This is a genomic window from Nocardia sp. NPDC005745, assembly GCF_040630775.1.
Lineage (GTDB): Bacteria > Actinomycetota > Actinomycetes > Mycobacteriales > Mycobacteriaceae > Nocardia.
Genome location: NZ_JBEXYF010000026.1, coordinates 57,672 through 109,199, shown reverse-complemented (window position 1 = coordinate 109,199; position 51,528 = coordinate 57,672). Strand labels below are relative to the sequence as shown.

Sequence of the window (51,528 nt, the reverse complement as noted above, 5' to 3'; positions counted from 1 at the left end):
TACGAGGCGATCGTCAAGGGCGAGAACATCCCGGAGCCGGGCATTCCGGAATCGTTCAAGGTCTTGCTCAAGGAACTCCAGTCGCTGTGCCTCAATGTCGAGGTGCTGTCGTCCGACGGCGCCGCGATCGAGATGCGTGACGGCGACGACGAGGACTTGGAGCGTGCCGCGGCCAATCTCGGCATCAACCTGTCGAGGAACGAAGCGGCCACCGTCGACGATCTGGCGAACTAGGCGGTCGGCCGGATGCCGTCACCGGCGGCATCCGGCCCGCACCGCGCGGATTACCGGACGTGCTCGGCCGAGCGAAGTCTCGGCAGACACTCACTAGTGAACTTTTGCTCGAATTCGACCCGCACAGGGGAAAGGAAGTTACGTGCTAGACGTCAACTTCTTCGATGAACTCCGGATCGGCCTGGCCACCGCCGAGGACATCCGTCAGTGGTCCTACGGTGAGGTGAAGAAGCCGGAGACCATCAACTACCGCACGCTCAAGCCGGAGAAGGACGGCCTGTTCTGCGAGAAGATCTTCGGTCCCACCCGGGACTGGGAGTGCTACTGCGGCAAGTACAAGCGCGTCCGCTTCAAGGGCATCATCTGTGAGCGCTGTGGCGTCGAGGTGACTCGCGCCAAGGTGCGCCGCGAGCGCATGGGCCACATCGAACTGGCCGCTCCGGTCACCCACATCTGGTACTTCAAGGGCGTGCCCTCGCGCCTGGGCTACCTGCTCGACCTGGCGCCGAAGGATCTGGAAAAGATCATCTACTTCGCCGCCTACGTCATCGTGGCGGTCGACGAGGAACTGCGGCACAACGAGCTGTCCACGCTCGAGGCCGAGATGGAGGTCGAGAAGAAGGCGGTCGCCGATCAGCGCGACGCCGACCTCGAGGCCCGCGCTCAGAAGCTGGAGGCCGACCTGGCCGAGCTCGAGGCCGAAGGCGCCAAGTCCGACGTCCGCCGCAAGGTGAAGGACGGCGGCGAGCGGGAGATGCGCCAGCTCCGCGACCGCGCCCAGCGTGAGCTGGACCGGCTGGAGGAGATCTGGACCACCTTCACCAAGCTGGCGCCCAAGCAGCTCATCGTCGACGAGGTGCTCTACCGCGAGCTGGTCGACCGCTACGGCGAGTACTTCACCGGCGCCATGGGCGCGGAGTCGATCCAGAAGCTGATGGAGAGCTTCGACATCGAGGCCGAGGCCGAGTCGCTGCGCGAGACCATCCGCTCCGGCAAGGGCCAGAAGAAGCTGCGCGCGCTCAAGCGGCTCAAGGTCGTCGCGGCCTTCCAGTCCAACGGCAACTCGCCCATGGGCATGGTGCTCGACGCCGTTCCGGTGATCCCGCCGGAGCTGCGCCCGATGGTTCAGCTCGACGGTGGCCGCTTCGCCACCTCCGACCTGAACGACCTGTACCGTCGCGTGATCAACCGCAACAACCGCCTCAAGCGACTGATCGACCTCGGCGCGCCCGAGATCATCGTCAACAACGAGAAGCGGATGCTGCAGGAGTCCGTGGACGCCCTGTTCGACAACGGCCGCCGCGGCCGTCCGGTCACCGGACCGGGCAACCGTCCGCTCAAGTCGCTGTCCGACCTGCTCAAGGGCAAGCAGGGCCGGTTCAGGCAGAACCTGCTCGGTAAGCGCGTCGACTACTCGGGCCGTTCGGTCATCGTCGTCGGCCCGCAGCTGAAGCTGCACCAGTGCGGTCTGCCCAAGCTGATGGCGCTGGAGCTGTTCAAGCCGTTCGTGATGAAGCGCCTGGTCGACCTGAACCACGCGCAGAACATCAAGTCGGCCAAGCGGATGGTGGAGCGGCAGCGGCCGCAGGTGTGGGACGTCCTCGAAGAGGTCATCGCCGAACACCCGGTGCTGCTCAACCGCGCGCCCACGCTGCACCGCCTCGGTATCCAGGCCTTCGAGCCGCAGCTGGTGGAAGGCAAGGCCATCCAGCTGCACCCGCTGGTCTGTGAGGCGTTCAACGCCGACTTCGACGGTGACCAGATGGCCGTGCACCTGCCGCTGTCGGCGGAGGCGCAGGCCGAGGCACGCGTGCTGATGCTGTCGTCGAACAACATCCTGTCGCCCGCCTCCGGTCGGCCGCTGGCCATGCCGCGTCTGGACATGGTGACCGGCCTGTACTACCTGACCCGTCTGGAAGAGGGCGCGAAGGGTTCCTACGAGCCGGCCACCGCCGACGGTCCGGAGCGGGGCGTGTACTCCTCGCCCGCCGAGGCGCAGATGGCGGTGGACCGCGGTGAGCTCACCGTGCGTTCGCTGATCAAGGTCCGGCTGACCGACCAGCGTCCGCCGAAGGACGTCGAGGCGGAGCTGTTCCCGGAGGGCTGGCGTCGTGGCGACGCGTGGACCACCGAGACCACGCTGGGCCGGGTGCTGTTCAACGAGCTGCTGCCCGTGGACTACGCGTTCATCAACGAGCAGATGCCGAAGAAGCGTCAGGCGACGATCATCAACGATCTCGCCGAGCGCTACCCGATGATCGTGGTCGCGCAGACCGTCGACAAGCTCAAGGACGCGGGCTTCTACTGGGCCACGCGTTCCGGCGTGACGGTCTCCATGTCCGACGTGCTCGTGCCGCCGGAGAAGGCCGAGATCATGGAGCGCTACGAGGCGCAGTCGGATCAGATCGAGAAGAAGTACCAGCGTGGTGCGCTCGATCACCAGGAGCGCAACAACGCCCTGGTCAAGATCTGGCAGGAGGCGACCGAGGAGGTCGGTAGGGCGCTGCGCGCGCACTACCCGGCCGACAACCCGATCATCACGATCGTCGACTCGGGCGCCACGGGTAACTTCACCCAGACCCGTACCCTCGCCGGTATGAAGGGCCTGGTGACGAACCCGAAGGGTGAGTTCATCCCGCGGCCGATCAAGTCCTCCTTCCGTGAGGGCCTGACGGTTCTGGAGTACTTCATCAACACCCACGGCGCTCGTAAGGGTCTGGCCGACACCGCGCTGCGCACCGCCGACTCGGGTTACCTGACCCGTCGTCTGGTGGACGTCTCGCAGGACGTCATCGTGCGCGAGCACGACTGCGGCACCGAGCGCGGCATCGTGGTGCCGATCGCGGAGAAGCAGCCCGACGGCTCGATCATCCGCGACGCGCACGTGGAGACCTCCACCTACGCGCGCACGCTCGCGGCCGACGCGCTCGACGCGCAGGGCAACGTCATCGTGGCGAAGGGCGCCGACCTCGGCGATCCGGCGCTGGAGGCGCTGCTGGAGGCCGGTATCACCGAGGTGAAGGTCCGCTCCGTGCTGACCTGCACCACCGGTACCGGTGTGTGCGCGACCTGCTACGGCCGCTCGATGGCGACCGGCAAGCTGGTCGACATCGGTGAGGCCGTCGGTATCGTCGCCGCGCAGTCCATCGGTGAGCCCGGTACCCAGCTGACCATGCGTACCTTCCACCAGGGTGGTGTCGCGGGTGACGACATCACCGGCGGTCTGCCGCGTGTGCAGGAGCTGTTCGAGGCGCGCGTGCCGAAGGGTAAGGCGCCCATCGCCGAGGTCTCCGGTCGCGTGCGGCTGGAGGACGACGATCGCTTCTACAAGATCACCATCATCCCGGATGACGGTGGCGAAGAGGTTGTCTACGACAAGCTCTCGAAGCGGCAGCGTCTGCGGGTGTTCAAGCACGACGACGGTTCCGAGCGTCTGCTCTCGGACGGTGACCACGTCGAGGTCGGCCAGCAGTTGCTGGAAGGCGCGGCGGATCCGCACGAGGTGCTGCGCATCATGGGCCCCCGTCAGGTTCAGGTCCACCTGGTCCACGAGGTCCAGGAGGTCTACCGCTCGCAGGGTGTGTCGATCCACGACAAGCACATCGAGGTGATCGTGCGCCAGATGCTGCGTCGCGTGACGATCATCGACTCGGGCGCCACGGAGTTCCTGCCCGGCTCGCTCACCGAGCGCGCCGAGTTCGAGGCATCCAACCGTCGCGTCGTCGCCGAGGGCAACGAGCCCGCGGCGGGTCGTCCGGTGCTGATGGGTATCACCAAGGCGTCGCTGGCCACCGACTCGTGGCTGTCGGCGGCGTCCTTCCAGGAGACCACCCGAGTTCTGACGGACGCGGCGATCAACTGCCGCTCCGACAAGCTCATCGGCCTCAAGGAGAACGTGATCATCGGTAAGCTGATCCCGGCCGGTACCGGTATCAACCGCTACCGCAACATCCAGGTGCAGCCGACCGAGGAAGCCCGTGCCGCCGCGTACGCGGTGCCGTCCTACGACGACACCTACTACAGCCCGGACAGCTTCGGTCAGACCACCGGCGCCGCAGTCCCGCTCGACGACTACGGCTTCAGCGACTACCGGTAATCCGTCGCAACGAGATTCGGCCCCCGCTTCCTTGTGGAGCGGGGGCCGAATTCGTTCTGTGACGGGTCCGTGGTGGACAACCGGAGTGGGAGGCAGTAGGAAAGTAGAACAGGTTTCAGTTCTGTTCTGTTCGGAGGTGGCGGTGGACGGCGCGGCGTTGGGTGATCTGGTGGTGGCCGGATTCCGGAAGCTCGGTTTCATCCAGTACGCGGAGGTCGAGTGGGAGGAGTTCGCGGCGGGGCGGAACGTGGTGTCGATCGTGCCGCGGGCGCAGCATTTGAACCACAACGGAGATCTGCACGCCGCCGTGTTGTTCGGGATGGCGGAGACCGCCGCCATGGGGGCGTCGGTGTCGGGGATCGTCGACCTGATGGGGGAGACGTTCATCGTCGCCAAGGACGGACGCATCGAATACAAAGCCCGCGCCAAGGGGGACGCAGGGCCGTTCCGCGCGACTTCCGCGTTCTCCGCGCAGACGCTGGCGAAGATGCGGGCCGACATCGAGGCAAAAGTGCCGCTCGAACTCGACGTGCCGGTGGACATCACCGACAGCGCCGGAAAGATCGTGGCCGCAGCGATGTTCACGGCTGTGCTGCGTCCGCGCCGGGCCTGATCGCATCGAGACGCTCAGCCGGGCATGATTCCCGTCTACTGCACCGCGCGTCGTGCGGACGCTGCCGGCACACGACGTGGGCACGCTTCGGCGGTGACGCTGCCCTGGGTCATTCCGACACGGTTCGGCCTCTCGCCGAACCGTGTGCCTCGGCGAGAGGCCGGTCCGGATCGGCTGCGCGATCCGCCGGGCTTCGGACTCAGCGCTCGCTGTCGAGCGTCGCCATCAGCGGCGTGGCGTAGCGTTCGCCCGCGACCCGGTCGGCGGGCACGGCCGCTTCGATTGTGGACAACTCCTCGTCGGTGAGCGAGAGGTCCAGCGCGCTCACCGCCTCCGCCCAGCGTTCGCGGCGGCGGGTGCCGATGAGCGGCACGATGTCCTCGCCGCGGGTCAGCGCCCAGGCGATGGCCAGTTGCGCCACCGAGGCGTCCTTGCGCGCCGCGATCTCGTTCAGCGCGCGCACCAGTTCGAGATTCCGGTCCAGGTTCTCGCCTTGGAAACGCGGGCTGTGGGCGCGGAAATCGCTCGGAGCGAAGATGGCTCCGGGCGCGATCGCATCGCTCAGCAGGCCCCGGGAGAGCACGCCGTAGGCCGTGACGCCGATGCCGAGTTCGCGGCAGACGGGCAGGATTCGCTCCTCGATGCCACGGGAGAGCAACGAGTACTCGATCTGCAGGTCCACGATAGGATGTACGGCCGCCGCACGCCGAATGGTGTCCGCGCCCACCTCGGACAGGCCGACATGGCGCACGTACCCTGCTTCGATCAGCTCCCCGATGGCGCCGACGGTGTCCTCGATCGGCACGGCCGGATCGAGCCGTGCGGGGCGGTAGATGTCGATGTAGTCGACGCCGAGCCGCTGGAGGCTGTAGGTCAGGAAATTGCGCAGCGCGGCAGGCCGGTTGTCCACGCCCGCGAAGCCGCCGTCGGGACCGCGCAGCGCGCCGAATTTCACGCTCAGCACCACGTCCTCGCGTGGACGTTCGGCGATGGCCTTGCCGATCAGCGTCTCGTTGTGTCCCGCGCCGTAGAAATCGCCGGTGTCGATCAGATTGACGCCGGAATCCAGCGCCGCGTGGATGGTCGCGGTCGATTCGGCGTCGTCGGTCGCGCCGTACGCGCCGGACATGCCCATCGCCCCGAGGCCGATCCGGCCGACCGTCGGGCCGGTGGCCCCGATCCGCACTTCGTGGACTTTCGTTGTCGTCATGGGACCAGCCTGAACCGTGCGCCGCCGCCGCGGGAGAGACCGTTTATCGGGGGAGTGGCGATCCCTGGCTCAGGGCGCCGTTTCCGAGGACAGTGAGGGCATGGACCGCGCCGAACTCGCCGATTTCCTGCGCCGCCGCCGAGAGCAGCTCACCCCCGCCGACGTCGGGTTGCCGCCGGGTGTCCGGCGGCGCACGCCGGGACTGCGCCGCGACGAGGTAGCGCTGCTGGCGGGCATCTCGACGGACTATTACACCAGGCTGGAGCAGGCGCGCGGTCCGCGTCCGTCCACCCAGGTCCTCGCCTCGCTCGCGCGCGCCCTGCGTCTCGACAACGACGAACGCGACCATCTCTACCATCTGTGCGACCACGCGCCGCCGGGACGCGATGCGACCGACAAGCATGTGGGCCCCGGGCTGATGCACCTGCTCGCCAAGCTGGACGACACCGCGGCCACCGTCGTCACCGATCTCGGCGAGGTGCTGGTGCAGAACCGGATGCATACCTTGCTCGTCGGCGATCACGGTGACCGTCGTGGGTGGGAGCGGTACTACGCCCACCGCTGGTTCACCGACCCTTCGTCGCGCGCGCTCTTCCCCGAGGAGGACTGGGATCGGCTCGGCCGCAACCACGTCGCCGATCTGCGTGCCACGGCCGCGCGCCGTGCGGGCGACGCGGACGTGCTCGAGCTGGTGGCCGAACTGCGTTCCGCGAGCGCCGAGTTCGACCGGCTGTGGGACGAACATCAAGTGGCCGTGCGGCTTTCGGATATCAAGCGCATCCGGCATCCGCAGGTCGGCCTGATCGATGTCGTCTGCGAAACGTTGCTCACGCCCAACGCCGCCCAGCGCCTGTTGGTCTACCTGCCGCGTCCGGGCACGGACGCGGCCGAGAAGCTTGACCTGCTGCGCGTGATCGGCACGCAGCGGCTGACGCCCGTCGCCGGGCTCGACTAGGGCGCGGTGACGTACTCGAGCGCCGCGTCGACGGCGGGCTGCCCACCGCCGATGACGAATCCGGCCATCGCGCCGATCGCGGCGCCCGCCACCGCGGCGGCGGGCACCGTGATGAAGTCGATCACGAACAGGCCGAGCGGGAATCCGACGATGAAGCCGATGGCGGCGCCGATGCCCGCGCCGGCAAGGATGGTCGGCATGGCCTTCTCGGCCTCGGCGTAGAACCGCTCCTGGGCGCCGATGTCGCGCAGTGGGGCGTCGGTCATCGCGACCGGTGCGACGGTGAGCCGGTGGCCCGCGTCCTCGAGTACGGGATCCAGCACCACGCGCTGATCACCGATGCGCAGCGTCATCGGCAGCGCGGCCACCACATTGCCGTCGCGATCGGAGACCGTCACGACCCGGCCGTCGTGGGTCGATTCGAACGTCCCGCCCTGGATGGTGGCCACGGCCGCGCGCCGGTCGCTGGTGGCGGCGACCTCGTAGGCGACCTGGTGGAACGATCCGCGCAGGTCGAGCGGGGCGTCGGTGGGCGCGGGCTGTGCGTGCGCGGCGCTCGTGGTGAGTGCGGTGGCCGCCAGCGCGACCAAGGTCGTCGCGGTGAATCGAGAGGTCCTCATCGTGCTCTTTTCCGTGTGCCGCCCCCGTGTCCGGTTCGTCGGGAAAAGATACCGCTCGGCGGCCCCGATCAGAAGGGGCTGAGCGACAGTTCTTCGCCGAGTTCGGTCGCGAAAGCCTCTGTCGCACATCGCGGCACTCCGGGGACGAGGCCGGTTGAGCGGCTTCCGCTGCGGCTGGATCGGCCGGCGGTAGGTCCCGGATCGGCGGTCGCGTCGCTGGTCCGGCCGGGTTTCGGAGCGGTGTGAATTCCCTCTTGACGTCCGTCCTCATCTCCGCAACACTGAACTAGATGGTTCAGTATGACTTCTTGGATGCCTCCTTCGGGGCGCTCGCGGATCCCACCCGGCGTGGGATCCTGGAACGTCTCGGCAGTGGGCCCGCCACCGTCAGCGAGCTGGCGGAGCGCTTCGAGATGACGCTCACCGGTGTCAAGAAGCACATACAGCTGCTGGAGGCGGCGGGCATGGTGGTCACGGAGAAGCGCGGCCGGGTGCGGTACTGCCGCCTCGGCGAGAACGTCTTCGACCGCGAAGTGGCCTGGATGCAGGGCTACCGGCGGATGGTGGAAGCGCGGCTGGACCGTCTCGGCGAATTCCTCGAGCGAACGGAGCAGGACCGATGAGCACAACCACGAACGACGCGGTCATCACGACCGACACCGACCGCGCGATCCACATCGAGCGGATCTTCGATGCCCCGCGCGAGCGCGTGTGGGACGCCTACAGCCGGATCGAATTGCTCGCCCAGTGGTGGGGGCGCGGCAATCGGCTGGACATCGAGCGCTGGGAATTCCGTCCGGGCGGGCATTGGCGCTTCGTCGAGCACTCCGACGAGGGAGCGCATGGCTTCGAGGGCCGTTTCCGTGAGGTCACCCCGCGGGAGCGCATCGTGTACTCCTTCGAGTGGGACGGCATGCCCGCCCATGTGGCGATCGACAGTGTCAGCTTCGTCGACCTCGGCGACGGCCGCACCAAGGTGGTCACCGACAGCCAGTTCCACACGCCGCAGGAGCGCGACGGCATGCTCCAGTCGGGCATGGAGACCGGGCTCAACGAGAGCTACCGCGCGCTGGACGCACTGCTCGCGCGCGGCTGAGCCCGGACGCTTCGGCTCCGCTCACGAGTCGCGTGGGCGGAGTCGAAGCGAGTGGCGGAATCGAGTGTGTGCCGCGATCAGTCCCGGGCCGGGCCGATCCGGCGCTTGCGCGGCTTCAGGTGCAGGCCGGGCAGGGGCGGCGCGGGAATGCGTTGTCGCGGGGTGTGGCCCGCGATGTCGGCGAACCGGGTGACGTCGTGGTTCTCCCAATCCGCCCGGGCGGCGAGGATGTCCTCGTGGCTGCGGCCGACGAAGTTCCACCACATCACCAGTTCCTCGGCGAACGGTTCGCCGCCGATCAGGGCGAAGTGCGCGCCGCCCGTGGTGGCGAGGCGGAGTTCGTCGCGCTCGGTGCCCAGGTACAGCAGCGGTCCGGGAGCCAGCTCCTCGCCCGCGACGGTCACCTCGCCCTCGATCACCAGCACCGCGTGCTCGAAACGACGGTCGAGCGGGAGGCCGACCTCGGCCCCGGGCTCCAACCGGACATCGGCGCCGACGATGGGTGTGTAGGCGATCGCGGGTGAGGTCTTCCCGGCCAGGGACCCGATCAGCACGATCGCGCGGAGGCCGGGCGCCTCGACGACGGGCAGTTCCCGATGCTGCTCGAAATGCGGAGCGATGCCGGTGTGGTCGCCCGGCAGCGCGATCCACAGCTGCAAGCCGTGTCCGGCGGGCGCGCCCGCGACGGCGTACTCGGAATGGGCGATGCCGCGTCCGGAGGTCATCAGATTCAGCTGACCCGGTTCGATCTGCACGTCCGAGCCCACCGAGTCGCGATGCCGGATCCGGCCCTCGAACGGCCAGGTCACCGTTTGCAGGCCGATGTGCGGATGCGGATCGATGTCCGGCGGCGCACCGGTCTTGGTGACCGTCGGCGCGCCGAAGTGGTCGAGGAAACACCACGCGCCGACGGTCGGCAGGTCACGTTGCGGCAGCACGCGTTCGACGAAGACGCCGCGCACCCCGCCGAGCGGCACCTCACGGGCCGGATACCGCTCCGCGACCGGCCCCGGACCCGGCGCGGGTTCGCAGAGCGTCTCGGCCGGGCGCGGATCCAGATCACTCACCGATCGATGCCCTTGCCGATCACATGGGCGTCGTACTGAGGGTGCTTGTCCAGATACGCCTTGATGAACGGGCACACCGGCCGGATCACGCGCTCGCGCCCGACGGCGTCCTCGATGGCCTTCCCGGCCAGGACGGACCCGAGACCTTTCCCGGAGAACGCGCCGTCGACCTCGGTGTGCGTGAACACCGTCTCGTCGTCGCGTTCCTCGTAGTCGGCGAAGCCGGCCAACTCCCCGCCGTAGAACACCTCGTAGCGATGCCGCTCGTCGTTGCGGACGACCTCGGACTCCGATGCCGATTCGCTCATGGTTCCCTTCTCCTTCCGGGCGCGTACCGGATGCCTGCTGAGAATCGAGACCCGGTTGAACGCGCCGATCGTGGTGGCCACCCAGATGACGACGGACAGCTGATCATCCGTCAGATGCCGGCGAGCCGAAGCGTACTCACGCTCGATGACGTTTTCGTCCGGAAGCGTCGCCGTGATCTCCGCGATCGCGAGCACAGCCTGCTCGAACGGGGTATACGTGCCGCCGCGCCGCCACCCGGGCAGCACCGCGATCTCCTGTTCGGTGACCCCGGCGGCCAGAGCGGCGCGGTAGTGCACGTCCAGGCAGTACGCGCAGCCGTTGAGCTGGGAGACGCGCAGATTGATCAATTCGATGATCCGGCGATCCAGCCCCACCGCCGCGCCCGCGGCCCTGACCTCGTTCGCGACGCCGTTGAGCGCGCGAAACGCGGCCGGCGTCTGCTTATCGATCCAGACGCGGTCACGCGGCGTTTCGGGCTTCATATTCGTGGGATGTTAGTCGCCGCCGGTGAACGGCGCGGAGCAGGCCACCGGATAAGCGGACTCCGGTCCGCCGGTTTGCGATTCGGTAGCGGGGCCGCTCGCGCCGCCGGACCGTCGCACGGTCACTCGATCTCGGTGAACCGCCGCAGCTGGAACGGTTCGACCAGCACTTCCTGCAACGCGGTGGCGAGAGCCTTCAGGTGCGGCGTCCGGAAGTGCGCGTCCAAGGCATCGGCATCGGCCCACTCCTCCAGCAACACCATCCGGCTCGGGTCGGTGGGATGCAGGTAGAGCTCGTAACGGATGCAGCCGCCCTCCGCGAGCGTCGGCTCGATCATGCCTTGCAGCAGATCCCGCAGTTCCGCCTCGCGACCAGGCTTGGCGGTGAAGCGAACGTTCAGCGTCAACGTCGACATGGGCGTCTCCTGATCTCGGGGAAGTGTTCCCGGCTCGTTGTCATACCTTGATCTCTTCGCTGTCGTGCGCGGTGACCACGTCCGGCTCGCTCACTCGCGCCTTGCCTTCGTACAGGGCGATCTTGTGGTCCAGCACGGCCAGAGTCTGACGAAGTTCATCGATCTTGGCGAGCACCTCGGCGCGGGTATCCCGGAACATCGCCAGCCGTTGCGGGAACGTCGCTTCTCCGGCTCGCACCAGCTCGGCGTAGCGGAGCATGTCCGCCACCGACATGCCGGTCGTGCGCAGCCGCCCGATCAGCGCCAGCCATTCCAGATCCCGGTCGCTGAACCGCCGCTTGCCGGTGTGGTCGCGCCCGATGTAGTCCATCAGGCCGATCCGTTCGTACCAGCGCAGCGTGTCGCGGCTCAGTCCCGATCGCTCGGACACCTCGCCGATCGAGTACCGGGGCTGCTCCCTGTCGTCGCGCGCGCTCGCGTATGGCGCGGTTTCGCTCATGCACTCGCCCTTCCCGTGGAATATCGACGACGCTAGTCACCTGGAGTGCACTCCAAGCAAGGGGCCGTATGTTCAGCTGCTGTAGTCGGGCAGTTGCTGGACCGCCCATTTGTTGCCGTCCGGGTCGGCGAAGAAGGTGAACAGGCCCCAGCCGAGGTCCTGGACCGGAGTGGCCTCCACGCCCGCGGCGATCAACTGCTGGTAGGCGTCCTCGGCGCTGGCCACCACCATCTGCATGCCTCGGACGCTGCCGGGCGCCGCGTCGGTGATGCCTTCGCCGAGGCAGATCGAGCAGCCGGAGCCGGGTGGGGTCAGCTGCACGAAGCGCAGGTTCTCATCGACCCGGTGATCGTGATCGGCATTGAAACCGATCTTGGTGTAGAAGTCCTTGGCGCGGTCGACGTCGGTCACCGGAATGGCGACGAGCTCGATTTTCCAGTCCATCCGGCGAGCATTCCATCAGCCGCCGACAAAGTCCCGGATTCCGGCCTACGCTGGGAACATGCCTGGAAAGGACATCGACCGGATCAGGGCTCGTTCGGCCTGGGCGACGGTCAGGGAAAGCCCGGTGATCACCGCGATCGCGATCGCGCCGTTCGCGATCGCGCTCGGCGTGGTGTGGTGGCTGTTCGGCGGTCTGGCCGCGTTCGCGCTGCTGCTCGTGCTCGGTGCGGGCGTTGTGGTCGGCGGCAGGTTACTGCGCTGACCGCGCGCGAGCCGCGTGCGGTCAGCGCGGGATGTGGAAATGCGTCAGTTCGCCGGTCCCCGGATCGATGTCCGCCCAATCGCGGTCGAAGCGCAGCACCGCGAGTGCTGAGGTCGGGAACTTCCGGCTGAGCTCGATGGCCGGGGCGCTGTCGCGGTTGCTCGCCAATTCCCAAGCCGTCCACGGCATGCCGGGCGCGTGCCCGACCACCAGCAGGGTCGCCACGTCGTCGTCGCCGAGGCGGACCAGTTCGATCAGCGTCTCCGGCGCGGCCTCGTAGATCCCGGGTTCGAAGACGGCCGGTGCGGTGATGCCGGTGGCCGACAGCGTCTCCCTGGTTCGTGTCGCGGTGGAGCAGCGCACGGCGTCGATCGGCGGTTGAGTAGCTCGCAGCCACCGACCCGCCAGTCCCGCCTCGCGCCTGCCCCGCGGCGCCAACGGCCGCTCGTGATCGTCGACGCCGTCGGGATAGGCCGACTTACCGTGCCGCATGAGGATCAGAGTCCGCGCCATGGAGATACGGTAAGGCCTCCGGGCGAGAGGTCTCGACCACACTCGAGGCAAACTGAAAGCGGCATCACATCACGCGCTCCCGCGGGCGATCCTCGCGGCGGACGTGACGGACGCCGCTCATCTGTCCACCACAACCCCATGGGTGGCCACGGCCCACGTACTTCTTCGAGGATCAGCACAATATGGCCTACGTAATCACGCAGCGTTGTTGCAACGACGCCAGCTGCGTCTCCGAGTGCCCGGTCGACTGCATCCGTCCCACCCCGGACCAGCCGGAGTTCGCGACGACCGAGATGCTCTACATCGACCCCGACACCTGTATCGACTGCGGCGCCTGTGTCGACGCGTGCCCGGTGGAGGCCATCTTCTCCGAGGACGACCTGACCGCTTCGCTGGCGCGATTCCGCGACATCAACGCCGCCTACTTCCAACGGCATCCGCTGGAATCGAACTTCGACCCGATCGTCACCCCCGCGCGTCCGCCGAAGGAGCTGGGCACGCTGCGCGTCGCGATCGTCGGCGCCGGGCCCGCGGCCTGCTACGCCGCCGACGAGCTGCTGCGCAGGGCCGACGTGGAAATCGAGATGTTCGACCGGCTGCCCACCCCGTGGGGTCTGGTCCGGGCAGGCGTCGCGCCCGACCATCCGGGCACCAAGACCGTCTCGGGCATGTTCGAGTCCGCCTTCCGCCGTGAGACGCTGCAGTACTACCTCAATGTCGAAGTGGGCACCCACATCTCGCACGAGGAACTGCTGCGCCACCACCACGCGGTGATCTACGCCGTCGGGGCCTCCAGCGACCGGAAGATGGGCGTCCCGGGCGAGGACCTGCCGGGCAGCCACTCCGCCACCGAGTTCGTCGCCTGGTACAACGGCCACCCCGACTACGCCGACCGGACCTTCGACCTGTCCGGGGAGCGGGCGGTGATCGTCGGCAACGGCAACGTCGCGCTGGACGTGGCGCGCGTGCTGACCGTCGACTCGGACGAGCTCGCCAAGACCGACATCGCCGACCACGCCCTGGACGCCCTGCGACAGAGCAATGTCCGCGAAGTGGTCGTGCTCGGCAGGCGCGGCCCGCTGCAAGCGGCATACACCTCCCCGGAGTTCCTCGCCCTCGCGCACCTGAAGGGCATCGACGTCATCGTCGAGGAGACCGACCTGGCACTGGATCACGCCAGCCAGGCGATCTTGGACGACCCGCAGGTCGAGCCGTCGCTGAAACTGAAGTACACCCTCGCCGAGGAGTACGCGGGCGGTCGCCGGGCCGAAGGCAACAAGCGGATCGTGTTCCGCTATCTCACCTCGCCCACCGCGCTCACCGGCACCGACCGGGTCGAGTCCATCGAGATCGTGCACAACGAGCTGTTCGAGGAAGGCGGTCAGCTCGTCGCACGGCCGACCGACCGCACCGAGAGCATCGGCGCCTCGCTGGTCCTGCGGTCGATCGGGTACCGCGGCGAGCGGATCGGTGAACTGCCGTTCGACGAGCGGCGCGGCGTCGTGCCGAACGAGCACGGCCGGGTCATCGGCGACGACGGAACCATGCTCGGCGGCGTGTACGTCAGCGGGTGGATCAAGCGTGGCCCGCGCGGTGTGATCGGTTCGAACCGGATCGACTCCGAGGAGACGGTGGAGCTGCTGCTCGCCGACTTCACCGCGGGCAAACTCGCCGCGCCGCAGGCCGACCGCGCCGCGCTGAGGGCCCTGCTCGCCGAGCGCCAGGCCGACTTGGTCGACCGGGCCGGCTGGCGAGCGATCGACCAAGCGGAGAAGACCGCGGGCAAGTCCGCGGGCCGCCCACGCGTCAAATTCACCACTCGCGAAGACCTACTCAAAGCCGCTCGCGGCTGATTAACCAACCGGTCCGGTCGGAACACCACGTTCCGACCGGCCCGGCCCCTGGCCCCAACCGATCTACGCGGCGAACCTTCTAAAAACCCGGAGAGGCGGGAGCGCCGGGTAAGGGCATGATGCGGACCACGGTTGTGGTGGTCCCGCCGACCACGAACCACAGCCGAAGCACCGGCTGCCCGGTGCGATCCCCCGCCTCGTAACGGCTGCGCACGCTCACGTGCTGGCGGGCCAGCACCGGCGCCACGTATTCGATCACCGCGCGGTGCGGACCCGCGAGCAGCTTGGGATATTCGACCAGGAATTGTTCCACCGCTTGCCAGTAACAGGCGTTGTTGACGTGGTTGTACTGGTCGATGTCGGTGGCGCGCACCGGGAACGGCAGGTCGGTGTCGGACTCCGGCGGCGTGGCGTCGGTCAGATAGGGCCGCCACCGCAGACGATGCTCGCCGGAGGTGCGCGCGAGGTAGGCGAGGCCCTCGTCGCTGATCCGCGCGGGCATGCCGGTGGACTCGCTGATATTGATCCAGAAGCCCTCGGTCTCGATCAGGCCGCCGTTTCCGCTGGTGATCCGCACGCGCATGTTGGTCCAGCGGGTGGACATCGCCGAGCACCACCGCAGCAACTGCACCTCGTCCGGCCACAGAATCGGCCGGATGACGTCGATGACCGTGCGCCGGATGATCCAGTTCGGGTCGGTCCGATGGAAGAACGTCTTATGCAGGTTTTCCCAGGCGATATCTTGCAAGTAGCGGGCGATGGAATCGAACCGCAACCGGTCGTAGGGATCCACATCTCCAGCCCGGATGGGCCACGCCGAAGCAAAGCCCATGCCCTCCTGGGGAAGCGGGGCGAGTGGCTGATCGAGTGACACTTGTGCTCCTCGCGCTGCACGGTGTGCCGCGTTTCTTCATGCGGTGCTGTTGTGACGACTTTACGGGGCGTACGTCACACCCTCGCGTCGAGCCGTCCCTACCTCCTTAATAGTCCGTCAGCCGGGTCGTGGGCCAGCAAGAATGGGGTTTCCGTGCGATGGCATCGGTACGAGATCACGCGCGCTCGGCAGCCGGTGGGGGCAGGCCATGGCCGTGAGCGGGTCAGTAACCCTGGTACGCGCCGCCCGAGTTGACGGCGGCGACACCGGGGACGTTGCCGAGCGACCCGTAGCGATCGATGGAGTAGCGCACTCCGGCGATGATGTTGTCGACCGGGTTCCAGACGTCGTCGTGGCCGGGCGCCTTGTAGGCGTTGAACGTGCTGTCGATGGTCTGCATGAGACCCTTCGACGGATGTCCGGCCACCCAGTTGCTGTCCCAGCGGTTCTCCGCGTAAGGATTGCCCGCGGATTCGTGCTCGATGATCAGCGCGATGGCTCGTTCATCGATGTCGGCGGGGTCGTACCCCATCGCGATGAGTTTCTGCTTCGCCTCGGCGATCCATCGCGCGACGTCACCGCTGGGCAGCGGGCCGGTCGGCGCGGACGAACTCGGCCCACCGTGATACGGCGTTCCCGACGACGTGCCGTGGGAGGTTCCCGAGTCGTTGTGCCCGGACATCAGCTGGCTCGACCGATCCGGCGAAGGCGCGGAGACCGGGGCTCCCGACGTGGCGGCCGGTGCGGTGGCGGCGGGCGCGGTGGGGGCCGCGGGTACGTTCGCGCTCGGCTCACCGAGCCCGGCGAACGCCGCCTCCAATTTGCCCGCCGCGCCATCGACCTGGGTCTCGGCTCGGTTCGCCACGTCTTCGGCGGTCTTCAAGGCGTTGGTCAGCTCCCACGTCCGCGAGGCCGCCTGGAGCGCTTCCTGGAAGACGAGTCCCTCGACGTCGGCCTTGTCCGCGTGCGCCCGGAGGTAGTCGATTCGAGTCTTGGCATCGACGGTGCCGTTGGGCGCGACATCGAAGGGCGGCGTCTGGTTCAGTGCGTCGTCGCGCAGGCTCAGTACCTTGGCCTTCGCCTCGGTCAGGTTCTGCACCTGGGTGGTGAGCGCGGTCTTCAACTCGAGCAGCGCGGCGCTCACCGCGGAGGCGCGCGTCTTCTCGGTCTGCATCCGGGCATTCGCCGCGTTGCCGGCGGATCCGGACCACTGCTTCGTGTCGGCGAGCGCTTTCGTGTCGTCCGCGCCCTTGCCGACCGCGTTGTCCAGCCCCTGGGACATCCGTTCGGCGAGCGCGCCCGCCGCCGAAAGCTGCTCCGGCTGCCAGTTCTCGACGTCTGGAACGGTGAGCGTCATGGCAGCTGGAGCCCTATCGCGCGCAGCTTCGCCGCGAAGTCGTCCTCGGCCAGCTCGTACTTGCCCGCCGCGTTGTGCAGGTTGTCGGCGATCGTGGTCAGGCGCGATCCGATCCGCTCCAGGCAGCGGTGCGCGGCGTCGTTCGCGCGCTGGGCCACCGGACCGAAATCGGTGCCGGGCAGCGCGCCCGCCGCGACGCCGAGACCCTCGCCTGCGCCGAGGTCGGTGACCGACGTGGCCTCCGTGCGCAGCGTCTGCGCGAAGGAGCGCAGCGCCGCCGGGTCGACCTGCATCGTCGTCGCAGGTTGTGGCTGGTTTTGCTCGACCATGAATCCCCCTTCCCTCCCGACCGCGAGGTCGCGGCCAGCATAGCAAAATCGGGCGTCCGGACGGGCGTGCTCGGTGGGCGCCCGTTATGTTGTCGGTGTGGCGCCGGCGCGGATCAGGCCGGTGCGAGGACAGAGAGGTCGGCACATGCGCGCAGCCCAGGTCAGCAAGCTGGAGGGACCGGAAGCGGTTCGGATCGTCGAGATCCCGGAGCCCGCGGTCTTCCCGGGCGGCGTCGTGATCGACGTGCACGCGGCGGGCGTGGCCTTCCCGGACGTGCTGATGACGCGCGGCCTCTACCAGATGAAGCCCGAATTGCCGTTCGTCGTGGGCGGCGAGGTCGCGGGCATCGTCCGGGAGGCTCCCGAGGACGCGCACGTGCGGCCGGGTGACCGGGTGGTCGCGCTGACCATGCTCGGCAACGCGATGGCCGAGACGGCCGTCACGCCCACCCAGATGGTGTTCCGGCTCCCCGACAACGTCTCGCTGGAGGCGGGCGCCGGCATCCTGTTCAACGACCTGACCGTGCACTTCTGCCTGCGCACCAGGGGCAGGCTGGCGGAAGGGGAAACGGTGCTGGTGCACGGCGCCGCGGGCGGCATCGGCACCTCGACGCTGCGGCTGGCGGCCGCGCTCGGTGCGGGCCGGGTGATCGCCGTGGTGAGCACTGAGGAGAAGGCCGAGGTCGCACGCGCCAACGGCGCCACCGATGTGGTGCTGACCGACGGCTGGCTGGCGGCGGTGAAGGAGCTGACCGGTGGTCGCGGTGTCGACATCGTGCTCGACCCGGTCGGCGGTGACCGTTTCACCGACAGCATCCGTTCGCTCGCCTCGGCGGGCCGGTTGCTGGTCGTCGGCTTCACCGCGGGGGAGATCCCGACCGTGAAGGTCAACCGGCTGCTGCTGAAGAACGTCGAGGTGACCGGCGCGGCGTGGGGCGAATGGGTGATGTCGCATCCCGGCTACCTGCAGGAGCAGTGGGCCGAGGTGGAGCCGCTGCTGGCCTCCGGCAAGATCGCGCCGCCGCAACCGGTGCTGTACCCGCTGGACAAGGCCGCGGAGGCGGTCGCCTCGCTGGACAACCGGACGGCCACCGGCAAGGTCGTGGTCACCCTGCGCTGACTCGTCAGGTCCGCCCCGTCATGAAACTGTCCAACCGGGTATTGAACCGGACCCTGCTGGCTCGCCAGCATCTGCTCGAGCGCTCGCCGCGGACGGCACACGAAATGTGTGATCATCTCGTCGGATTGCAGGCGCAGGATTCGCCGCCGCCGTTCGTCGGATTGTGGAGCCGCATCGAGGCCTTCGATCCGTCGACGGTGTCGGACGCGCTGGAGGACCGCTCGCTGGTCCGGATCACCTTGATGCGCGGCACCATTCATCTGGTCACGCCGCCCGACGCGCTGCGGATCGCGCCGCATGTGCAGCCGGAACTGGAAAAAGCGCCCTTCCGCAAGGGCTTCAACTACGGCGCCATGGTCGGACTCGACCCGGAGGAGGTGCGCGGGCAGGGCGAAGCGGTGCTCGGCGACGAGCCGATGTTCGCGGCGGACCTGCGCGCCCGCGCCGCCGAGCGCTACCCCGACCGCGACCCGGGCGCGGTGGTGCAGACCTGGCTGTATCAGCTGCCGGTGTTGCAGACCCCGCCGCGCGGGAAGTGGAAGAACAGCGGCAGGCCGATCTGGTCGCGGGTCGAGCCCTGGTTGGGCGCGCCGCTGGACCCCACGTATCCGTTGGCGGAGTTGATCTTTCGCTACCTGCGTGCGTTCGGTCCGGCGAGCACCATGGACATGCAGACCTGGTCGAAGCTGCCCGGGATGAAGAAGGCCGTCGCCGAACTCGGCGATCGGGTGCGCACGTACACCGACGAGCGCGGCCGCACGCTCTACGACGTCGCCGACGGCGCGTTGGCCGATCCGGACGTCCCCGCTCCGGTGCGGCTGCTCGGCTGGTACGACAACGTTCTGTTGTCGCACCAGGATCGGACGCGGATCGTGCCCGACGGCGCCGCTCCTCCGCTGCGCGCATTCGCGGCTCAGGTCTCTCCGGTGCTGGTCGACGGCTTTCTCGCGGGCTTGTACAAGGTCTTCGCGGATGCGAAGTCCGCCCGGCTGCGCATCAGCCCGACCCGGAGCTGGACGAACGCGGAGCGCGCTGAGGTCGAGGCCGAGGCCCACGCTCTGCTCGCCTTCTTGGAGGAGGGCAAGCGGGGAAGCGTCGAAATCCTGGACGTGCGCGCCGACCTGCGCCCCTGAGCCGGATCGGTTACGGCTCGCGGGCCGGACGATAGGCGGGCGCCTTGGTGGTCCCGGTCGGGCTCAGCGTGCGCAACAGCGGCAGCGCCCGGCGTTCGACCACGGTGGACAGCACGATGACGCTGTGCGAGCGCACCACCGGGGAGGTCCGGTCGATGCTCAGCAGCACGGCCTGCAACCCGGCGTGCGAGTCGGCGCCGATCCGGCACAGCACGTCGCCGGTGCCGGTGGTGGCGTAGGCCTCCAGCACGCCGGGAATGGCGTCGAGTTCGGCGGCCACCGCGTCCAGCGCGCCCTGGGCGATCTCCAGCGTGACGAACGCCTGCACGTCGAACCCCGCCGCGGTGACGTCGATCTGCGGGTCGTAGGAGGCGATCACGCCCGACTCCTCCATGCGCGCGATCCGGGACTGCACCGTGGCCCTGGCGACCCTGGTCCGGCGGGACAGTTCGAGAATGCCCGCTTTCTGGTACTCCTGCATCGCGGTGAGGATGGCGAGGTCGAGTTCGTCGAGCTTCGCCGATGTGCGCGCCATGGCGGCCTCCGTTCGAGCACCGGGCCGGGCTTGCTGCCCGTCGCCTCGATGCTATTCAAATTGTGCAGCACCATGCGCTATTTGCTAGACGAATTCGCCACCCTGCCTATCCGGATCAGACGCTGTTGCCTATCCGGCGGACCCGGCGATTTCCTTGGTCCATGACCATCGAGCACTTGCCGGGCGCCCGGTCCGGCGCCGTCCCCAGCGACGGCGAGCTGCGCACGCTCGTGGGGTTGGTAGACCACGACGACAGCGGTGACCCGTTTCCGGTCATCGGGTGGGACGCCCTGGTCTGGGTGGTGGGCAACGCCACGCAGACCGCGCACTTCCTGGAATCCGCCTTCGGGATGCGGTTGGAGGCGTATTCGGGTCCGGAGACCGGCAATCGCGACCACAAGGCGTTCGTTCTGCGCAGCGGCGCGGCGCGCTTCGTGATCACCGGAGCGGTGCATCCGGACAGCCCGCTGGTCGCCCACCACGATCGGCACGGCGACGGCGTGGTCGACATCGCCCTCGAAGTGCCCGACGTCGACCGGTGCGTCGCGTGGGCGCGCGCACACGGCGCGAAAGTGCTGGTCGAACCGCATGACGACACCGACGACTTCGGCACGGTCCGCTCGGCCGCGCTGGCCACCTACGGCGAGACCAGGCATACCTTGGTCGACCGGTCCGGTTACTTCGGGCCCTACCTGCCCGGCTATGTCGCCCGCCGCTCCCACTATCAACGGCGCGACGGCGCGCCCGCCCGGCTGTTCCAGGCGATCGACCACGTCGTGGGCAATGTGGAACTCGGGCAGATGGACGAGTGGGTCGAGTTCTACCGGCGGGTCATGGGGTTCACGAACATGGCCGAATTCGTCGGCGACGACATCGCCACCGAGTACTCGGCGCTGATGAGCAAGGTCGTCGCCAACGGAAACCACCGGGTGAAGTTCCCCCTCAACGAGCCGGCCATCGGCAAGAAGCGCTCGCAGATCGACGAGTATCTGGAGTTCTACCGAGGCCCCGGCGTCCAGCACATCGCGCTCGCCACCGGCGACATCCTGACCTGCGTGGACGCCTTGCGCCGGGAGGGGGTCGAATTCCTGGAGACACCCGCCGCCTATTACGAGGACCCGGAACTACGCGCCCGCATCGGCCGGGTCCGCGTCCCGGTCGAAGAACTCCAGCGCCGTGGCATTCTGGTCGACCGCGACGAGGACGGTTACCTGTTGCAGATCTTCACCAGGCCGCTCACCGACCGCCCCACGGTCTTCTTCGAACTGATCGAGCGCCACGGCTCCCTCGGCTTCGGCAAGGGCAATTTCAAAGCCCTGTTCCAGGCGATCGAACGCGAGCAGGAGGCCAGGGGCAATCTGTGATCGGGGCGGGCGATCTTGTCGAGCATCTTCGGCGAGTGCGTCGGTAGAGTTCTTTTCATGCGGATCAAGTCGGCAGTCGGCATCACGGCAGCCTTGGTGCTCGCACTGGCGGGTTGCGGTTCGGGGGAGGAGACCGAGGACTCGGGTCCGTCCCGTCCGGCGCCGAAAGTGGTGGCGCTCGGACCGTTCGTCGGGGAGTGTGGTCACGTGACCGACGACGAGGTGCGCACTCTCGGTGGCCTCGGCCGGATCTCCGGGGTGTTCCGCAACGCCGTCGGCTGCAATTGGCAGTCGGCCGGAATCGGTTCGCCGAGTATCACATTCGCTTCCTACCGGGGTAGTCCCATCGAACGGGAACGGGCGTGGGTGTCCGTCGAAGGCCGTGCGCCCGATCCGATAAAAGTGGGTGGGCGGGATGGCTTCGCCGCTTTGGATCCCACCGGCGTGATCTGCGATCTGGCGGTGCAGCTCGGCGACGATTTCTTCGAGTGGTCCACCAACATCGGCTCGTTCGGCGCGGGGTCCGGCAACCCGTGCGACCGGAGCCGCGCTCTCGCCGAGCTGACTCTGCAACGGATTCAGTGAGGGGTGACGAGTGAACGTCGGCCGAGACCTGTGCAGGCGCGGCGCGGCCGCGGTCGCCGCGGTGGCCCTCGCGTTGTCCGCGGGCGGGTGCAGCCAGGTGATCTCCGGAAACGCGCAGCCGGTGGGCGCGAGCCAGCCGGTCAACTCCAGGCTGGATAAATTGCTGCGGGAATGCGAGATCCTCTCCCACGACCAGATCGGCGAGGCGATCGGTGAGAGTGTCCAGGTCAGCGACTCGTTCTTCGGCGCCGTCTGCATGTGGGACCTGATCGGCGCGCCCGGCGGTAATGGGATGGCCACGCTCAACTGGTACGAGAACGGGACGCTGAGCAACGAGAAGCAGACGAACGGCAAGCTCGGCTACGAAACCACCAACATCACCATCCAGAGTTCGCTGGCACTGCAGATCCGCAGGCCGAAGGACCCGGACTCCTGCGGTGTGACGGCGAGTGCGCCGGACAACGGCGTGATCGGCTGGTGGATCAACTACCGGCCCGGCTCGGGCCACCCCGATCCGTGCGACGCGGCGAAGAAGCTGATGGAAATGACCCTGAACCTGGCCAGGTAGACGATCCCCGAACCGACCCGCTTTGACCCTGTGTCCCGGCCACGGGTATCGTGGATCGCTGTGCCCGGAAGCATACGGGCAAGTTCGTGCGTGACCGTAGGCCAGCGAAAGCGGCCGACGACTCCAGCGTGCCCGGGTTCAGGGCTCCGCGCCGCGCGCGACACGCCCGACCTCGGGACGCGAGAAACGTGGCCGGACGTGCGAGTGAAAGCTCGATGACAGCGGTGTGAACGACGGGCCCGGAATGGAAGCTTGCTTCCACGACAGGCCCCGGGAGCGCCGCGAACTCATAACAGACATGAAGTCCACACACCGCGTTAACTAATAAGGAAAGCCGGTCTATGCCAACCATCAACCAGCTGGTCCGCAAGGGTCGCCGCGACAAGGTCTCCAAGACGAAGACCGCGGCCCTGAAGGGGAGCCCGCAGCGTCGTGGCGTGTGCACCCGCGTGTACACCACGACCCCGAAGAAGCCGAACTCCGCGCTGCGCAAGGTCGCGCGTGTTCGCCTGACCAGCTCGGTCGAGGTCACGGCCTACATCCCGGGCGAGGGCCACAACCTGCAGGAGCACTCGATGGTGCTCGTGCGTGGCGGTCGTGTGAAGGACCTCCCCGGTGTCCGCTACAAGATCATCCGTGGCTCGCTCGACACCCAGGGTGTGAAGAACCGCAAGCAGGCCCGCAGCCGTTACGGCGCCAAGAAGGAGAAGAGCTGATATGCCACGCAAGGGCCCCGCACCCAAGCGTCCGCTGATCAACGACCCGGTCTACGGGTCGCCGCTGGTCACTCAGCTGGTCAACAAGATCCTGCTGGACGGCAAGAAGTCCACCGCCGAGCGCATCGTCTACGGCGCGCTGGAGCAGGCGCGCGAGAAGACCGGCACCGATCCGGTCGTCACCCTCAAGCGCGCGCTGGACAACGTCAAGCCCGCACTCGAGGTCAAGCCGCGCCGCGTCGGTGGCGCCACCTACCAGGTGCCGGTCGAGGTCCGTCCGGGCCGCTCCAACACCCTGGCGCTGCGCTGGCTGGTCAACTACTCGCGGGCTCGCCGGGAGAAGACCATGGTCGAGCGCCTGGCCAACGAACTGCTCGACGCCAGCAACGGCCTCGGCGCCTCGGTCAAGCGTCGCGAGGACACCCACAAGATGGCCGAGTCCAACCGGGCCTTCGCGCACTACCGCTGGTGACGTCTGCCCGGCCCGTCGTCTGGGTCGGGAGGCACAGCCGGAACGCGGCACTCACCGGCCGCGTCCGGCGTTGACAAAGAGGCGACCACAGGGTCGTCCCCGATAATCCCAACTAGCTACGAGCGGGGAAGATTTCCGTGGCACAGGACGTGCTCACCGACCTGAACAAGGTCCGCAACATCGGCATCATGGCCCACATCGATGCGGGCAAGACGACCACAACCGAACGCATCCTCTTCTACACCGGCATCACCTACAAGATCGGTGAGGTCCACGACGGCGCCGCCACGATGGACTGGATGGAGCAGGAGCAGGAGCGTGGTATCACCATCACCTCCGCGGCTACCACGTGCTTCTGGAAAGACAACCAGATCAACATCATCGACACCCCCGGGCACGTCGACTTCACCGTGGAGGTGGAGCGGTCGCTGCGCGTGCTCGACGGCGCCGTCGCGGTGTTCGACGGCAAGGAAGGCGTCGAGCCGCAGTCCGAGCAGGTGTGGCGTCAGGCGGACAAGTACGACGTGCCGCGGATCTGCTTCGTCAACAAGATGGACAAGCTCGGCGCGGACTTCTACTTCACCGTGCAGACCATCAAGGACCGCCTCGGCGCAAAGCCGCTGGTCATCCAGCTGCCGATCGGCGCGGAGGACACCTTCGAGGGCATCATCGACCTGGTCGAGAACAACGCGAAGGTCTGGCGCGGCGAGACCAAGCTCGGTGAGCAGTACGAGGTCGTCGAGATCCCGGACGACCTGAAGGAGAGGGCCGAGCAGTACCGCCAGGAGCTGCTCGAGACCGTCGCCGAGTCGGACGAGGCGCTGCTGGAGAAGTTCTTCGGCGGCGAAGAGCTGACCGTCGAGGAGATCAAGGGCGCCATCCGCAAGCTGACGGTGACCTCCGAGCTCTACCCGGTGCTGTGCGGCTCCGCGTTCAAGAACAAGGGCGTGCAGCCCATGCTGGACGCGGTCATCGACTACTTGCCCTCGCCGCTGGACGTGGAGGCCACCACCGGCCACGTGCCCGGCAAGGAGGAGGAGCTGCTCACCCGCAAGCCGAGCGCCGACGAGCCGTTCGCGGCCCTGGCGTTCAAGATCGCGGTGCACCCGTTCTTCGGCAAGCTGACCTACGTCCGGGTGTACTCCGGCAAGGTCGACTCCGGCGCCCAGGTCATCAACTCGACCAAGGGCAAGAAGGAGCGTCTGGGCAAGCTGTTCCAGATGCACTCCAACAAGGAGAACCCGGTCGGCGCCGCCTCGGCGGGCCACATCTACGCGGTCATCGGCCTGAAGGACACCACCACCGGTGACACCCTGTGCGATCCGCAGAACCAGATCGTGCTCGAGTCCATGACCTTCCCGGACCCGGTCATCGAGGTCTCCATCGAGCCGAAGACCAAGTCCGACCAGGAGAAGCTGGGCACCGCGATCCAGCGCCTGTCCGAAGAGGACCCGACCTTCTCGGTCAAGCTCGACCAGGAGACCGGCCAGACCGTCATCGGCGGTATGGGCGAGCTCCACCTCGACATCCTGGTCGACCGCATGCGCCGCGAGTTCAAGGTCGAGGCGAACGTCGGTAAGCCGCAGGTGGCCTACCGCGAGACGATCACCAAGCGGGTCGAGAAGCTCGAGTTCACGCACAAGAAGCAGACCGGTGGCTCCGGCCAGTTCGCGAAGGTGATCATCGGGCTCGAGCCGTTCGTCGGCGAAGACGGCGCGCACTACGAATTCGAGAACAAGGTCACCGGTGGCCGTGTGCCGAAGGAATACATCCCTTCGGTGGACGCCGGCGCCCAGGACGCCATGCAGTACGGTGTGCTCGCCGGCTACCCGCTGGTGAACATGAAGGTCACGCTGCTCGACGGTGCCTACCACGACGTCGACTCGTCGGAAATGGCGTTCAAGATCGCAGGTGCGCAGGCGCTCAAGGAAGCGGCTCGCAAGGCCGGTCCGGTGATCCTCGAGCCGCTGATGGCGGTCGAGGTCACCACGCCCGAGGACTACATGGGCGACGTGATCGGCGACCTGAACTCCCGCCGTGGTCAGATCCAGGCCATGGAGGAACGCAGTGGTGCCCGTGTCGTCAAGGCGCTGGTTCCGCTCTCGGAGATGTTCGGTTACATCGGTGACCTGCGGTCGAAGACCCAGGGCCGGGCGAACTACTCCATGGTGTTCGACTCGTACGCGGAGGTTCCGGCCAACGTGTCGAAGGAGATCATCGCCAAGGCGACCGGCGAGTAAATGGCTCCCGGGCGTTTGTAATACCCCTTTCCCCGTCTCCGCGGGGATGACCCCGCACTGCTGCAACTGCACGCACCAACAAGTCCAGGAGGACAAACAGTGGCGAAGGCGAAGTTCGAGCGGACGAAGCCGCACGTCAACATCGGCACCATCGGTCACGTCGACCACGGCAAGACCACGCTGACCGCAGCGATCACCAAGGTGCTGGCTGACAAGTACCCGGATCTGAACGAGAGCTTCGCGTTCGATCAGATCGACAAGGCGCCGGAGGAGAAGGCTCGTGGTATCACGATCAACATCTCCCACGTCGAATACCAGACGGAGAAGCGCCACTACGCGCACGTCGACGCCCCGGGTCACGCCGACTACATCAAGAACATGATCACCGGTGCGGCGCAGATGGACGGTGCCATCCTCGTGGTCGCCGCCACCGACGGCCCGATGCCGCAGACCCGTGAGCACGTGCTGCTCGCCCGTCAGGTCGGCGTGCCCTACATCCTGGTCGCGCTGAACAAGGCCGACATGGTCGACGACGAGGAAATCCTCGAGCTCGTCGAGATGGAGGTCCGCGAGCTGCTGGCCTCGCAGGAGTTCGACGAGGACGCGCCGGTCGTGCGGGTCTCCGGTCTGAAGGCGCTCGAGGGCGACCCGAAGTGGTCGGAGTCGGTGCTGGAGCTGATGGCCGCGGTGGACGAGTCCATCCCGGACCCGGTTCGTGAGACCGACAAGCCGTTCCTGATGCCGGTCGAGGACGTGTTCACGATCACCGGTCGTGGCACCGTCGTCACCGGTCGCGTCGAGCGTGGCGTGATCAACGTGAACGAGGAAGTCGAGATCGTCGGCATCCGCCCGGAGAAGACCAAGACCACGGTCACCGGTATCGAGATGTTCCGCAAGCTGCTCGACCAGGGCCAGGCGGGCGACAACGTCGGTCTGCTGGTTCGTGGTATCAAGCGTGAGGACGTGGAGCGCGGCCAGGTCGTCGTCAAGCCGGGCACCACCACCCCGCACACCGAGTTCGAGGGCCAGGCGTACATCCTGTCGAAGGACGAGGGCGGCCGCCACACCCCGTTCTTCAACAACTACCGTCCGCAGTTCTACTTCCGTACGACTGACGTGACGGGCGTTGTGACCCTGCCCGAGGGCACCGAGATGGTCATGCCCGGTGACAACACCGAGATGCTCGTCAAGCTGATCCAGCCGGTCGCCATGGACGAGGGTCTGCGCTTCGCGATCCGCGAGGGTGGCCGCACCGTCGGCGCCGGTCGCGTCACGAAGATCATCAAGTGATTCACTGAATCGCTGGGAACGGCGCCGCTCCTTCGGGAGCGGCGCCGTTCTGCGTTTCGGCACGATGCGGACCGGGTCCTTACATCCGAGGTAGTGTGGATGTTATGAGTGCTGCCTACGACGTCGTTCCCTTCAGCGACCTACTGCATAAGCCTGCAGTCACCGCGAAGCTGCTGGACGACGTGCGCGCGTTGCGGCTGCGTCGGCGCGACGCCGATGATCTGGCGCTCATGCGAGTCGCGCAGATGGATGCCGAAGGTGTGGTCGTTGATTTCACAGCGCGACTGCTCGCGGGTCTGGTCCGTCGCCTGGGTCCAGAGGCGGTGCGGGCTGTCTTGCCCGATGCCGTGCCGTGGGTCAGCTTCCTTCCGGAAGGGGACCTCGACGAGTTCCTCGGCGAGTTGGTCGCGGTAGCGCAGGGCGCGGCGGCCTTGGAGAACCTCGCGCCCCTGGCCACGCTGTTGAGGCAGTGGCGGCACACGGCCGAAATTTATGCCGATCCGGCACTATTGGCGATTCTGACCCGTGAGCCGGAAGGGGATCTCGGGCCGGTCCCGTTGCCCGAGTCCGAGGAGTCGGCCTGATGAGTCCGAAGCGGGGCGATCGCGTCGCATCGCCCGCGGTCGGTGAAGAATTCGAAGTCCGCTTCGCGACAACCGAAGCCTGTAACGGTTGGGAGCATCTGGCGCAGCACGCAGCCGCCAATCTTCGTCGGGCGTTCGACACGATCCGATCGAATCCCAGGGCATCAGCGAACCCGGAGCGACAGCATCGTCTCAAGGGCTCGATGGGATCGGCGGTGTGGAAGGGCTTTACGCTCGAGCGCTGGCAGTACGAGGTCACCAGCGGAGGCAGGATCTGGTACTTGATCGATGACGAGAATCGCACCGCCTGGATAACGCACGCGGGAACAGGTCATCCGAAGGCCACGGAGTAACGTTGATTCGCCGGTCGACGCGCCCGGTTTCCGGGTAGTACAGCGGCGCGTGATCAGCAAGCGTAAGCGCGGCCGACGGCCGGTTCGCGATCGGCCTCCGGCACTTCGCGCAGGCAGCCGAGCGGGACGACGCCTTCGCTGCTCATCTGCACGCCCGTCCGCGTCGTGGGATTCACGCAGGTGAGTCCGGTGGTCGCGAGGCGGCAGAGGTAGTCGCCGAAGGTGAGCGTGCTGTCGTACGGCAGGGTTTGACCCGTACCGTGGATGAAAAGGCCCGGATCGCCGCGGAATTGGCCGACGGTCATCCGCTGCCCCGAGTAGGTGACGTACCCGCCGAACCAATTTCCGAAGCCTTCGCCGGGGGCGGGGGCGGGATCCTTCAGTTCCACCATGCAATCGAATCCGTCCATCTCCAGCGCGGTGCCGGTGATGCAACTGATCTTGCCGGTAGGACTGACGAACGCGATGTCGTCCCTCAGATCGGTCGTCGGCCCGCCGTCGAGGCGGGCCGAGTGAAAGGCTCCGAGATCGACCGGGTTCCCCTGCCGCACCCAAGCGACGCGATCCGGCAAGCCGGCCTCCGGCCCGGAGGCATGCGCCGACGGGCCTGGCGGCGAACCCGGAACCGGCTGCGGGTCACCGCCGACGGTCTGCGAGCACGCACTCGATACCAGCACTACACCGACCAACACAGCCCACCGCATACCGCACACGGTAGCCGTTGCGCTCGAAAGAACTCTCCCCGCGGAGCGCACGCTCGCCTGGCGCACAACGATTTCGTTTGCGTCTTCCTTGCTCTCGGTGTCCATTCGGTCATTCATGCGAATGACCTGCGGTGTGGTTGTTTTCGGCGAACCGATTTTGATCGAAGCATCGGGTGCGTAATTCGTTGGTGATTCAGCGACAGGGCAGACTCCTGTGGAAGCTGTCCGATATGCCGGACGGCTTAGCCTGGTCGAATGAAGGAGATCGGCTCCAGGGCACGAACTTTGCCCGCACCGCCTCGCGCGGTCTGGCAATCGCTGACCGAGCCTCGACGCCCAGGCGCGCGGCATTGGCTCAACCTGCTGCCGGACGAGGTAGAACCGACGGTCTCGAACGCTGACGAGCCAACCGCCGTGACGTGGTCGTCGCTGTGGCCCAGCAGGCCCCGCGATCGAGTGCGTTTCGACTTGGCGGCTGTCGACGGTGGGTGCACATCGCTGCGGTTCACGTTACTGGCATACGGACAGCATCCTGACGAGAGCAAGATCGGACACCTCCGCCGTCGCCTCAACCAACTGCTCTTCGCCGATCTTCGGTACTCCTTCGGGCAGTGATAGGCCATATCGCCGAGCGTGCGTTGATGGAAGGGGGCGGCTTCCGTCGCACGCCGGACGTTTTACAACTGCGATGCCCACCGGGGTGCGGGGGAGTTCGCGGTGGTGACCAGCAGGCGGTGTAGCACCTGCGCGGGCGGTGCGGCCTGTGCGGCGTTGAGGACGACGTCGGTGAATGCCTCGGCCAGAGCGGTGGCGGGCCGGAATCGTCCGCGGTCGAAACTGTGTCCGCTCAACTGCGACCGCCATTCCTGGAAGCTGGACACTGTGCGGTTCAACGAACCTTTGTCCTCTGGGCTCAGTTGCGGCAGATAGGCCGTGAGCAGCGCTCGCTGTGCGGCGGCGTGAGCGCGGAAGCAGCCTGCCCCGTCGAGCGCTCTGCCGAGTTCCCGCACGATCGACGAGTACACCGGCCGCCGTGCGCATCCCGGCGCGAGCAGGCCCGCGTTGTCGGCCGTGGTGACGGTTTGCTGCAATTGCTGGGGGTCGGTGGCAGCACGCAGCGCCAGCACGATACGTGCGGTAGGCAGCGTTTCGGCTGCCCCCGGAAGGCGCTGATCGGGAGCGCCATCGAAGTCGCGCGCTGCGTCCGGTGCCGTGACCGAATCCCATTCCAGCAGAGCCGTTTCACCGTCAGTCAGTTCCTCGATCCCGATGGCGCGCAGGGCTATCTGCGGGTATCGCGGCAGCACATCGTCCACTGCGGCGACGATTTCGGTCAGTACCTCCACCGCTACGCCCGGAGTGTCGAAGCCGAAGGCTCGCACGCCGTGGCGCTCGGCCAGTTCTCTGGCCAGACGGGCCGCGACCGACTCACCGGAGGCGTTCACTTTCCGGTCCGGTTTCTCGTCTTTCTGGTCCGGTCGTGCGGTGGGTCGGCCGGGCACGCGCGGCGGAGAACCGGGTGTGCCCGCGTCCGGGGCGGACACTCTCGGCGGTCGACCTGCGGTGTTGGACCACGGCGTGCTCGACCCCGGCGCGGCGGGTTGCTTCGCGGCGGATGGCGTGGCGGCGGCTTGCGGGGCAGCGGTTCGCCTCGTTTCGGCGTTGGCCCTCGTCCACGGCGACGACGGCCGATTGTCCGGTGCGGGCCGGGTGAGCGCGGCATCCGCCCGATGAGCCGGGTTCACGCTCGGGCCGGGTAAGCCCGGCTGCTCGGTGCCGCGATGGTCGGCGCCGTTGGGATTCCCCTCGGCCTGGTCCGGCTGCGGACCCGAGGCGGGCTCGCTGCCGGGCGTGCCCGGGGGCTGAGCGCGCGGCGCAGACGAGAGCGGTGCCCGATCGGCCGGTGAGCCGGCGGCGGAAGCCGATTGTCTCGGCGCCGGCGCCGTGACGGCCGCAGTGGGCACGGGAGATCCCGCGAACGGCTGCACGGCGGCGGTGGTTACGTCCGCGGCGCTGGGGTCGAGCCGATGGGTGGGGCCGGCGTCGAGACGCACTGGAAGCGCGGCCGGATCGTTCCGGATTCCACCGGCGGCGTTGTGGATACGCTGCCCGATGGCCCGGTCCTGGTTCTCGAAGTTCTCCGCGAGGTGGCGCAGATCGGTGCCGGCCTGTTGGAGGGCCTCGACGAGGCTGTTCAAGTCGGTCATCGTCCGTTGGTATTCCGGAACGTAGGATTCGGCGAACGCGTGGCCGGCATCGTCTTTGCCCCAGGGTTCGCCTTCCCCCGCCAGGGCAGTGCGCAGCTTCCGCACGGTAGCCGCCACATCCGCCCCGATCTGGTCGAACCGCGGTGCGTGATCGCGCAACTTATCCGGGTCGACCGCAAATTTCTCGCCCACAACTGCTCCCTACGTACCGCGATCCATTGTCGCGGCAGCGCGGTCGCATTTCTCGCCTACGGTGAGACCGCCGCCGCACGGAGCGTTCGATCGCGGCCACCCCCCCCGAAAGTATTGTCTGGCGGAATGCGGGGTTCGGAGATAAAGGTTCGAATTGCTGTCTCATGCGGTAGTTGCATTCTCAACAGTTCGTGACCGTGTCGCGCTCCCTGTCGACTGGTATCTCTCCTGGTCGGGCTTATCGCCACAATTGGGAATAGTTCGCGCGGTCCGTTATGTCTAGATAGTCTCGCAGCGACTGTGAGGGTGCCGGGAGGCAAGCTGCGATGGAATCGAGCGGTTTGCTGGCCGAGGTGCCTTCGGCTGTAAGGGAATTGGTCCTCGGCCACTGGCCGGAGACCGACGTCGACGGAATGCGTCGTAATGGCGACGCGTACCTGGTGGCGTCCGGTGAATTGAACAACTCGGCCGACCGATACGAGATTGAGGCGGCGGGCACCGAGCAGGCCGTTGAGGGCGCCACGTCGACGGCGCTGACCGAACGCCACGGTGTGGTCGTGAAATCCATGCGTGATCAGGCGGCGGTGTGTCAGAGCCTGGGCAAGCAGTGCCACGACGTCGCCGATTCGGCTGTTCAGACGCAACATCTGTTGATCGCGATGGGGATCGCGCTGGCGGCTCAATTGGCCTATGACGCACTGCTGTTCTTCCAAGGTGGTGGCGCGAAGGCGCTGATCGATCGGATCGAGGCCGAGCAGGCGATGGCCGCCGCGGCTGCGCGACTGGCCGCGGAGGTGGGCGAGCGGGCGGTCGCGGGCGCGGCGGAACGAGCCGCGCTGCACACCGCTGTCCACGCGGCGAAGATCGGCCTTCTGACCAGTGCCGCGATCAGTGGTGGCGCACAGCTGTGGGACCTCGAGGCCGGCGTGCGCGACAAGTTCGACGTGGGCGCCTTCTTGGAAATGCTCCTGGGTGGTGTGGTCGGCGGCGTTGCGGGTGCGGAGGTCGGCCGTAGGCTCGCTCCGCGTGTGCTGGGCTGGACGCGCGGCGGAGCAGTCAGTCCCTCCGGCCGGCTCGCCGCGCACTTGGGCGGCACGATGTTGCTCGGCGGCGCGGGCGGCCTCGCGGGTGGTCTGGCCGGTGCGGTGCCCTCGGTGTTGATCCACCTGGACGAGATCCACAGCCTCGGTGATCTGTTCAAGATGGTTCGCGAATCCGCGATCACCGGCTTCGGCAGCGGGTTCGTCGGCGCGGCGGGTAGTGCGATCCGAGTCCACACCGCAGGCCGCAACGCGGTGCGTTCCGAAAGCGAGGCACCGCGACTCGGTCTTCGCCACTGGGAATTCTCGTCGCGCATCAATGAGCTGTTGAGTTCGGGTGAACCACCGCGGGTGGAGGCGATCGAGCGCTTCAGCACCGAGGGCAAGTCGGCGAAAGTGGTGGAGCGGCTCGTCTTCCACGACGGCACCGAGGTTATCCACAAGGTGGTCTCCGATCCGCAACACGCACACGCGGAATTCCTGAGCTCGCTGGTCGGCGACGCGGTGGGCGCACGGGTGCCCGCGGTGCATGTCATCGGCGACCACGTCTACATGGAGGTCGTGCCCGGCACGGTGGCAGCGGAGACGTATCCGCGAAGCGCGTTCCCGCAGGAGGTTCTCAGCGGTCCTGCGGGAATGCGCCAGGGCGTCATGGACGTGCTGATACGCATACCCGATCGGAATGGCGACAACTGGATGGTCGATCCGGCCGGGAACGTGTGGGGAATCGACCACAGCCGCGCATTCGAGAACTTCACCGACGCGCAGTACGTCGTCGGGCCCTTCGCCGAGAACTTCTTGCGCTACGGAGACAACTTCGAAATCTTGTGGAACGACCACGCTCTCACTCGACCGGAGCTGCACGAGATCCGGCAGCGGGTCGAAGAGCTGAGTCCGGTCTTCCACGCCGCGGGCCGTCGGGACTGGTACGACGGCATGCTCCAGCGGATGACCGCGTTGGAGGATCATGCCGCGGGTGGTGGTGACGCCGGGCGTGGGGTCCTGCCGCCCGTGTCACCGCAGTCCCCGGGCTCGGCGCCGGGAATCGTCCCTGGTGAAGGCCGGGCGGTGTCCACCACACCACGACAAGACCGGCCGCCCGGGACCGACGCGTATGGGCGCAACAGCAGGCCACCCACACCGCGCGGCAACGAGGTCAGCGGCTCGGCTGTCGCGCCGCGCGGCCGCGGTGACCAGCCGCCGCCGCTGCCACGGAATGCCGATGGCCCGCTCGTGCGGCAGGAGGAGGTGACGCCGCGGGTCCCGGTCGACGAGGTGGCCTCGGATGCTCGGCCGCCGGTGCGGGACGATTCGCGGGTTCCGGACGAGTCGAGGCCGCGTCCTCAGGTCGATGAGGCGAACCCGGCCGGGCGGCAGTCGGCAGCGGATGAGGCTCCGGCAGCGCATGAAGAGCCGACGCCCCGCGCGCGGACCGCCGAGCCGACGTATGACGGCCCGCCGACACGGCCACAGCCGCGGGTCGAGCTACACGACCAACCGGCGAGCCAGGACCGATACAGGCTCGCAGCGGATGCCCCTCCCGCCGGATTCACTCAGCTCTACCGCCATCCCGATGGTGGCTACGTCGACATGGTGCTGACCGGCCCCGACAACGCGCGCCTTCAGCTTCGCCTGATTCCAGGCCAGGAGTACGTGCTCGGTCGTGGTGACGGCGCGCTGCTGGAACACATGGCCGGCGACCGAGTTTCGCGCCGCCACGCGACGATAACGGTGGACGAGCAAGGCCATGTCCTGCTTCGAGACGACAACTCTATGAACGGCACCTTCGTCGACGGCAAACAGCTGACCGACGGTCGCTGGGTGCGGATCTACGACGGACAAGACGTCATGTTCAGTCGCGATCTTGAACTCGGCGTCACGTTCGAGCGTCAGATGGCCGAAGTGCGGCTGTTCGGCAACGACGGACCGGTTCTGAAGCTCCACCGCGGCCAGGAGATCGAGATCGGTCGTGCGATGGTGCACCCCGAAGCGCCCGGGCGCGACAGTATCTCGCGACGCCACGCGATCGTCGGCATGGATGAGAACGGCCGGGTATGGATCCGGGACGCTGATTCCAGCAACGGCACCAGAGTCAACGGCGATCGGCTCGGCACGGGCGAGCGCCGGATACTGGAGCCCGGGGACGACCTGCGCCTCGGCTGGTATGACAGTACGGCGCAATTCGTCCCGACGGATGCGACGACCGAGGTCGATCCGGTCCGCGTGCGAATCGGGAGCGGCGCGGACGCGACACCGGTGCGGCTCGCGCCGGGAGAAACGGTCGTGATCGGTACCGACGAGAACTCGCCGTTCGCGTCTCAATTGCGCGGGGTCCCCAATGTCGGCGAACGACACGCGACCCTCGGCTTGGACCACGACGGCCGACTGTGGATCCGGGACCACCCGGGTTCCGAAGGGGTATGGGTCAACGGGGACAGGATCGCTCCGAACCAAAGAGTGACCCTCACCGAAGGCGACAACCTGGGGATCGGTCCGGATTACGTCGGCACCGCCCGCATCGGCGGCGAGGCGCCGACTCAGCATCCACCTGCCGAACTGCATTTCGACCCCTTCAAGCGCAAGCTTCCGATACGCCTCGCACCGGGCCAGGAGGTGTCCGTCGACACCAGTGCGCTCAACGGTCATGCGATGGTGATCGGAAGGCCGGGCAGGGAAGTCGTCGTCGGGCGCGATCTCGACGGCCGTGTCTGGGTGCGCGACCCGGACGGAGACAGCTGGATCGGAACCAAGGTCAACGACGAGACCATCCCGGCGGGGGAGAAGCGGTACCTGAACGCCGGAGACAAGGTGGCCTTCGGCGATGTGTCCAGCAGACTCCAGGTGGGCGAAGAAGCGCCGCTGCGGTTGAGATTGTCCGACGACGAGAGCCTGCCCCCGCTCACCCTTCGGCGCGGCGAGGAGCTGGTGATCGGCCGTGGGCAGGACTCGCCGATGGCGGATCATCTGGCGGAGAACACGACGGTGTCGCGCCGCCACGCCACCATCTACCGCGACGAGTACGGCGACGTCTATTTGCGCGACGAGAACTCGACCAGAGGGACCTGGGTCGACAACCGCAAGGTCGATCCTGACGTGCCGGTGCGCCTGCGCCCAGGTGACCAGATTCGCCTCGGCGATTGGGTGGGGGCGGCGCGATTCGAGGACGGCCTCCGGGAAAGCGCTCCGCGCGCATTGCCGGTGAAGCTGAACAACGTACACGGCGACGTGTCCCTCGACTTGGCACGTGGTGGCGAGCCGCTGCTGCTCGGGCGGGACAGCGCGGAACTGCCCGACAGTCTGTCCAGCACCAACGCGATATCCCGTCGGCACGCCAGTCTCGGCGTCTACCCATCCGGCCGGGTCTGGATCCGTGACGAAGGATCGATGAACGGCACCTACGTCAATGGGAAAGCGGTCCAGCCGGGAACGAAGGTCATGCTGCATCCGGGCGACAGCGTGCGGCTGGCGGACGCGTTCGAGTTCATCGTCGCCTACCCGCCTCCCGACGGCGGCGCGTTCGTGAACATCATCGATCGGACACCCGAGACGTTGCGGATGGTCCAGGACATCGCTCGCATGCCCAGCCATATCTACGCGCGGGTCAGCGAGCACATGAACGCGGTTCCCGGGGGCGGGATCGTCATCGGAAACCGCCCGATGCTCGAATTACCCGGTACGGAGAGCCTGGTAGGCAGTACCCCGTACGGCCGCAAACCTGGGACGAGCTGGAACACCGTGGGAGGCGTATACCTGGGCGGGCCGCGACGTATCGTGATCAACTCCGGCGGGCGAGGCGGTAGCCTCAACGTGGTTCTGCACGAATTCGGGCATGCCGTAGACGCGGCGTACGGCACCGGTGGGAAATGGCTCAGCGATTCGCAGGGGTGGCGCGACCTGCACTCGGCGATGCTCCAGTCCATCGGCAAGAGCAAACAGTGGAACAGTTATTACGATTCACCCAGCGAAGCGTTCGGCGAGGCATTTTCGGCGTGGCTGCACGGTCCACGGCAGCTTCGCGATTTCGCTCTCGGTGACCGGCAACTCGCGAACCGGCTGAAGGATTATTTTGACAGCGTATTCGGATGACACCAGCCCGCCCATGCTCGCCGAGGACGGCGAGACGATCCTCGTCCGCTTGCGCGGCCGGACCGAGGAAGGCGTCTTCTACAGCGGCTTCGAGGAGTTTTATCCCGGCGACCCCGGATACGACGAGATGCTCCCGGTTGCGAGAGAAAACCCGGTCTCGCAGTCGGAGCCCCCGGAGCGTCCGGTAGACGAGGACACCTTGGCCCGCATCCTGCGGGAAGCGGGATTGGACGGGATGGACCTCGGCAGCGAGTAGCTGTGCCTCGAGATCAGCCATTTGTTTGCTGAAGCTCGAGATGTGTGAATCGGTCTGTGAAATCCGGCTGGTTGCGGGTTTCGAGCGGCAGAATGTGGCAATGCGGACATTTGCCAGATTGTTGCAGGCTGTCGTTGCCGGGGTGCTGGTCGTGGTAGTCGGCCAAGGCATCGTGGCCGCCCCCGCTGTGAGCCACGCCCATATCCAGTTGCCGTGGCCGACGTCCGAGCTGGACGCGGTGCAGGCGTCGGGAGCAGCGCTGGCGGACGGAATCACCGGCACGGTGCTGTGGTCGCGACAGCCGAACACCTCGGTTCCGATAGCCAGCATCACGAAGGTGATGACGGCACTGATCGTGATCAACGCAGGCGACCTCGACCGGGCCATCACCGTGCCGCGAGAAGTCATCGCCTACTGCACCGAGTACGACGCAAGCGACGCAGGCCTGGTCCCCGGCGAGGTGCTCACCGCGCGACAGCTCCTCTACGCGATGATGTTGCCCTCCGGCTGTGACGCCGCCTATGCCCTTGCCGAGGCCTACGGTCCCGGTCAAGACGGCTTCATCGCCGAAATGAACCACACTGCGCGTCACATGGGCCTGGCAGGAACATATTTCACCGATCCAAGCGGGCTGCCCGCCCCCACCGACCACTCCACCTACTCCACACCGGCAGACCTGGTGACCCTCGGTCTGCGCGCGATGAGCCTGCCGGTGTTCCGTGAGATCGCCGGGGCGCAGAGCTATCACGTGCCCGCCGGGCCGGGCAACCGCGCTCACTCGTGGCAGACCACGAACCGGCTGCTGCGCGACTATCCCGGCACTATCGGCATCAAGACCGGATGGACCGATGCTGCGGGAACCTGCCTGCTGTTCGAGACGGTCAGGGCAGGGATACCGCTGATCGGTGTGGTCCTGCACAGCTCACCAGACAGCGACGTCGCCGCGAAGGACGACGCGGCGCGCATGTTGAACTGGGCCTACGGCCCGCTACTGAGCGCGCTGCCGATCGGATAGCGTCGAGTGCGCGGTTTCCCGCAAATATCGTTGTGCACCCGATGATCTCCGACCACAGGAAGACTGTGGCAGTCGCTCGTCGCGGGCTCGTACAGCCAGCGTATGCAGACACACATGGGACAGGTGCGGACGTGGTGTCCGTCGGCGGGCGGGCCTGCCCGGGGCCGCCATCGGCTTCCGAATTCAGTGCTGACCGGCGAAGTCACGGATGAGTGCGCCGGTGCTTCCGGGCTCTTCGACCATGGGTGTGTGGCCACAGTCGAGGCTCTCGATCCGAATGCCGGGGACGCGGCGGTAGTCCTCGAAAGAGTCCGGCTGCCAGCGTTTGTCCTGAGAGCCGTAGAGCACCATGGCCGGCACGCCGAGGTCGATGAGCCGGTCAGTTTCGGTGCGTTCCCGCAGGTAGTCATCCGACGCGGTCGAGGTCGCTGTGAGACTGCGGTAGGTCATGCCACGCAGGTCGGCGACGAACCGGTCGGGGATCTGCACGTCCCGGGTGAACGCGGAGCTCATGGCTTGCCGGAGGACGACGTCCGGGAGCAGCGGCCACAGCGGCTGCCCGATCGCCGGAACGAACAGGAGGTTGCCGACCGGACCGCTGCCGGTGACGGCGTCCAGGCGGGGTCCGGAGTCGATCAGCATGATCGCCGACACCAGGTCGTGGCGCTGTTCGGCCAGCGAGGTGGCCACGTAGCCCCCGGAAGAATGCCCGACGACGATCGCCTGGCGCACGCCCAGCCGGTCGAGCACGGCCCCGACTCGGCTCGCCTGTTCGGACGTGCTGTAGCCGCTGTCGGGTTTATCGGACTTGCCGTGGCCGAGTAGATCGATGCGCACGACGTACTGGTCCCGCAGGGCGGGCAACACCGGATCCCAGTAGGCGGTCGAGGCGCCCAGACCGTGCAGCAGCACCAATGCGCGAGCACCGGGTGTTCCGTCGGCGACGACGTGGATGTCTCCGCCCGGCAGGTGCACCATGCGCTCGTGCGAATCGTCGGTCTCGGCGTTCGCCGCCCCGGTCGTGTTGCCGGTGAGCGCGGCGACCAGGGCGGTGACGATCAGCAGCCCGATGTGCTGCCACCGATTCCGTTTTGCGGCGGTGGTGGTTTCGTCCACGGTTCCTCCTTCGATTGGTTGGGACGTCACCACCTTCGGGCACGACAGCGGGGCGCGTATTGAAGAAATGTCAGCGTCCGTGGCCGCTCATACAATCGACGTGTGCCTTGGGATATCGCGCGGCCGGCGCGGCCACCCGCCCTGCGCGGCGTCGACATGGCCGGATTCCATGTGCACGGCGACGGCCCGGAGCAGGTGCGTGTCATTCCGCATCCGGCGGTCACGGTGATCGTCGAGTTCGGCGAGTGCGGCTTCGACGTCCGCGACTCGACGGGCCGCAGCCATTCGGGCAGCCTGACCCTCGGCCTCGCCCGCACCGCGCTTCCGGTCCGCGTCCATGCCGTCGAATGCGTCCAGATTCGCCTGGAACCCGTTGTCGCGCAAGCTATCCTCGGCCTCCCGCCCACCGAGCTGGGTGGAACCATCATCGGTCTGGACGAACTCTGGGGGCGCGAGGCCGGATGGCTGCGCGAGCGCCTGCACGAGACACCGAACTGGCCCGACCGATTCGCCTTGGTCGACACCGCGCTGTCCGCGCGGTTCCGGCACGACCACCGCGTCGACCCGGAGATCGCCTGGGCATGGCGACAAATCAAGCTCAGCCGTGGCCGTCTCCGCGTCGAGCGCCTCGCCGCCGAACTGGGCTGGAGCCGCCAACGACTGTGGTCCCGGTTCGGCACTCGAATCGGCCTGACCCCCAAACGCGCCGCCAAACTGGTCCGCTTCGACCATGCCGTCCACCGCCTCGTCCAAGGACACCCTCCCTCCCGAGTAGCAGCCGACGCCGGCTACGCCGACCAATCCCACCTCCACCGCGACATCCGCGAATTCACCGGCGCACCCCCCACCTCCGCGGCCACCGAACCCTGGCTCACCATTGACGACCGAGCCTGGCCGTCGACGACAGGGATGTAGGCCCGTCCGACATTCGAGCTACCGGCCGGACACTCCCCGCGGTCGGCGAGGTCTGGTTAGACCGGTTTGCTTGGATCGTCCGGCATGCTGGAGTAACTCGTACCGGCCTTGCGGGTTCGGACACGCCGAAACGCCCGTTGATGCCGAGTTCAGGGAGTTCGCACGAGCAGGGACACCATCTCGGCTGCACCGATGAATTTTGTGGGGATCCGTCGTCGATACCGATGGATATACCGACATCGGTGGGCCTGTGCGGGGACCGTTCCAGCGCGGGCAGAACATATGGAGGCAATATGAGCGTCGACGACCCTGCACAGATGCAAACGATCCGGGCCGTGATCCGGACGGGTGAGCAGGGGGCGAAGTGAGCGGTATCAGGGTGTTGGTGGCGGGGGCGAGTATCGCGGGGCCCGCGCTGGCCCACTGGCTGCGCCGCTGGGGGGCTGAGGTGACCGTGGTGGAGCGGGCCCCCGAGCTGCGTCCCGGTGGACAGGCGGTGGACGCGCGCGGGGTGACCAAGGAGGTCATCCGGCGGATGGGGCTGGACGCGGCGGTGCGCGCGGCCCGCACCGAAACCGCAGGCGCACACACCGTGGACGTGGACGGGAACGTGCTGGAAACGTTCCGCGCAGCCGACGACGGCGGTGACGGGTACATCGCGGAGATCGAGATCCTGCGCGGCGACCTGTCCCGGGTGCTCTACGACGACACCCGCGACGGTGTCGAGTACATCTTCGGCGACCGGATCGCCGAGCTCACCCAGGATGCCGACGGGGTCGACGTGGCCTTCGCGGGCGGCGACCGGCGGCGCTTCGACCTGGTAATCGGGGCGGACGGGCTGCACTCGGCGCTGCGAGCGATGGTCTTCGGGCCGCGCGAGCGATTCGTCCGCCACCTCGGTCTCGTGCTGGCCTTCTACAGCGTGCCCAACGAGTTCGGGCTGGACCGCTGGCTGATCGACTACCAGGAGTCCGGTCGCTCGGCCGGTCTGCGGCCCATCCAGGACGCCACCCGGGCGATGGCCATGTTCTCCTTCCCCGCGGGGGACTTCGACGTCGACTACCGCGACATCGCGGCCCAGAAACGCCTGCTGCGCGAGCGGATGGCCGGGATGGGTTGGTTGACCCCGCGCATCCTCGCGCACCTGGACGACACCCCGGACTTCTACCTCGACCAGGTCGCCCAGGTGGTGATGGACCGCTGGTCGAGCGGACGGGTCGGGCTGCTCGGGGACGCGGCGTTCAGCTCGTCGCCGATGTCCGGGCAGGGCACCGGGCTGGCTCTGGTCGGCGCCTACCTGCTGGCCGGAGAGCTGGCCGCCGCCGGATGGGACCCGGAGGTCGGGTTCGCCGGCTACGAGCGGCGGATGCGCTCGTTCGTCGAAGCCAACCAGGAGATCGGCCGGTTGCACGCGCGTAGTCTCGCCGTTCCCGCGCCGGAGGCCGAGCCGGACCCTGATTTCGCCGGCGAATGGTTCACCGAGCTGATCGAACGCGCGCTCAACGGCGTCGAGCTGCCCGACTACGCGGGAGTGGCGGACTCCGGGGCCCCGGCCGAACCGCCGATCACCTCGTCGGCCAAGCCGTAGGCGTCACAGGCCACCCCACCATCGTCTGCCGTATCGCAGTCCGCCCCAGCCGGTCTGGCCGGGGCGGACCTGTGCCGATTCCGCACGGGCTCAGACCGTCGCGACCGGAGCCCCCGCGCCGGTCGCGACGACCCGGCGACGTCGGCTCGGCGCCAGCAGGGTCGGGTGCTGCACGCACCAGGCCGCGATCGAGCAGATCAGCTCCTTCACGCGGGCGGCCTTGCGACCCACGTCGACCTTGGAGGTCGGCTGATCCTCCTTGGTTACCTTCTGCACGATGGCATCGCGGCGGCCGAGGCTGATGCACTGGCTGTTGTAGCCGATAGGGGCATCGGGAACTTCACGTCCGGTCAGCCGAGCGGCAATGGCGTCGGCACCCAGCCAGGCCATCGGGGAGGCGGTGGCGCAGCCCATGCGCAACGTCCTGCCACCCACTCCCGCGGCGTGCGCGGCATCGCCGACGGCGTAGACATCCGGATGCGAGACCGAGCGCTGGGTAGCGTCGACGACGATCCGCCCGGCCTCGGAAACGGTGAGCGTGCTGGCGGCCGCGATCGGGTGCACGGCGAACCCCGCTGTCCAGACGGTCATTTGCGCAGGGATCTCCGCTCCCGCTCGGGTGGCCACGCCGTCTTCGGTGACCCTGGCGACGTCGGCGTGCTCATGGACGGTGATACCGAAGCGTTCGAACGCGCCGCGCAGGTGGCTCTGCGCCTTCTCGTCGAGCCAGTCGCCGACGCCACCGCGCGCGGCCATCGCGATGTTCAGATCCGGGCGCGCCTCGGCGATCTCGGTAGCGACCTCGATACTGGTCAGGCCACCACCCACGACCAGCACGGTTTCGCCCGCCCGCAGTTGGCTCAGGCGTTCCCGCAGCCGCAGCGCGGCGTGCTTGCTCGCCACATGGTGGGCGTGCTCGACAACGCCAGGCACGCCGAAGTCGGCGACGGTGCTGCCCAGGGCGTAGACGAGTGTGTCGTAGGCGAGGGTCTCGGCCCCCTGATCGCCGATCAGTTCGACGGTCTTGCGGTCCGCGTCGAGCGAATCGACCCGTGCGATGCGCACCTCGACGCCGGTGCCGGCGAACATCTTGCGCAGTGGACGAACCGGCAGGTCCTGCCCGGCGGCGAGCTGGTGCAGGCGCACCCGTTCGACGAAGTCGGGATCGGCGTTGACCAGGGTGATCTCGACGTCGTCGCGGTGCAGTCGCTTGGCCAGGCGGCCGGCGGCGGTGGCTCCGGCGTACCCGGCTCCGAGGACGACGATGCGGTGCTTCATGGTGTTGCTCCTGTCTCGGTGGGTTCGGAACTTGAACCGGACAGCCGCACGAATGCTGACAGAAACAGGATGTGATGTGGGTCACCACAAATCGGTGCGTAGGTGGCCCACTGGCGATTGGCGAACGCCGGCTGCCCGCGCCACTGAGTATGGCGACCGTTCCCGTCCGCACCTGCCGATGAGCGGGCGCCCAACACCGAAGCCGCCGACAGTCCCGGTACGTCGTGACGCCCGGCTTGTGTTCAACGATTGCGTTGTGGCACTCCGGTATCCGTGTGTCGATCGGGAGTGCGCAGCGGAGCGCCGACGTGGTGCAGATGTCGCAGCGCTTCGCGGTAAGAGGAGATCAGACCGGTTTCGTGATAGGGCACCCCGATTTCGGCGCAGTAGTCACGCACGATCACCTGGGCCTGACGCAGGTTCGGCGTCGGCATGCTCGGGAACAGATGGTGCTCGATCTGATAGTTGAGCCCGCCGAGGGCGAGGTCGGTCAACGCGCCACCGCGCACGTTGCGGGAGGTCAGCACCTGGCGACGTAAGTAGTCGGGGCGGTCGTTGCCGGTCAAGGTCGGCATGCCCTTGTGGTTCGGGGCGAAGATGCAGCCCATGTACAGGCCGAAGAGGCCCTGGTGGACAGCGAGGAACGCGAAGGCTTTGTCGGCGGGCAGAACCGCGAACAGCGCGGCCAGGTAGGCGGCGAAGTGGCCGAACAGCAGCGCGCACTCCAACCCGCGGTGCTTTATCGATCGATTTCTGAGCGCACGTACACCTGCCACATGGAGGTTCAGGCCCTCCAGCAACAGGAGGGGGAAGAACAGGAACGCCTGCGCCCTCCCGATCAGACGAGCCAGACCGCGGCTGGACCGTGCCTGCTGTTGTGACCAGACCAGAATGTCGGGTGCGACATCGGGGTCGAGTTCCTCGTGGTTCGGGTTGGCGTGATGCCGGGTGTGCTTGTCCTGCCACCAGCCGTAGCCCAGGCCGATGCCAGCGTTGCCGACGAGTCGTCCCACCAGCTCCGTCGGCTGCCGTAGCCGGAAGACTTGGCGGTGCGCGACATCGTGCATGACGAGGGCGACTTGAGCGAACGTCACGGCCATGAACCCCGCGACCAGCAGCGTCCACCACGAATCGCCGATGAGGACGAACGCCGCCCAACCTGCTGCGAACGCGACTCCGACGAGGCTGAGCCGGACGGCGTAGTAGACAGGACGCCGGTTCATCAGCCCCGCCTCGGAAATCCGGCGCAACAGACGGGCGTAGTCACCGTCGGCGCCGCGCCGCGGTGACCGTGGAGATGACTCGGGGACCAAGGCAGATGTCGTCATAGATCTTCCTGAGAGCTGAGTCGGAGACGCCACCTCCGACCGTCGACGATGTCGGCCGGTCGATGTCGGAGTTGGGCGCCGATTTCGATACCCCGAAGCTATCGGCCGGATTCTCGTTGCTCGTAACCCTCTGGTATGACATGGAATCGGACTGGGGGGTGATATTCGAGGTCTACCGCGGAACGAGGCGGCTGGCCGGTTATCGGCCGACACCTCCGGGTCGCCGGACCGGACGCCCGTTCATACCGCTGATCGAGCTCTTGGGTATACCGCCCTGCTGCTGGCGCGATACGATCCGTCGCCCACGCTGCATGCTCGCCCGCTATCTGACCAGTCCTACCCGGTCAGTCGCCGACGAACAGCAGATATCCATTGGCGCGAAGCGCGGTCGACGCCACCCGCCTCAGCAGGTCGACCGCCTGCCGCTCGGCATCGGTCCGTACCTCGATCCCCTCGATCTGATCCAGGATCAAGCCGAGCTGGTACCGGTTGAACATGGTGTCGCCGTACCGGTAGATACCTCGTACCAAACTGGTGTCGGGCTGTGCGGCGCACAGCCCGAACAGCGTTTCGTCCGCATCGTCACCGAAGCGGTGCATCTCGGCATGATTGATGTCCTGTACGACGATGTCATGAGCCACCGTGATCCCTACTTATCTCCTGGGGAGTCAATCGCAATTGTCAGGGGCGGAGTGTTGTCGGTTTGTTGGTGTTCGCTGCCGGAACCGTTGCGCCAGGCCCCGCCACGATGAACCGGTATGTCGGATGTCCTTGCTCATGGGAAAGTCAAGCGCCGGATCCCGGTCACTGAAGCGGAACGAGATGCCGTGGCGAACGTGCTCGGCCAGTTCAATCCTCCAGTGGAGGGATACCGCTACCTCAAGGACCCCCAAGGCGTGCTGTCCGAGCTCAACGTGGTCGCCGTGTAAATTCTCGTGATCCGATCGAGCGGACGGCGGAGTCGTGCGCGGCGGCGGTGCGATTCGGACTTATACCTCCGGGAGCGGCTTTATTCACAGCCGGTTCGATCGATCCGCAGTGAAGACCCGCTCGACCAATTCCGGTGCGGGCATTGGACGTAGGTCGCGCCGATCGAGTGGGACGTTAGTCGGCTCACAGCTAGCACCCAAGGGCGCGGACCTGCGACTCGTGACCTGGGATTTCTTGCGTACCCCGGTTTTCGCCGCTTGTTAAAATGGCCCTGAACTGCGTAGATGATGCGTAGGTTTATGCCATCGGCGGGGCACATCGAACGCGTCCCGCAGGCGAGCGTTCGTCGGTTCCGGATGCGGCAACTATCGCAGATAGTGACATAACCGACCGTCTCGTGGCGGGCTGCCTCCACGCTGATGTTCGAGTCTGGCGCCGAAGCCGTTCGAAGGCTCTATCATCGCATCCCATGGGTGACTACGGCGCCCTACCAGCTCCGCCGCCGATCGGGTAGCGTTCCGACCGGGTGACCTCGGTGATCCGGAACCCGCGGCTCACCTCGAGCACCCGGTCTGCTTCGGCGATCACGTCCCGGTTGTGCGACACCACTATCCACGCGGCACGTCGGCGGTCTGGCATATTCGTCCACAGCTCCCTGACAGTGTGCGCGTCTATAGAGGAATCGCAGTCGTCGACGATGTAAAGGTCCGCCGATCGCAGCAGCATTCTCGCCAGGGTCAGCCGCTGCCGCTGCCCACCTGACAGCTGGCTTGCGCTACCTGAATCGAGGTGGGTGCCGAGGCCGTCGGCGAGTTCGGCGGAACCGGCCGGCATGTGTACCGTTGCGAGCATTCGTTCGATCCGGTCGGGATCGATACCAAGCGACCCGAGGGCGAGGTTGTCGGCGATCGTGCCGCGTACGAACTTCGGCGCCTGCCCGGCGTAGGCGATCCGCGGCGGAACCAGGCGCACGTGGTCGCCAGTGACGTCGATGCCGTTCCAGTGCACCGAACCGAGTCTCACCGCTTGCAACGCCGCGATCTCGCGGACGAGCGTGCTCTTGCCTGCCCCAGTCTCACCGGTGACTACGACCAGCTCGCCCGGTTTCACGGTGAATTCGGTGGTAGGCCGTGACGGATCCGGGGCGCTCGTCCAGCACAGCTGCTGCAACCGGGGCAGCGGCTCGGCTGGGTCGGGCGGTTGTGATCTGCCGAACCCGAGATCGGCCAAACGCGACAGCGACACTTTCCCGCGCTCGTAGCGGGCGAGGATCTTGCCGAAAAAGTACATCTGCTGGCCGAGCCACCCCGAGTATGTGATGAACAGCACCAGTTTGCCGATCTCGAGCCCGTTCGCTCCGATTCGGAGGCTCATGGTGATCAGGACTATGGCGGTGCCGACGGTGACCAAATTTCGGAACAGGTCCGAGAGCAGGTCGGTGTAGACCTGCTGGCGCAGCTGCACGCTACGGCGTCGGCGGAACGCTTCCTCCAGCCCTGTCAGCCGCTGCTCCACCGTTGCCGACAGGCGCAGATCCCGGACTCCGTCGAGGGTGTCGGCGATCGCCGCCCCGATCATCCCCTGCTGCTCGCGGGTCCGAACTTGATAGTCGGCCACCCGCCGTTTGAGCACGACTGAGACGAGCAGCCCGCCGAGCAGAAGCACGAGAGGCAGCGTCATGACGATGTCGGTCACGGCCAGGGCGACCACCGCGATAACGGTAAGCACCGAACGGTAGATGAGGTCGGTCGTCCACTCCAGCAGGCCGCCGATCTCATCGGAATCGTCGCGCAATCGGTTCAGGATCTCACCATCGGCCATGGTGTCCGGGGTGGCCGGTGTGCCCAGCACGTGCGCGAGGGCGCTGACGCGCAGCCACGCACTGGTCCGGAAGATCAGCCGGAACGTGGAGGTCAGCCCGATGTAGAGCACGACGGCGCGCGAGACCATGGCCGCGACGACCGTAGCGAGCAACCACCAAGCGGTCGTGTCAACGGTTCCGCCGTCAACACGGTTCAACAGGATCGACACCATAGCGCCGACCGCGAGCGGAATCGAGTACACCGCCATCCACGCGGTCATCGCACCGGCATAGGAAGCCTTCATCCGCCCGGCTCCGCGGCGCAGCACCGCGACGAGCGAGTCCGTATGTGCGGTCACGCGTTGGCTTCCTTCATGTCGCCGGTCGTAATGGCGCTGTCCACGACCAGGACTCGCCCGTCGTGCATCGTCAGCACCCTGTCTATTCGGGCGAGAGCGCGTTCGCGATGCTCGACCAGCACGACGGTGCGGTCACGGCGGATTTCGTCGATGAGATCCGCCCAACTCTGCTCGATATCGGCGTCCAGCCGTGAGGTTCCCTCGTCGACGATCAGCAGGCTATAGGGACGGATGAGCGCCCGTGCGCCGGCGATCAGCTGTAGCTCACCGGCCGAGAGGGTTCGGCCGCCGGCCCCGATTACGGTGTCGAGACCGTCGGGCAGTAGACGAACCCAGTCCGCCGCGCGCAGGCGCCGCAACACCTGCCAGACTGATTCCCGGTCGATCGTGTCGTCGAAGAGTGTGATGTTTTCCAGCACTGTGGCCGCGAAGACGTGCGCGCGCTGGCTCATCACGGTTACCCGTTGCGCGAATTCGGCAGGGGGGATGTCGGTCACCGGGACCCCGCCAATGTAGACCTGCCCCGAGTTCGGACGGGCGAGCCCGCACAGCAGGTTGACCACCGTGCTCTTTCCGGCGCCTGTGCGGCCCACGATGCCTAGGCTCGTACCTGCGGCTACGTCGAACGACACGTCGGTGAGCGCAAGCCGATCGCCATATCCGAACGTGACCCCGTCGAATCGGACGTCCAATGGGCCAGGGGGCAGTAGCGGTGTGCCCGACGCGGGCGGGGGCGCCGCGGGGATGTCGAGGGTTCGGGCCGCAATCGTCAGGACCGCTACCATCTCTTGTAACAGCCCGGCTTGTGACGACATCTCCTCCATTGGCTTCTGTAGCAGGTCCACGTAGAGGTAGATGACTGTAAGCATGCCCACGGTCATGCCGCCGTGGCCGAGCTGATGCAGGCCGAAGCCAAAGCCGAGCCCGAAGGCCACCGCGATGAAAAGCTGTGTCACTGGCCAGAATGCCCGGCCGCCGATATATGCCTTGCCCTCGCTCCCATACAGCTGATCCAGTCCGGCGCTGGTGCGATCGGTGGCCCAGCCCTGCTGGCCGAGTGCGCGCAGATCGGTGCGGGCGCCGAGGACGTCGCCGATGAAGCCGAACAGTTCCGTCTGCTGGTCCCGCGCAACCTCCCAGCGACGCGCTGCGACGCGCCCGAGCTTCGTCAGCACTAGGCAGGTAATCACCACGAGCAACCCGATTCCCGCACCTGCGCCGGGGATCTGGACGAACAAGATGCCCAGGACGCCGACGGTGATTGCGATGTTGCCGACCAGGCGCAGGCCCGCATCCGAGATCGACCGCGCGACCACATCGGCGGCGCCCTCTACTTTTTCCAACACTTCACCGGTCGGAGTGCGTTCGAGCTCGAGCACTGGCGTGGCGACGGTGAAGTGCCGCAGTAGTTTCGAGCGCAGCCGGTCGGCTACGCGCCACGCGAATCGGACGCCGAGGTAGCTCGCGGTCGCCCGGGCGAGACCGCCTACCGCGCCGATGGCCAGATAGCAGAGGGCGATCCCGATCAGCGCCGTCGAAGTGCCACCGACCCGAGCTCGGTCGATGAACTGCTGAACGATCAGCGGTCCAACGAGAGTGGCGGATACACTGATCAGCAGAATCGCTAGGGTGGCAGTGGCCGCCCACTTCAGCGGGAAGACCTCTCGCGCCAGCAGACGCGACCCGCTCACATTCGGCCGGAACACCGAAAACATCCCCCTCCAATCAATGACTACCTGCGACGACCGCAGTCGACCCCACGTCGGCGAATCAGATAGCCGCCGCCCCGGATCGCTCGATCACGAGTCCCCAGCGCCGAACCCTACACCTCATCCCGGTCATCTCCGAGCGCAATGTTTGGAGTGACGAGCATCACTCTCGGGTCGGTGGACGCTCCGTGAACATGTCTCTACTGTTTCGAGTGAAAGTATGCAAACGGGGGAGTTGCAGACGGGGTCACTTTCGTGCTGCACGCCAAATAATGGGGGGGCTTTCTATGGGGGTACTGTCGAGTCCGTACGAGGATTTCGACTCGGATTTGTATGTTGACGCCAGTTCGGCCGTCGGTCGCAGAATTCTGCTCAAATGCGAAGGGCTGAATCTCGGTGGATCGATCAAGATGCGCTCCGCTGCGGCGATGATTGGTGCCGCAGTCGCAAATTCTACATTCGATGACGACTCTATTCTCGTAGAATCCTCGTCGGGGAACCTCGGTATTGCTCTGAGTGCTACGGCGGCGAGCATGGGGCTGCGATTCGTCTGCGTAACCGACATCCGCTGCAACAGGTCGTCGATCCACGCTATGCGGGCGATGGGCGCGCAGGTGGTCGTACTCGATGAACCCGATCCGATCGGGGGTCTGCTGCTCGCGCGCCTGAACTGGATCCGTGCGCGGCTCGCCGAGGACGATCGTTACATCTGGCTCGACCAGTACTCCAACCAGGCGAACTGGCAAGCCCACTACCACCGGACCGCGGCCGGTATCCACCGAAGCCTGCCGGACCTGGATGTGCTGTTCGTCGGTGTCGGAACGGGCGGCACCGCAATGGGATGCGCGCGGTACTTCGCCGACTCGGGTCGTCGGGTGCGCGTCGTGGCTGTGGACCCGGTCGGGTCGGTCGCCTTCGGTCACCCCCCGCAGCGGCGGCTCATCCCAGGACTCGGGGCAGGGATCGTGCCGCCCCTGCTGGACCGCGACCTCATCGACGATGTGGTGCGGGTCGCTGAAGCCGACACTGTCCGGATGTGCCGGACGCTGGCGTCGCGCGGACTGCTGTTCGGTGGATCCACCGGAACGGTCGTTCACGGTGCACAACAATGGCTCGAAGACAACGATCCGGCTGGCGAACTGCTAGCGGTGGCAATCGCCCCCGACTTCGGTGACCGCTATCTGGATACCATCTACAACGACGCATGGGTGCTCGAGAACTTCTGTCCCGCGGCGCTGGAGCCGCTCTCGACTCGTTTCGTGACGATCCCCTGACGATCCCGGGCGATCTTTGTATCAGACAGAAGGATTGCATCATTTTTGATTTCGAACTTGTCACCAGTTCTGTCGTGAGCGAATTGCTTCGCGATAATTTAGGAACGGTTCTCGAAATAGTCCGCAAGACATATGTGCAACATCGTGATGGACTGACAGTGAATCCTGACAGTCTTTTTTTGAAATTCCCGGAGAAGAAGTCGGCAAGGATTATCGCGTTACCGGCGTTCATCGGCGGCGACATCCGCGCTGCTGGAATCAAGTGGATATCGAGCTTCCCGGAGAACATCGACAACGATGTCCCGCGGGCCTCTGCAGTTCTAGTGCTCAACGACTACGAGACAGGGTACCCAGCCGCGTGCCTGGAGGCAGCCGGAATCAGTGCCGCGCGAACCGCGGCCTCGGCGGCACTGGCAGCGAAAACGCTACGCCCCGAGGGCTATCGGGACTCCACCATCGCAGTGATCGGCGCCGGCGTCATCGCACGCACCATCTGCGACCATCTGGTCGCGGCCGGCTGCCGCCCACAGAAGTTCCTGGTTCACGATTTGAACCCGCAGTCGGGTCAGGCGCTGGTCCAGCACCTGACCGAACGGCTGTCCGAGCGGGCTGCGACCACCGACCTCGACAGTGCGCTAGCCGCCGACACGGTAGTCTTCGCCACCACCGCGGCCACACCGTATGTCAGCACCCCGTTCCGGCCCGGGCAACTCGTGCTGAACATCTCGTTGCGCGACATCGCGCCCGAGGTGGTTCTCGCGTCGGCGAATATCCTCGACGATATCGATCATTGCTTGAAAGCGAACACCTCGCCGCATTTGGCCGAACAGCTCTGCGGCTCCAGAGATTTCGTCACCGGGACGCTGGCTGATGTACTGGTCGGCGCGATCGCTGTCCCGGCAGGCAAGCCGCTGATCTTCTCGCCCTTCGGCATGGGTGTGCTCGATATCGCTGTCGGATCATTCGTGTACGAGCGTGCCCGCTCGGCCGGGCGATCGATTCGCGTCCCCGAATTCTTCGCCGCAGCCGGCCGATGGTGAGCGGGCGATCATGACTTCCTGGTGGATCACCACCCTGCCACCGATCCCGGGCACGGTGCGGGCCATGTTCTACGGCGGGCTGCTCGTCCTATGCCTGATCGATCGCCCATCCCCGCTGGACGCTCCGAAACTCGTCGCCCGGACCGCCCCTGAGTTCTACACGCCGGTCGCGGTGTTGCGGATCCTCGGCTTCGAGCACGTGCGACCGCCGGTGCTGACGATCGTGCGCTGGGCGACGATCGTGTGCTGGGTCGCCGCCGCCGCTGGATTCGGGCAACCAGTCGCCGGGCTGCTCACCTTCGTGGGCTTCGCGTTCCTGCACGCCGTCAACGCGGGGGCGCTCGGCGCCAATCACTCCACCCACGCCGCGCTGTTCGCCCTGTTGTGTCTCTCCTTCTGTGTATCCCACGACACGCTGTCATTGGACACCTACCTGGCCGATCGATTCGGATGGCCACTGCTACTGGGCCAAGATTCCGTCCTGGCTTCGGGCTTCGCGGC

Annotated in this window: 47 protein-coding genes (1 of these 47 cut by a window edge); 27 read left to right on the top strand and 20 right to left on the bottom strand. The window is 66.9% G+C overall.

Going from position 1 to position 51,528, the window contains the following annotated elements; genetic code table 11:
- The 3 genes from ABZ420_RS25280 to ABZ420_RS25270 all read left to right on the top strand — a co-directional run.
- Positions 1 to 234: hypothetical protein (locus ABZ420_RS25280; RefSeq protein WP_195154422.1), on the top strand; the 234-nt coding region annotated here is incomplete at its 5' end.
- A gap of 142 nt (positions 235 to 376) precedes the next feature.
- Positions 377 to 4,330, top strand: coding sequence for a DNA-directed RNA polymerase subunit beta' (locus ABZ420_RS25275; protein ID WP_357127299.1), 3,954 nt, complete (start codon positions 377 to 379; stop codon positions 4,328 to 4,330).
- Between the two features lie 136 nt (positions 4,331 to 4,466).
- On the top strand, positions 4,467 to 4,943 hold the full coding sequence (locus ABZ420_RS25270) for a DUF4442 domain-containing protein (RefSeq protein WP_357127296.1): 477 nt from the start codon (positions 4,467 to 4,469) through the stop codon (positions 4,941 to 4,943).
- 199 nt (positions 4,944 to 5,142) lie between these two features.
- On the opposite strand, the gene ABZ420_RS25265 is transcribed toward ABZ420_RS25270, so the two are convergent.
- Positions 5,143 to 6,153 (bottom strand): aldo/keto reductase, encoded by a 1,011-nt coding sequence (locus tag ABZ420_RS25265; protein ID WP_357127293.1) that lies wholly within the window; start codon positions 6,151 to 6,153, stop codon positions 5,143 to 5,145.
- A 100-nt stretch (positions 6,154 to 6,253) separates the two neighbouring features.
- Between ABZ420_RS25265 and ABZ420_RS25260 the strand changes: the two genes are divergently transcribed.
- The gene (locus ABZ420_RS25260) at positions 6,254 to 7,108 is read left to right on the top strand and encodes a helix-turn-helix transcriptional regulator (RefSeq protein ID WP_357127290.1); all 855 of its coding nucleotides are present in this window, start codon (positions 6,254 to 6,256) and stop codon (positions 7,106 to 7,108) included.
- Here the strand turns inward: ABZ420_RS25260 and ABZ420_RS25255 are convergent.
- Positions 7,105 to 7,728 (bottom strand): hypothetical protein, encoded by a 624-nt coding sequence (locus ABZ420_RS25255; RefSeq protein ID WP_357127287.1) that lies wholly within the window; start codon positions 7,726 to 7,728, stop codon positions 7,105 to 7,107. The genes ABZ420_RS25260 and ABZ420_RS25255 overlap by 4 nt on opposite strands.
- 290 nt (positions 7,729 to 8,018) lie before the next feature.
- Here ABZ420_RS25255 and ABZ420_RS25250 point away from each other — a divergent pair, with 290 nt between their 5' ends.
- The gene (locus tag ABZ420_RS25250) at positions 8,019 to 8,351 is read left to right on the top strand and encodes a metalloregulator ArsR/SmtB family transcription factor (protein ID WP_062975489.1); all 333 of its coding nucleotides are present in this window, start codon (positions 8,019 to 8,021) and stop codon (positions 8,349 to 8,351) included.
- Positions 8,348 to 8,824, top strand: coding sequence for an SRPBCC family protein (locus tag ABZ420_RS25245; protein ID WP_357127284.1), 477 nt, complete (start codon positions 8,348 to 8,350; stop codon positions 8,822 to 8,824). Before ABZ420_RS25250 ends, ABZ420_RS25245 begins: the two co-directional genes overlap by 4 nt.
- 77 nt (positions 8,825 to 8,901) lie before the next feature.
- On the opposite strand, the gene ABZ420_RS25240 is transcribed toward ABZ420_RS25245, so the two are convergent.
- From ABZ420_RS25240 to ABZ420_RS25220, 5 genes are all read right to left on the bottom strand, one after another.
- A complete protein-coding gene (locus ABZ420_RS25240) occupies positions 8,902 to 9,891 on the bottom strand; it encodes a pirin family protein (RefSeq protein ID WP_357127281.1) in 990 nt (329 codons plus the stop codon).
- Positions 9,888 to 10,682 carry a GNAT family N-acetyltransferase gene (locus ABZ420_RS25235; RefSeq protein ID WP_357127278.1) on the bottom strand — a complete coding sequence of 265 codons (795 nt, stop codon included), beginning with the start codon at positions 10,680 to 10,682 and terminating at the stop codon, positions 9,888 to 9,890. Before ABZ420_RS25235 ends, ABZ420_RS25240 begins: the two co-directional genes overlap by 4 nt.
- A 122-nt stretch (positions 10,683 to 10,804) precedes the next feature.
- Positions 10,805 to 11,098 (bottom strand): putative quinol monooxygenase, encoded by a 294-nt coding sequence (locus tag ABZ420_RS25230; RefSeq protein ID WP_040870280.1) that lies wholly within the window; start codon positions 11,096 to 11,098, stop codon positions 10,805 to 10,807.
- Between the two features lie 40 nt (positions 11,099 to 11,138).
- Positions 11,139 to 11,597, bottom strand: coding sequence for a MerR family transcriptional regulator (locus ABZ420_RS25225; RefSeq protein WP_357127273.1), 459 nt, complete (start codon positions 11,595 to 11,597; stop codon positions 11,139 to 11,141).
- Positions 11,598 to 11,669: 72 nt separating this feature from the next.
- A complete protein-coding gene (locus ABZ420_RS25220; RefSeq protein ID WP_357127270.1) occupies positions 11,670 to 12,041 on the bottom strand; it encodes a glyoxalase superfamily protein in 372 nt (123 codons plus the stop codon).
- Positions 12,042 to 12,099: 58 nt separating this feature from the next.
- Here ABZ420_RS25220 and ABZ420_RS25215 point away from each other — a divergent pair, with 58 nt between their 5' ends.
- A complete protein-coding gene (locus ABZ420_RS25215) occupies positions 12,100 to 12,303 on the top strand; it encodes a hypothetical protein (RefSeq protein ID WP_040870275.1) in 204 nt (67 codons plus the stop codon).
- A 21-nt stretch (positions 12,304 to 12,324) separates the two neighbouring features.
- On the opposite strand, the gene ABZ420_RS25210 is transcribed toward ABZ420_RS25215, so the two are convergent.
- The gene (locus ABZ420_RS25210) at positions 12,325 to 12,816 is read right to left on the bottom strand and encodes a histidine phosphatase family protein (RefSeq protein ID WP_357127267.1); all 492 of its coding nucleotides are present in this window, start codon (positions 12,814 to 12,816) and stop codon (positions 12,325 to 12,327) included.
- Positions 12,817 to 12,998: 182 nt separating this feature from the next.
- On the opposite strand from ABZ420_RS25210, the gene ABZ420_RS25205 reads away from it, so the two are divergent.
- Entirely contained in the window at positions 12,999 to 14,669 is a 1,671-nt protein-coding gene (locus tag ABZ420_RS25205; RefSeq protein ID WP_357127264.1) for an FAD-dependent oxidoreductase, read from the top strand.
- A gap of 79 nt (positions 14,670 to 14,748) precedes the next feature.
- Here ABZ420_RS25205 and ABZ420_RS25200 read toward each other — a convergent pair whose 3' ends face one another.
- The 3 genes from ABZ420_RS25200 to ABZ420_RS25190 all read right to left on the bottom strand — a co-directional run bounded on the left by ABZ420_RS25200 (position 14,749) and on the right by ABZ420_RS25190 (position 17,229).
- Positions 14,749 to 15,543 (bottom strand): acyl-ACP thioesterase domain-containing protein, encoded by a 795-nt coding sequence (locus ABZ420_RS25200; RefSeq protein WP_357127261.1) that lies wholly within the window; start codon positions 15,541 to 15,543, stop codon positions 14,749 to 14,751.
- 223 nt (positions 15,544 to 15,766) lie between these two features.
- Entirely contained in the window at positions 15,767 to 16,900 is a 1,134-nt protein-coding gene (locus ABZ420_RS25195) for a transglycosylase SLT domain-containing protein (protein WP_357127258.1), read from the bottom strand.
- Positions 16,897 to 17,229, bottom strand: coding sequence for a type VII secretion target (locus tag ABZ420_RS25190; protein WP_357127255.1), 333 nt, complete (start codon positions 17,227 to 17,229; stop codon positions 16,897 to 16,899). The genes ABZ420_RS25195 and ABZ420_RS25190 overlap by 4 nt, the downstream gene beginning before the upstream one ends.
- Before the next feature lie 145 nt (positions 17,230 to 17,374).
- On the opposite strand from ABZ420_RS25190, the gene ABZ420_RS25185 reads away from it, so the two are divergent.
- Both ABZ420_RS25185 and ABZ420_RS25180 read left to right on the top strand, forming a co-directional pair.
- Positions 17,375 to 18,349: an NADPH:quinone oxidoreductase family protein gene (locus ABZ420_RS25185; protein ID WP_357127252.1), complete on the top strand. Its 975-nt coding sequence runs from the start codon at positions 17,375 to 17,377 to the stop codon at positions 18,347 to 18,349.
- A 20-nt stretch (positions 18,350 to 18,369) separates the two neighbouring features.
- Positions 18,370 to 19,482, top strand: coding sequence for a winged helix DNA-binding domain-containing protein (locus tag ABZ420_RS25180; protein ID WP_357127250.1), 1,113 nt, complete (start codon positions 18,370 to 18,372; stop codon positions 19,480 to 19,482).
- Positions 19,483 to 19,492: 10 nt separating this feature from the next.
- On the opposite strand, the gene ABZ420_RS25175 is transcribed toward ABZ420_RS25180, so the two are convergent.
- Positions 19,493 to 20,017, bottom strand: coding sequence for an Lrp/AsnC family transcriptional regulator (locus ABZ420_RS25175; RefSeq protein ID WP_357127247.1), 525 nt, complete (start codon positions 20,015 to 20,017; stop codon positions 19,493 to 19,495).
- Between the two features lie 161 nt (positions 20,018 to 20,178).
- Here ABZ420_RS25175 and hppD point away from each other — a divergent pair, with 161 nt between their 5' ends.
- The 8 genes from hppD to ABZ420_RS25135 all read left to right on the top strand — a co-directional run bounded on the left by hppD (position 20,179) and on the right by ABZ420_RS25135 (position 27,836).
- A complete protein-coding gene (gene hppD / locus ABZ420_RS25170) occupies positions 20,179 to 21,381 on the top strand; it encodes a 4-hydroxyphenylpyruvate dioxygenase (RefSeq protein ID WP_357127244.1) in 1,203 nt (400 codons plus the stop codon).
- 57 nt (positions 21,382 to 21,438) lie between these two features.
- Positions 21,439 to 21,966 carry a DUF3558 domain-containing protein gene (locus tag ABZ420_RS25165; RefSeq protein WP_357127241.1) on the top strand — a complete coding sequence of 176 codons (528 nt, stop codon included), beginning with the start codon at positions 21,439 to 21,441 and terminating at the stop codon, positions 21,964 to 21,966.
- A 10-nt stretch (positions 21,967 to 21,976) separates the two neighbouring features.
- Positions 21,977 to 22,534 carry a DUF3558 domain-containing protein gene (locus tag ABZ420_RS25160; RefSeq protein WP_357127238.1) on the top strand — a complete coding sequence of 186 codons (558 nt, stop codon included), beginning with the start codon at positions 21,977 to 21,979 and terminating at the stop codon, positions 22,532 to 22,534.
- Between the two features lie 341 nt (positions 22,535 to 22,875).
- Entirely contained in the window at positions 22,876 to 23,250 is a 375-nt protein-coding gene (gene rpsL, locus ABZ420_RS25155) for a 30S ribosomal protein S12 (protein ID WP_040870256.1), read from the top strand.
- Position 23,251: 1 nt separating this feature from the next.
- Positions 23,252 to 23,722: a 30S ribosomal protein S7 gene (rpsG, locus tag ABZ420_RS25150; protein WP_040739280.1), complete on the top strand. Its 471-nt coding sequence runs from the start codon at positions 23,252 to 23,254 to the stop codon at positions 23,720 to 23,722.
- Between the two features lie 137 nt (positions 23,723 to 23,859).
- Positions 23,860 to 25,962, top strand: coding sequence for an elongation factor G (gene fusA, locus ABZ420_RS25145; RefSeq protein ID WP_357127235.1), 2,103 nt, complete (start codon positions 23,860 to 23,862; stop codon positions 25,960 to 25,962).
- 99 nt (positions 25,963 to 26,061) lie between these two features.
- Positions 26,062 to 27,252 (top strand): elongation factor Tu, encoded by a 1,191-nt coding sequence (gene tuf, locus ABZ420_RS25140; RefSeq protein ID WP_040870253.1) that lies wholly within the window; start codon positions 26,062 to 26,064, stop codon positions 27,250 to 27,252.
- Positions 27,253 to 27,356: 104 nt separating this feature from the next.
- Positions 27,357 to 27,836: a hypothetical protein gene (locus ABZ420_RS25135; RefSeq protein ID WP_357127232.1), complete on the top strand. Its 480-nt coding sequence runs from the start codon at positions 27,357 to 27,359 to the stop codon at positions 27,834 to 27,836.
- A gap of 406 nt (positions 27,837 to 28,242) precedes the next feature.
- Here the strand turns inward: ABZ420_RS25135 and ABZ420_RS25130 are convergent, their stop codons facing one another.
- Both ABZ420_RS25130 and ABZ420_RS25125 read right to left on the bottom strand, forming a co-directional pair.
- Positions 28,243 to 28,998 (bottom strand): hypothetical protein, encoded by a 756-nt coding sequence (locus tag ABZ420_RS25130; RefSeq protein WP_357127229.1) that lies wholly within the window; start codon positions 28,996 to 28,998, stop codon positions 28,243 to 28,245.
- A 572-nt stretch (positions 28,999 to 29,570) separates the two neighbouring features.
- Positions 29,571 to 31,292, bottom strand: a complete 1,722-nt coding sequence (locus ABZ420_RS25125) for a WXG100 family type VII secretion target (RefSeq protein WP_357127226.1) — start codon at positions 31,290 to 31,292, stop codon at positions 29,571 to 29,573.
- Between the two features lie 326 nt (positions 31,293 to 31,618).
- Here ABZ420_RS25125 and ABZ420_RS25120 point away from each other — a divergent pair, with 326 nt between their 5' ends.
- The 3 genes from ABZ420_RS25120 (at position 31,619) to ABZ420_RS25110 (ending at position 37,689) form a co-directional block, all read left to right on the top strand.
- Complete coding sequence (locus ABZ420_RS25120; RefSeq protein WP_357127223.1) at positions 31,619 to 36,418, top strand: FHA domain-containing protein; 4,800 nt, start codon at positions 31,619 to 31,621, stop codon at positions 36,416 to 36,418.
- Positions 36,399 to 36,674: a hypothetical protein gene (locus ABZ420_RS25115; protein WP_357127220.1), complete on the top strand. Its 276-nt coding sequence runs from the start codon at positions 36,399 to 36,401 to the stop codon at positions 36,672 to 36,674. Before ABZ420_RS25120 ends, ABZ420_RS25115 begins: the two co-directional genes overlap by 20 nt.
- 100 nt (positions 36,675 to 36,774) lie before the next feature.
- Positions 36,775 to 37,689, top strand: coding sequence for a serine hydrolase (locus ABZ420_RS25110; RefSeq protein WP_357127217.1), 915 nt, complete (start codon positions 36,775 to 36,777; stop codon positions 37,687 to 37,689).
- 183 nt (positions 37,690 to 37,872) lie between these two features.
- Here ABZ420_RS25110 and ABZ420_RS25105 read toward each other — a convergent pair whose 3' ends face one another.
- Positions 37,873 to 38,805, bottom strand: a complete 933-nt coding sequence (locus ABZ420_RS25105) for an alpha/beta hydrolase (protein WP_357127214.1) — start codon at positions 38,803 to 38,805, stop codon at positions 37,873 to 37,875.
- 102 nt (positions 38,806 to 38,907) lie between these two features.
- On the opposite strand from ABZ420_RS25105, the gene ABZ420_RS25100 reads away from it, so the two are divergent.
- Positions 38,908 to 39,720: a helix-turn-helix domain-containing protein gene (locus ABZ420_RS25100; protein ID WP_357127211.1), complete on the top strand. Its 813-nt coding sequence runs from the start codon at positions 38,908 to 38,910 to the stop codon at positions 39,718 to 39,720.
- 364 nt (positions 39,721 to 40,084) lie between these two features.
- Positions 40,085 to 41,308, top strand: a complete 1,224-nt coding sequence (locus tag ABZ420_RS25095; RefSeq protein ID WP_357127208.1) for an FAD-dependent monooxygenase — start codon at positions 40,085 to 40,087, stop codon at positions 41,306 to 41,308.
- A gap of 90 nt (positions 41,309 to 41,398) precedes the next feature.
- Here ABZ420_RS25095 and ABZ420_RS25090 read toward each other — a convergent pair whose 3' ends face one another.
- The 3 genes from ABZ420_RS25090 to ABZ420_RS25080 all read right to left on the bottom strand — a co-directional run bounded on the left by ABZ420_RS25090 (position 41,399) and on the right by ABZ420_RS25080 (position 44,555).
- Positions 41,399 to 42,586, bottom strand: coding sequence for an FAD-dependent oxidoreductase (locus tag ABZ420_RS25090; protein WP_357127205.1), 1,188 nt, complete (start codon positions 42,584 to 42,586; stop codon positions 41,399 to 41,401).
- 242 nt (positions 42,587 to 42,828) lie between these two features.
- Positions 42,829 to 43,914, bottom strand: coding sequence for an acyl-CoA desaturase (locus tag ABZ420_RS25085; RefSeq protein WP_357127202.1), 1,086 nt, complete (start codon positions 43,912 to 43,914; stop codon positions 42,829 to 42,831).
- A gap of 344 nt (positions 43,915 to 44,258) precedes the next feature.
- The gene (locus ABZ420_RS25080) at positions 44,259 to 44,555 is read right to left on the bottom strand and encodes a hypothetical protein (protein ID WP_357127199.1); all 297 of its coding nucleotides are present in this window, start codon (positions 44,553 to 44,555) and stop codon (positions 44,259 to 44,261) included.
- 117 nt (positions 44,556 to 44,672) lie between these two features.
- Here ABZ420_RS25080 and ABZ420_RS25075 point away from each other — a divergent pair, with 117 nt between their 5' ends.
- Complete coding sequence (locus ABZ420_RS25075; protein WP_357127196.1) at positions 44,673 to 44,843, top strand: hypothetical protein; 171 nt, start codon at positions 44,673 to 44,675, stop codon at positions 44,841 to 44,843.
- A gap of 478 nt (positions 44,844 to 45,321) precedes the next feature.
- On the opposite strand, the gene ABZ420_RS25070 is transcribed toward ABZ420_RS25075, so the two are convergent.
- Both ABZ420_RS25070 and ABZ420_RS25065 read right to left on the bottom strand, forming a co-directional pair.
- The gene (locus tag ABZ420_RS25070; RefSeq protein WP_357127193.1) at positions 45,322 to 47,004 is read right to left on the bottom strand and encodes an ABC transporter ATP-binding protein; all 1,683 of its coding nucleotides are present in this window, start codon (positions 47,002 to 47,004) and stop codon (positions 45,322 to 45,324) included.
- Positions 47,001 to 48,719: an ABC transporter ATP-binding protein gene (locus ABZ420_RS25065; RefSeq protein WP_357127190.1), complete on the bottom strand. Its 1,719-nt coding sequence runs from the start codon at positions 48,717 to 48,719 to the stop codon at positions 47,001 to 47,003. The genes ABZ420_RS25070 and ABZ420_RS25065 overlap by 4 nt, the downstream gene beginning before the upstream one ends.
- 281 nt (positions 48,720 to 49,000) lie before the next feature.
- Between ABZ420_RS25065 and sbnA the strand changes: the two genes are divergently transcribed.
- From sbnA to ABZ420_RS25050, 3 genes are all read left to right on the top strand, one after another.
- Positions 49,001 to 49,987, top strand: a complete 987-nt coding sequence (gene sbnA / locus ABZ420_RS25060; RefSeq protein WP_357127187.1) for a 2,3-diaminopropionate biosynthesis protein SbnA — start codon at positions 49,001 to 49,003, stop codon at positions 49,985 to 49,987.
- On the top strand, positions 49,918 to 51,027 hold the full coding sequence (sbnB, locus tag ABZ420_RS25055) for a 2,3-diaminopropionate biosynthesis protein SbnB (protein ID WP_357127184.1): 1,110 nt from the start codon (positions 49,918 to 49,920) through the stop codon (positions 51,025 to 51,027). The genes sbnA and sbnB overlap by 70 nt, the downstream gene beginning before the upstream one ends.
- A gap of 172 nt (positions 51,028 to 51,199) precedes the next feature.
- Positions 51,200 to 51,528: the start of a hypothetical protein gene (locus ABZ420_RS25050; protein WP_357127181.1), read on the top strand. 1,012 nt of this gene lie beyond the right edge of the window; 329 of the gene's 1,341 nt are visible here — the first part of the coding sequence; the start codon lies at positions 51,200 to 51,202; its stop codon lies off the right edge, out of view.

Excerpts from the sequence above, each read along its gene's own strand:
- ABZ420_RS25265 (WP_357127293.1), bottom strand. The coding sequence starts at position 6,153 with ATGACGACAACGAAAGTCCACGAAGTGCGGATCGGGGCCACCGGCCCG.
- ABZ420_RS25260 (WP_357127290.1), top strand. The coding sequence starts at position 6,254 with ATGGACCGCGCCGAACTCGCCGATTTCCTGCGCCGCCGCCGAGAGCAG.
- ABZ420_RS25255 (WP_357127287.1), bottom strand. The coding sequence starts at position 7,728 with ATGAGGACCTCTCGATTCACCGCGACGACCTTGGTCGCGCTGGCGGCC.
- ABZ420_RS25250 (WP_062975489.1), top strand. The coding sequence starts at position 8,019 with ATGGTTCAGTATGACTTCTTGGATGCCTCCTTCGGGGCGCTCGCGGAT.
- ABZ420_RS25245 (WP_357127284.1), top strand. The coding sequence starts at position 8,348 with ATGAGCACAACCACGAACGACGCGGTCATCACGACCGACACCGACCGC.
- ABZ420_RS25235 (WP_357127278.1), bottom strand. The coding sequence starts at position 10,682 with ATGAAGCCCGAAACGCCGCGTGACCGCGTCTGGATCGATAAGCAGACG.
- ABZ420_RS25230 (WP_040870280.1), bottom strand. The coding sequence starts at position 11,098 with ATGTCGACGTTGACGCTGAACGTTCGCTTCACCGCCAAGCCTGGTCGC.
- ABZ420_RS25225 (WP_357127273.1), bottom strand. The coding sequence starts at position 11,597 with ATGAGCGAAACCGCGCCATACGCGAGCGCGCGCGACGACAGGGAGCAG.
- ABZ420_RS25220 (WP_357127270.1), bottom strand. The coding sequence starts at position 12,041 with ATGGACTGGAAAATCGAGCTCGTCGCCATTCCGGTGACCGACGTCGAC.
- ABZ420_RS25215 (WP_040870275.1), top strand. The coding sequence starts at position 12,100 with ATGCCTGGAAAGGACATCGACCGGATCAGGGCTCGTTCGGCCTGGGCG.
- ABZ420_RS25210 (WP_357127267.1), bottom strand. The coding sequence starts at position 12,816 with ATGGCGCGGACTCTGATCCTCATGCGGCACGGTAAGTCGGCCTATCCC.
- ABZ420_RS25205 (WP_357127264.1), top strand. The coding sequence starts at position 12,999 with ATGGCCTACGTAATCACGCAGCGTTGTTGCAACGACGCCAGCTGCGTC.
- ABZ420_RS25195 (WP_357127258.1), bottom strand. The coding sequence starts at position 16,900 with ATGACGCTCACCGTTCCAGACGTCGAGAACTGGCAGCCGGAGCAGCTT.
- ABZ420_RS25190 (WP_357127255.1), bottom strand. The coding sequence starts at position 17,229 with ATGGTCGAGCAAAACCAGCCACAACCTGCGACGACGATGCAGGTCGAC.
- ABZ420_RS25185 (WP_357127252.1), top strand. The coding sequence starts at position 17,375 with ATGCGCGCAGCCCAGGTCAGCAAGCTGGAGGGACCGGAAGCGGTTCGG.
- ABZ420_RS25180 (WP_357127250.1), top strand. The coding sequence starts at position 18,370 with ATGAAACTGTCCAACCGGGTATTGAACCGGACCCTGCTGGCTCGCCAG.
- ABZ420_RS25175 (WP_357127247.1), bottom strand. The coding sequence starts at position 20,017 with ATGGCGCGCACATCGGCGAAGCTCGACGAACTCGACCTCGCCATCCTC.
- hppD (WP_357127244.1), top strand. The coding sequence starts at position 20,179 with ATGACCATCGAGCACTTGCCGGGCGCCCGGTCCGGCGCCGTCCCCAGC.
- ABZ420_RS25165 (WP_357127241.1), top strand. The coding sequence starts at position 21,439 with ATGCGGATCAAGTCGGCAGTCGGCATCACGGCAGCCTTGGTGCTCGCA.
- rpsL (WP_040870256.1), top strand. The coding sequence starts at position 22,876 with ATGCCAACCATCAACCAGCTGGTCCGCAAGGGTCGCCGCGACAAGGTC.
- rpsG (WP_040739280.1), top strand. The coding sequence starts at position 23,252 with ATGCCACGCAAGGGCCCCGCACCCAAGCGTCCGCTGATCAACGACCCG.
- ABZ420_RS25135 (WP_357127232.1), top strand. The coding sequence starts at position 27,357 with ATGAGTGCTGCCTACGACGTCGTTCCCTTCAGCGACCTACTGCATAAG.
- ABZ420_RS25130 (WP_357127229.1), bottom strand. The coding sequence starts at position 28,998 with ATGGACACCGAGAGCAAGGAAGACGCAAACGAAATCGTTGTGCGCCAG.
- ABZ420_RS25120 (WP_357127223.1), top strand. The coding sequence starts at position 31,619 with ATGGAATCGAGCGGTTTGCTGGCCGAGGTGCCTTCGGCTGTAAGGGAA.
- ABZ420_RS25110 (WP_357127217.1), top strand. The coding sequence starts at position 36,775 with ATGCGGACATTTGCCAGATTGTTGCAGGCTGTCGTTGCCGGGGTGCTG.
- ABZ420_RS25090 (WP_357127205.1), bottom strand. The coding sequence starts at position 42,586 with ATGAAGCACCGCATCGTCGTCCTCGGAGCCGGGTACGCCGGAGCCACC.
- ABZ420_RS25085 (WP_357127202.1), bottom strand. The coding sequence starts at position 43,914 with ATGACGACATCTGCCTTGGTCCCCGAGTCATCTCCACGGTCACCGCGG.
- ABZ420_RS25075 (WP_357127196.1), top strand. The coding sequence starts at position 44,673 with ATGTCGGATGTCCTTGCTCATGGGAAAGTCAAGCGCCGGATCCCGGTC.
- ABZ420_RS25065 (WP_357127190.1), bottom strand. The coding sequence starts at position 48,719 with ATGTTTTCGGTGTTCCGGCCGAATGTGAGCGGGTCGCGTCTGCTGGCG.
- sbnA (WP_357127187.1), top strand. The coding sequence starts at position 49,001 with ATGGGGGTACTGTCGAGTCCGTACGAGGATTTCGACTCGGATTTGTAT.
- sbnB (WP_357127184.1), top strand. The coding sequence starts at position 49,918 with ATGGGTGCTCGAGAACTTCTGTCCCGCGGCGCTGGAGCCGCTCTCGAC.